The following is a 56,776-nucleotide window of genomic DNA, read 5'->3' as shown; positions in this document are numbered from 1 at the left end:
GGAGATCTTTCGCGACACCCTGATCGAGCAGGCGGAACAGGGAGTCGACTACTTTACGATCCATGCGGGTGTCCTCCTTCGCTATGTGCCGCTCACGGCTCGCCGTCGCTGCGGCATCGTGAGCCGGGGAGGCTCGATCTTGGCCAAGTGGTGCCTCGCCCATCATGAGGAGAACTTCCTCTATACCCATTTCGAGGAGATCTGCTCCATTCTGCGGATCTACGATGTGAGCGTCTCGCTCGGAGACGGCCTGCGGCCGGGAGCCATTGCCGATGCCAACGACGAAGCGCAGATTGCCGAGCTTCAGACCCTTGGGGAGTTGACCCGGATCGCCTGGAAGCACGATGTGCAGGTGATGATCGAAGGACCCGGGCATATTCCGCTCCAGCTCATCCAGGAGAACATGGATTTGGAGTTGCGCCACTGCTGGGAAGCTCCCTTTTACACGCTTGGGCCGCTCACCACCGATGTTGCGCCCGGTTACGACCATATTACGAGCGCCATTGGTGCCGCGTTGATCGGCTGGCAGGGCTGCGCCATGCTCTGCTACGTCACGCCGAAGGAGCATTTAGGGCTTCCCACGCGCGACGATGTGCGTGCCGGAGTCGTCGCCTACAGGATTGCGGCTCACGCGGCCGATCTGGCGAAAGGGTTCCCAGGGGTTCAGGAGTGGGACAATGCGCTGAGCAAGGCGCGATTCGAATTCCGCTGGAACGACCAGTTTGCCCTTTCCTTGGACCCGGCCATGGCCCGCTCGCTCCACGACGAGGCCCTGCCGCAGGAAGCCGCCAAGAACGCCCACTTTTGCTCGATGTGTGGACCCCAGTTTTGTTCGATGAAGATCACAGAGGATGTGCGCAACTACGCTCGGGAGCAGAAGATCTCACCGGAAGCGGCGCTCGCGCAAGGATTGCAGGAGAAAGCGGACGAGTTCCGGAAGAGCGGAGCCGAAATCTACCCCTGACTCCGCTTCTCGGGCGATGAGCGGGAACCGAATGAGGTTGAAAATGCCTCTCCCCGGCGTTAAGATGCTTGAGACGGGGCCCTGGAAAGAGGCAGGCCGATCGAGGATGCAATCCATCTCCCTCTACGCCTGCCGGCCCTTGTCGTTATGACTACTTTGCCGCTGCGTGCGGATCGCCTTTGGAAAAGGGACGGCGCGGCGCTGGCCTACAGCAGTTCCTTGGTCGAGGAATATTATGCGCGATGGGCTCAGGACCCCGTTTCGGTGGATTCTAGCTGGCGGGCCCTTTTCGAGGGTTCGACCCGCTGCGCCTCGCCGCAGCCGACCGGTCGAGAGGCTGGCCGTCGCGCCCAAGTGCCGTCAGGCCGCTTTCTGCTCAAGCAGCGCGGAGCCTACGAGCTGATCTTCGCCTACCGCACCCTGGGCCACTTCGTGGCGAATCTCGATCCGCTCGGGTTCAATCGGGTTGCCTTCGACGAATTGGAACTCGAACGGTTCGGATTGGGCGAAGAGGATTTGGAGGCCGAGTTCGATTCGGCTTCGCTGGCAGGAGGAGGAGTGCGGTCGTTGCGGAGAATTCTGGAAATCCTTCGCACGACCTACTGTGGAACTCTTGCGGTCGAGTTCATGCACATGCAGGCATTCGCCCAAAGGCGGTGGATTACCGAGCGGCTGGAGGGAACGGACATTGCGAAGACCTTCTCAGGAGAAGAGCGGCGGCGCATCCTGCAGGCGATCCTGCGGGCCGAGGAATTCGAGTCTTTCCTCCACACCCGATACGTCGGCCAGAAGCGCTTTTCGTTGGAAGGCAACGAGACGCTGATCCCGATGCTCGAAGCGGTGGTCGAAGGCTGTCCGCTTCACGGAGTGGACCGTATCGTGATGGGGATGGCGCACCGTGGGAGGCTCAATGTTCTCGCCAACGTGCTCCAGCAGGACTTCAAGACGATTTTCGACGAATTCTCGGAGAACTACTTTCCGGAAGGGGTCTTGGGCGACGGCGACGTCCGCTACCACTTGGGCTTCGAAGCGGTGCGCAAGACCTCTTCGGGAGTGGTCGTCACCATCGGGCTCGCACCCAACCCGAGCCACCTGGAAATGGTCAATCCCGTGGTGGAGGGCAAGGCGCGGGCCTGGGAGCGGAGATTGGGAGACACGGCGGAGCGCCGCAAGGTCCTTCCTCTCTTGATCCATGGCGATGCTTCCTTCATGGGGCAGGGAATCGTGCAGGAGACGCTCAACCTCTCCCAGATCCAAGGCTATCGCACGGGGGGAACGGTTCACATCGTGATCAACAATCAGATCGGCTTCACCACGTTGCCCCAAGACGCCCGCTCGACCCATCACTGCACCGGAGTTGCCCTCATGCTCGGGATCCCCATTTTTCACGTCAATGGGGACGATCCCCTCTCCGCGGTCTTCGCGATCCGGCTCGCCCTCGAATACCGCCAGCTCTTTCAGAGGGATGTGGTCGTCGATCTCTTTGGCTACCGGCGCCACGGGCACAATGAGGGAGATGAGCCGAGCTTCACACAGCCTACTCTCTATCAGGAAATCGCCGCGCATCCCAAAATCAGCGAGGTCTTTCTCGACCGTTTCGTCCCCCCCGGAGAGGTGACTCGGGAGGAGGCCCAGTCCTATCGGAAGGCGTTCGTGGCGCAGCTTGCGGCTGACATGGCACAGTCCAGGAAATCGGCGACCCAAGCCAAGTCGAAGCTGCGGGAGAGGCTTTCTTGTCCGCGCCTTCTGGAGCGGGTCCAGACGGCTGTTCCAGAGGAAGAGCTGCTAGCGATCGGTCGGGCGATCACCCAAGAGCCCGCCGGCTTTACCCTTAATCCCAAGATCGCCCGGATGCTCCAGGATCGCCGGGCGGCGATCGAAGGCCGCGCGCCCATTCTCTGGCCTCTGGCGGAAGCGCTCGCTCTCGGCTCTCTGCTCAAGGAAGGGATTCCGGTCCGCCTCTCCGGCCAGGACAGCCGCCGGGGCACCTTCAGCCAGAGACATGCCGTTCTTTACGATATCCATTCCCGGGAGAGGTATGTGCCGCTCGAGCACCTCAGCCCGGACCAGGCGATCTTTTGCATCTACAATAGCCCGCTCTCCGAGAACGCCGTGCTTGGCTTTGACTTCGGCTACTCGCTCGACTATCCCGAGGCCCTGATTCTCTGGGAGGCCCAGTACGGCGATTTTGCCAACGGGGTCCAGGGGGTGATCGACCAATACCTGGCGAGCTCGGAATCAAAGTGGGGTACAGTGTCCCATCTGGTTCTCCTGCTCCCCCACGGATACGAGGGCCAGGGTCCGGAGCATTCCTCTGCGCGCATCGAGCGATTCCTGCTGCTTTGCGCGGAAGACAACCTGATCGTGGCGCAATGCTCGACGCCGGCGAACTACTTTCATATTCTTCGTCGTCAAGCTCTTCGTGGCTTTGCGAAGCCGCTCGTGCTCTTCACTCCGAAAAGCCTTTTGCGTGACCCGCGCTGCTCCTCATCGATCGCCGACTTCTCCCAAGGCAGCTTTGAGGAGATTCTTCCCGATCCGCTTCGGCCGGAAGGGGCGCGCCGGGTGCTCCTCTGCTCCGGCAAGATCTATTACGATCTTGTTGCCCATCGGGAAAGACTCGGAGAGAGCGAGACCGCGATTCTTCGGATCGAGCAATTCTACCCTCTCCACCAGGCAAAGCTTTTGCGCTTGCTCTCCGCCCACCGCGCCGAAGAGGTGATCTGGTGCCAGGAGGAGCCCGAGAACATGGGGGGATGGGCTTACATCGAAAGACGATTGCGAGCGCTCCTTGGCCGGGAGATCCGCTACGTGGGTCGGGAAGAGGCGGCAAGCACGGCTGCAGGAAGCCTCGGGGTCCACCGGTTGGAACAGGAGTGGATTTGCGAGGAGGCGTTCCGAGGAGCCTAGGGGGCAAAATGGCGATCGAAGTGAAGATGCCCTTCCTGGGCGAGTCGATCCAGGGCGGCGTCCTGGGAAAGTGGCTCAAGGCCAAGGGAGATCCTGTCGAGCCGGGGGATGCGCTCGGAGAGATCGAAACCGAAAAGATCACCTCGGAGATTTATGCCGAGGCGCCGGGTTCCTTTATCCCCCTTGTGGAACCGGGGACCCAGGTTGAGGTAGGGCAGGTAGTGGCTCGGATCGAGGAGGGTCCGGAGGCAGCGAGGGCGGTCAGCCAGCCTGGGGCACCCTCCCATCCGCCGCACCCCCCGGCCCTCGAGCCTCGTCCCGCTCCCGCGGAAGGGCCGGGCCCGACGGAAGCCGAGAGGGAAGAGAAGGAGCCCCGTCCTATCCCGTCCGAGACTTCGCGGCCTATCCGCTCTGCCAATAGCGCCAATCGCGGGCGGGTGCTGCGGGAGGAAGAGTGGGAGCGGCTTGGCGCCGCCGAGGGGGAGACGGCTGTCCGGCAGGAAGCCGCTACCGCGAGGCCGGAGCGGAGAAAGCCGATGAGCGCCATTCGGCTCAAGATTGCCGAGCGGCTCCTGTCCGCGCACCAGAACACAGCGCATTTGACGACCTTCAACGAGGCCGATCTCACGGCGGTGAAGGAACTTCGGGAGCGATATGGAGAGCGCTTTGAAAAGCGTCACGGGGTACGCCTGGGCTTCATGGGCTTTTTCGTTCGGGCGGTGGTCGAAGCGCTTCGAAAAGTGCCCCAGGCGGGAGCCCAGATCGACGGCAGCGATCTCGTCTATCCCGATCGCTACGACATCGGGGTCGCCGTCTCGACCGACCGCGGCTTGATCGTTCCGGTGCTCCGCGACGCCGAGAAAAAGGGATTCGCCGAAGTCGAGCGAGCGATTCGGGATTTCGCGGAGCGGGCCAGATCGGGGAAGTTGATGCTCCCAGAGCTGGAAGGCGGGTGCTTCACGATTACCAATGGAGGAGTTTTCGGTTCCCTGCTTTCGACTCCTATTCTCAATCCGCCTCAAAGTGCGATCCTGGGCATGCATGCGATTCAGGATCGTCCGGTCGCAATGCGTGGCCGCATCGAGATCCGTCCCATGATGTACTTGGCCTTGACCTACGACCATCGGGTGATCGACGGGCGGGAAGCGGTGAGCTTCCTGGTACAGGTCAAGGCATTTCTGGAAAATCCGGGGATCCTTTTGCTTGATCTCTGAGCGGTCGGGAGGATGCGTTGGCGACGAGTTCCGGCTTTGACCTAGTAGTGATCGGTGCCGGACCGGGCGGCTACATGGCTGCCCTCCGTGCATCCGAGCTCGGGCTGCGGACAGCCTTGGTGGAGCGCTGTTCGAAATTGGGAGGGACCTGTCTGCGGGTCGGCTGCATTCCCAGCAAGGCACTTCTCTCCTCGACCGAAGCCTACGTCTTTGCCCGCGATCGCCTTCCCAGGAGCGGAATCGCGGCGAAAGGCTTTGGGATCGAGATGTCGCGGCTGCACGCGCGCAAAGAGGCGATCGTGGAGAAGCTGGCCCAAGGCATCGCCTTCCTCATGCGGCAAAACCGTGTCGAGGTGTTGGAGGGGATGGGGCGGATTGTCGGGCCGCATGCGGTCGCGGTCCACATGGCCGAGCGAGAGGAGACCCTGGAGACGCGTTCCATCGTGCTCGCGACCGGAAGCGAGCCTGTCGAACTTCCCGTTCTCCCATTTGACCACGACCGCATTGTGGGCAGCACCGAAGCGCTCTCCTTTTCGGAAGCCCCCAAAAGCCTCTTGGTGATTGGGGCAGGAGCCATCGGGCTCGAGCTCGGATCCGTTTGGAGCCGATTAGGAAGCCAGGTAGTCGTCGTGGAGGTGCTTCCGCGGATCGCGGCTGGGTTTAGCCCGATCGTTTCCAAGTCTCTTCAGCGCGAGCTCGAGAAGCAGGAGATCCAGTTTCTTCTCGGGACAAGGGTTGCGGGCGGTGAAGTCAAGCAGACGGAGGTCGCCCTTCAAATCGAGCAAGGAGGAAAAGAGCGGACTCTTGTTGCGGAACGAGCATTGGTGGCGGTAGGGCGGAAACCCTGTCACGGAGGCCTTGGACTCGCCGAAGCAGGGGTAAGTCTGACGGCGGCCGGACGGGTGGCGGTCAATCGCTTTTGGCAAACGTCACTGCCATCGGTCTATGCCATCGGCGACCTAATCGAAGGTCCAATGCTGGCTCATCGGGCCCAGGCCGAAGGGCGGGCCGTGGCGGAGCTCCTGGCGGGGAAACCGGCTGAAGTGCGCTACCTCGCCATCCCGAACGTGATCTATACCGAACCGGAGGTCGCCTCCGTCGGCTTCTCGGAGGAGGATTTCCACGTCGCCAAGCGTCCCTATCGGCGAGGCACCGCCTATTTTCAGGCAAACGGCAGAGCCCTGGCGGCCGAAGCCCCGGAAGGCTTCGTCACGATCTTGATGGACGAGAGTTCCGGCAAGATCGCGGGAATGGAGATCGTCGGCAGCCGTGCCTCCGATCTGATCGGCACCGCGGCGCTTGCGCTGGAGACAGGGGCGACCTTGGCGTCGTTGGCGCGGGCAGTCCAAGCTCATCCCTCCTTCATGGAAGGTGTGCGTGAGGCCGCTTTCGCGGCCTTAAATGCAAGTCTAAGCGTGCGGCGATCGGGCGTTTCTTGAGCGATCGGGCAAGCCCTCGGAGGTCGAAAGGCGGGGCTGCCGCGATCCGGTCCGACGAAGATTGGGCTTTGCCGATATCCTACTGCCTTGCGGCAAGGAGAGGAACTCCCGGTAGATCCGGGGGACGCGCATGCCGACCGCCGTCACGATTTCATACCCGATCGTTCCGGCGATCCTGGCTAACTCCTCGGCATGGATAACCAGGTCGCCTTGTGCACCAAGAAGAACGACTTCGTCCCCGACCTTGCATCCGGCGGCACTGCTGACATCCACGACCGTCTGGTCCATCGTCACCCGACCGCGAACGCGACAGCGATTCCCGTGCACCAAAACTTGCGCGCGATTGGAGAGCGCGCGGAAATAGCCATCCCCGTATCCGACGGCGAGCGTCGCCAGCCGCTGTGCCTTCCGAAGGAGATAGGTGGCTCCGTAGCTGACGGTGCGTCCAGCGGAAAGATGGCGCAGCAGGGTGATGCGCGTCTTCCACGACATGACGGGCCGTAGCAGCCGTCGCAGGAAAGGCATGGGTGGCAGGCCGTAGAGGGCGAGGCCGACCCGGACAAAGGAGCAGGCGTAAACGGTCTTGCGCCATAGGGTGGCACTGTTCGCGACGTGGAGCGGCTTGTCGGCGAAGTGCGGGCGCCAGCGCATAAGCTCCCTCCACTGCTCCTCTGTTCTTTCCGGGTCCTCGTCCGCCGAACTGAAGTGCGTGCACACCGCCTCGATGCCGACCGCTGGGAGCTTCTCTGACCGTTTGAGCTCCTTTATGGCTTCGGCACCCCAAAGGCCGAGCCTCCCCATGCCCGTATCGATCTTGAAATGAGCGGTGGCGCGCCGCCCGGATTTCTGAGCCGCAGCGTTGAGGCGCTTGGCCTCCTCATAGGTCGAGATGGTGGGCCAGGCGCGGCATTCGATCACCTGCGGGAATTCCCCCGGAAGACAGGCGCTCAGCAAGAGGATGGGAGTCGCCGCCACCCCCCCCGCGCGGAGCTCGGCAGCCTCCTCGACGTTGCTCACGCCGAGGACATCCGCCCCTCCCTCGACGAGCTCCTTGGCCACCGGCACGAGGCCGTGGCCGTATGCGTTGGCTTTGACTACGGCGACGAGCTTGGTCTCTTGCGGAATCCTGCTTCGAACCACGCTGAGATTATGGCGAAGTGCGGAACCGTCGATTTCCGCCCAACAGCGCAACGGGCGATCTTTCATGAAAGCTGCGCTATAGCTCCGGCCTCCGGCGCAAGCGGGCCGCGCAAATAGATGGGTTCGGGAAACGGATCTTCCGAAAAAGCCGAGTGATCTTCCTTGAGCCGCAGAAAATCCTCGGCCCGCGGGTAAGCGCGGAGCAGACCGGGTCCAAGCTCCTCCGCCGAAACGGCCAGATCGACGTTTTGCAGCATCTTCGGCAGCTGCTCTCTCGGAAAGGCAACGGTGGGCTGCACGAGCCGGCCGAAGGAAAAGAGGGTTCCGTAGAGCTCTCCCCGCCTGGCGTCGGCAAATACGCCGAGTTGCGCCACATCGGGATGTCGAAGCGCGAGAGACCAGGCACTGCAGAGAGAACGGAGATGTGCCCCCTTGGCAAAGGCGATCGCCTGGACAGCGGCAATCGAGACGCGGATGGAGGAGAAGGAGCCCGGCCCTAGGCCCACGATTACGGTCTCGATGGTGAGCGATGCCAGAGGCAGTTCCCGCAAGGCCGAAACAAGCGCAGCCAACTGTCGGCTGCCTCTAAACTCCCGTGCCTCGACGATTCGGTCCCCCTCGCCGATCGCCAGGCTGCCCAAAGACGAAGACATTTCCAAGGCTAGAATCATCGGAGCGTGGGAGCCCGAACTGGTTTTCGGCCGAGTGACGCGTTAAGCCAACTTCCGGCGGATCATCCGTTCTTTTTCGGAAAGAAGCAAGAGCTCCCATCGCTCCGTTTGCCGCGGCAGGAGATCTTCCATCTTCTCCGGCCACTCGATCACGACGACCACCGGCTCGGCCCAGAACTCCTCGAGATGAAGTGCCGCCGCTTCCTGAGGCCCTTCCAGTCGGTAAAGGTCAACGTGAACCAAGGGGAGCCGCCCGCTCCGGTATTCGTGAACCAGCGTAAAGGTCGGGCTGGTGACGGGTTCCAGGACGCCGATCCCGAGGGCCATCCCGCGCGTGAGCGTCGATTTGCCTGCTCCTAACTCGCCGTAGAGAGCAAAGACGGAATGAGGAGAGGACTCTTCCCCTAGGCGACGGCCAAATCGCTCGGTCTCTTCAGGAGAGGTGGAAATGATCGAATCCATGGGGAAAGGATTGCTTCCGAGAGAGGGCGGAGGGGCGAAGGCAGACGCCGATTCGAGTCAAGCGGGTCGGGAAGGGCCACTCCTTTCGGAGCGCGGCTTCGCGTTCCGGCGCCACCGTGAAGAGAAGCTCATAATCTTCTCCGTCGCGGAACGCCTGGCTTTGAGAGCAGCCACGGTGTCGGGGAAAGTGTGACTCTTGGAGCGAAAACTCGATGCGGGAAGACCGAGCGAGCCGGGGCAGATCCGAAGCCAATCCATCGCTGATGTCCATGAGAGAGGTGGCCCAATGCCCTTGGGCAAGCCACCGGCCTTCCGGCAGCCGCGGGACAAATCGGAGGTGCCGACCGCTCTCCAGGCTTCCGCCGAGGCTGCCCGTCACATAGAGGCCGTCTCCCGGACGGGCGCCGGAGCGCAAGAGAGGAGCGTGGCCCGCCGTTTCCCCCAGCAGAGCGACGGTGAGAACGAGTTGACGGCTTCGGCAAAGCTCGCCGCCGACAAGCTCCACGGAGAACTTTCGGGCCAGCCGCTCGATTCCCCGGTAGATCTCCTGCACGGCAGCCGGCGCGGACGTCGGCGGGAGGGCGAGGGCGATCAAGGCGTAGAGAGGACGCCCACCCATGGCGGCAACGTCGCTCAACGCTCGAGCGAGAGCCTTGCGCCCCACCAGCCGCAACGGGGTCTCCGGAGAGAAATGAACCCCTTCGACCACCGAGTCGGTCTTGAAAAGCAGAAAGTCGTCCTTCCTTCGTCCTTCGAGCACGGCACAATCGTCGCCGACTCCCGTCCGCACGGTGGAACCATGCCGCCAGCGGCGGGTCAAGAGGCGCAGCAATCCGTCTTCGCCAAGGGCAGCCAGGGAATGGGGACGGGCAACCGGTTTATGCCGTGTCATCGGAACCTTCTCGGGTTTCTCCTCGTTTCCTCAACCGAACTTCGCCAAGAGCAACAGCCCAGTTGTAAAGCTATTGAACCAGCAGTGGATGGCAACGGAGAGCAGGAGCGAGCCCGAAAATTCATAGGCGGCGCCGAGCAGCAGCCCAAAGCAGAAGAGAGGCAGGAATGTCGGCCAATTGAAATGGAGAAAGGCAAAGAGCAGTGCAGTCAGAACAAGGGCGGCACTGCGCGAGAGGCGGTTTTTCAAATAGACGTAGAGGAATCCGCGGAAGAGTACCTCCTCTCCGAACGGCGCGAGCACGAGAATGAAAAGGAGAAGCAGCGAAAGGAGGTGCCAGCTACGGGTGCGGATGAACAGCTCGACTGCGGCTTGCGGAGGCGCTGGCACGCCAACCGCCTTCCCCACCAGTTCACCGAGCCAGGCAAGGAGCCGGAGAGGGAGATCGGCCGCCATCGCGATCCAAAAGCCGGCTGCGATGATTTGCCAAAGAGAGAGGCGTCGGGTGCCGAAGTAGGTGGCGAAATCGAGCCGGTGGAAGCGGACCAAGAGCAGGATGGCGACGAGGGCAAGGAGAGTGCCCGCCGAGAAAAAGACTCCGGAGATCAGGAATAGGAATACGGTGATGAGCTCGATCGTGGAGAAAGGGATCGTCGGAGCTTGTCCGTAGGGAAGCATCCCCGCGCATCGGAGCCGGCGGAAGACGATGCCCAAGCTTGAGGCGGCCGCGACGCTGGCCAACACGAAACCGATGACGATCGCTCCGTAGTGGTGCAGGAGCTTGGGGGTGATCTCATTCATTCCGGGCACAAGCCGAGCCTGGCCGAGGCGATCGATCCAGGAGAATGGACGCCCGGGATGAAAACGTCGGCTGTCGGGCTGTCACGGCAGGAATCCGCCCGATCCAAAGACGGTCGGTGCCAGGTAGTAGAGGCGTCCGGAGACCAGCGGAAGCCTGCTGGCGGCAAGGACCGCGCTCTTTGTCCGGGCTTCCGCCCCGAAGAGGCCGCGGAGGAGCGACGAAAACCGAAAAGGAGGCGTGTACCGGACCACCCGTGCCGTCTTGACCTTGCCAAGCTCCTTGCACTTGTCGACGGCATCTTCGAAATAGCCGATCTGGTCGATCAACTTCGCTTGGAGCGCCATCGATCCGGAGAGAATTCTCCCGTCGGCCCAGTGGGTCTTCAACTGATTGAGATCCAGGTGCCGTTCCCGGGAGACGATGCCGACGAATCGATCGTAGCTCTCGTTGATCAGGCCTTGAACATAGGCCTGCTCCTCCGGAGTCATCTCCCGGGTGGGATTCAGAATGTCCTTCATTTTGCCCGACTTGAGGGTCAGCGCCTTGACGCCGATCTTGTCGAGCAGATCCTTGACGGTGAAGCTCTGCAAGATGACGCCAATGCTCCCGGTGAGGGAGAGGTCGTTTGCCATCAGGTAACTGGCGCCCATGGCCGCATAATAGCCTCCCGAGGCCGCCACCGACTCCATGTAGACGACGATCGGCTTGACCCGCCGCGTTCGTTGGATCTCGTGATAGAGCACATCACTCGCATCGACCTCTCCGCCCGGCGAATTGATCGCCAGAAGGATGGATTTGACCCGGCGGTCCTCTCGGGCCTGCCGGAGCTGAAGAGCAATATCCTCCACCATGCTATCGGAGAATTGGCCCGATTCTTCCCTGGCAATCAATCCCTGCAGACGAATCAGGACGATCTTCTGCTCCCGGTCCGGATCTCCGGCAACAAATTCTTCCGGGAATTCCGGAGGCTTCAATTCCGGACCGGTCCCCTTCCGGATCTGCAACGCATTCCAGAAGAAGAGATTGAGCAACAGGCTAAGGGCCAAGAGAACGAGCAGGAACGCCGAACCGCATCCCGTCCGTTTCTCCGCGCTCATGGGGCATGAGAATGACAGAGAGAACTCCCCGGGGCAATGGCAAGATCATGAGCGGGGAGGAAATCTCCCTGTTTTCCGATCTGGCCGCCATTTCTCCCAAGCATTCTCCGGCGGCTTGCGAAATGGGCCTGTCTGCTTCGTTGGGAGTTGGTTTTCCCTCCCTGCAGGATGTCGTCATCCCGCTCCGGGGGAAAACCGGCGCCCCGCCTTGGATCCCGGCCCATTCGCCGCTCCTCGGATGCGAGCCTCGTGAGGCGAGGCAGGCTTATCCCTCGATCCGGGGGAATAGGGGTTCGGGAAGCCCGACCGGATAGCTTTCCCTCGATGGGGCAAAGGAAGAGCGGGAGAGGAGGGGGCGTTCGGAAATGCCCAGCTGGAGGAGGAGCTTTCGGCTACTCCGGGGAAGTGCCGGTTCGATGCAGACGGCAATCCGGCGAAGCGTCTCCGCCAGAGTCGCAAGAATTACGTCTAGCCGTTCGCCGGAATCGGGAGAACGGGCAACCCTCCACGGAGCGGCCTGGTCGACATAGCGATTGGCTTGGCCGATGAAAGCCCACGCAACAGAGAGTCCTGTGCTCGTGTCGCCTTGGTCAAAGGCGCTTCGATAGGCGCCTTCGTCGAAGGCGGAAGCCAGTTCCTTTTCGGACTGGCCCGCCTGCGAGTCGATCCACCCGCGGACCCGTCCTCCTCGGTACCGGGCGATCATCGAGAGGGAGCGATGCGCGAAATTCCCAAGATCGTTCGCCAGATCGCTCTGGTACCTCTGGAAGAACTTCTCATCCGAGAAGTCGGCGTCGTTGCCAAGGGTCATCTCACGCAGGAGGAAGTAACGGAGTGCTTCCGATCCGTAGCGCTCCAGGTAGGGCAGTGGATCGATCGCATTCCCGGTCGACTTGCTCATCTTGGCTCCCCGATTGAGCCACCATCCGTGCACGAGCAGCCTTCGCGGGAGGGGGAGCCCCAGGGCGTCAAGGATCGCGGGCCAGTAGATGCCGTGGGCGGGCACGAGGATATCTTTCCCGATGATCTGCAGGTCCGCGGGCCACCAGGAGCCGCCGTCCGGGTTTTCGGCGAAAGAAACATAATTGAGCAGGGCGTCGAACCAGACATAGGTTACATACTGCTCGTCGAAAGGCAGAGGAATGCCCCAGGAAAGCCGGCTCTTGGGCCGGGAAATGCAGAGCTCCTGCAGCGGCCGCTGCAAGGCGGCGCGCAGTTCGTTGCGGCGAAATTCGGGAAGGATCCAGTCCGGGCGAGATTCGATTTCGCGGCGGATCCGCTCCCTGAATCGCGAGAGAAGGAAGAAGTAGTTGGGCTCCCGCATCGGGACGACTTCGCCGAAGATCTCCGGCCATCGGCCCTCGACCCGCTCCTTCTCGGTGACGAACTGCTCTTGCCGCAGGCTGTAGAAGCCCTCGTGCTCCTCGAAGCGGAGAAGGTTTCTGCTCTGAAGTTCCCGCAGGAAGGAGCGGACCGTCTCCTTGTGCGAGGGGTCCGTGGTGCGGGCAAACCGGTCAAAGGAGATGTCGAGCCGTTCCCAAAGCGAGCGAAAGAGGGCGCTCTGCCGGTCGCAGAAATCCTGCGGAGCCAGCCCCAGAGCCCGAGCGGATTGTTGCACTTTTTGCCCATGCTCGTCGACCCCGGACAGGAAAAAGACCGATCGGCCGCAGAGCCGCTGATAGCGAGCGAGCGCATCAGCAAGGGTCTTCTCATAAGCATGTCCTAGGTGGGGCGAGCCATTGACGTAATCGATCGCCGTCGTGAGGAAAAACCGTTCTCCCATAAATGTAAGCTCTCAGCGGAACCGCAGCCGCAGACGTAGTCCCCAATGGAGGAAGGCAGAGCTTCGGCAGGGGGACTGCTGCATGAAAAGCGGGAAGAAGCGCATGCCGAGCCCAAGGAAAGCAGACGCGCCTGGATTTGCAAGCCGAGGAGGGAAATTTCGCTCGCTGGTCGCCCATGCAAGGCTAGGCTGCATGGGCGGCAAACGGCCTTTCCCCCGCTTTTTTCGGTTGTGCCAGCTCAGTTTCAGACTATTCTTTCGGTAGAAACGGCTTCCGGTGAAGGACGCCACAACGGATTAATCTATGGGAAACCTGACACGGAGGGATTTAGTGGTACAGGTCGCGGAGGAGACGAAACTTCCGCAGCAGCAGGCGGCCAAAGTCCTGGGCTCCTTGTTGCGGATTCTCATGGAAAGCTTCGGGAATCGGCAGAACATCGAATTGCGGAACTTCGGTGTGTTCGAAGTCGCATTGCGTCGCGCCCGAGTTGGCCGGAATCCACGGAGTCCCGGACGGGATATCACGATTCCCCCTCGCGCGGTCGTCCGCTTCAAACCAGGGAAGCAGGTCAAGCGAATCCTGCAAAAGGTCACTCAGGAGCTTCTACAGGAGGATGCTGGGAAAAAAGCTCGCGTTGAAGCCTCCGATTCGGAATAGTGCCTGGGCTTGCCAGCCCGCTTTGAGTCAAGAGCGGGAGCCGTATCATGCAGCCTCTTCCCGGCTTTCGCGATTTTTACCCGGAGGATCTCGTCTTCCGGGAAGCCATCCAATCCCGCTGGCGGAGCACCGCCCGGCGCTACGGTTTCGTTGAGTACGATGGCCCGGTGCTCGAGCCCGTGGAGCTCTATCGGAAGAAATCCGGCTCCGAGATCTTGGATCAGGTCTACCAGTTTGCCGATCGAGGGGAAAGGCTGGTGGCCATGCGGCCGGAGATGACGCCGACCCTCGTGCGCATGGTCCAAGCACGCCATCGAGATTATCGAAAGCCGCTCAAATGGTTTTCGATCCCACAGCTCTACCGGTATGAGCGGGCTCAGCGGGGCCGGCTGCGTGAGCACTTCCAGTGGAACTGTGATATCCTGGGAGAAGAATCGCTCGAAGCGGACATCGAAATCCTCTCTCTGCTGATCGACCTCTTGCGCGGCTTTGGCCTGGGTTCGGAGGAGTTCGTGGTGCGGGTGAGCGACCGTGGGTTCTGGGTCCGGTTTTTCGAGCGGCACAAGCTGAAGGAAGAGGAGCGGTACGGGTTCTTTCAGGCGATCGACAAGATCGAGAGGCAGCCGCGGGAAAAGACCGAGGAGGCATTGGGTCCTCTGGCCGCTCCGGTCTTTCGCCTGATCGACGAGAGGGAGCCCTGGGAGCCGGTCGAGCGAATCTTGGCGGGGCTGAGCACGCGAGGGCTCTCGGGCTTCGCTGAGCACGATTACCGCGTAGTGCGGGGGCTCGCCTATTACACCGGCACCGTGTTCGAGGTGTTTGACCGGCAAGGCGTCTTCCGGGCCATCGCGGGGGGGGGGCGGTATGATGATCTTCTGGAGCGGCTCGGCGGTGAGCGGATGCCAGCGGTCGGATTTGGGATGGGGGACGTGGTTCTCGGAGAGCTGCTTCGGGCGAAGCAAAAGCTTCGCGCGACAATCCCGCCGCCGGAGCTCTTCGTCGTGATTTCCGAGGAAGAGGTTCGTCCCGCCGCCGTTCGGCTGGTCCATTCGCTGCGGGATCAGGGCTTTTCGGTCGATTACCCGCTCCATGCCGCCAAGCCCAAGAAGCAATGGGAGCGGGCGGAGGCCGTAGGCGCCCGCCATGTCATGGTGGCGGACTTTCGTATCATGGAAGGGAAGGCGGAAGTGCGGGAGGTGGCTTCCCGGAAAAGCCAAGTCGTCGCCCTCGACGCGATCGGATCGCTTCTGCAGACGGTAGGCGGAGAGGCCGATTCGGGCGGCGGGACGCCCCTGTCGGAGCTCTCCGAGTGTAAAGGATCGGGATGAGAATCGCGAACCAGTGGCGGAGCCACCATTGTGCACAATTGCGGGCTGCCGACGCCGGCAAGAATGTACGGCTGTGCGGCTGGGTCGATCGGCGGCGCGACCACGGCGGGCTTGTCTTTGTCGATCTTCGGGACCGGGAGGGGGTTTCCCAGATCGTATTTCATCCAGAGGAGCATCCGGAGGCCGCGGAGATCGGGAAGGCACTGCATGCTGAGGATTTCGTGCAAGTCGAAGGGCAGGTGACTCGGAGACCGGAGGGCACCGAGAATAGCAGCTTGGCGACCGGGGAGATCGAGGTGATCGTCCAATCGGTCCGGCTCATCGGTCCGTGCTCGCCCCTCCCGTTTCCGCTCGATGGGGTCGTCGAAAATGAAGATCTTCGGCTCAGCTTCCGCTTCCTGGATCTGCGACGGCGGAAGATGCTAGAAAACCTCAAGATACGTCATCGGGTCAGCGGGGCGGTGAGAGCATACCTGGATGCGCAGGGATTCCTGGAGGTAGAAACCCCGGTCCTCTCGAAGAGCACGCCTGAAGGAGCGCGCGATTTTCTGGTTCCGAGCAGGCTGACCCCTGGCTCCTTCTACGCCCTCCCCCAAGCCCCGCAACAATATAAACAGCTTCTGATGGTCGCGGGAATCGAGCGCTACTATCAGATCGCCCGCTGCTTCCGGGACGAGGACTTGCGGGCGGACCGGCAGCCGGAATTTACCCAGATCGATCTGGAGGCATCCTTTGTCGAGTCCGAGGACATTCACTTCTGGGTGGAAGGGATGCTGCGGAAGATCTTTCGCGACGTGTTCGACGTCGATCTGGCGCTGCCCTTCCCCCGCATGAGCTACCGGGAGGCCATGGATCGTTACGGCAGCGACAAGCCCGATCTCCGGTTCGGGATCGAACTTTATGATGTCGGCGAGATCTTTCGCGAGTCGGATCTCAAAGTCTTCCGGGCCGTTCTGGATCAAGGCGGAGTCGTCAAGGCGGTGAACGGGAAGGGGCTCGCCCACATCGCGGCCTCAGAGTTGACCGGACTCGAGGATCTTGCCCGCAGCCTCGGAGGGAAGGGCTTGGCCTACGTCCGGGTGGAGAGCTCCGGATGGAAGTCGCCGATCGGAAAATTCCTCACGGCCGGAGAACGGGATGCGCTTGCCCGGATGCTGGGGGCCGCCGAGGGCGATCTGATCCTCTTCGCTGCCGACCGGTGGGATCTCGCTTGCGAGATTCTCGGCCGCGTCCGTCTGAGACTGGCCGATCTCTCCGGCAAGAGGGAAGGAAACGCGGAATGGAATTTTCTCTGGGTGACGGATTTCCCGCTGTTGGCTTACGATCGGGAAGAGAGCCGATGGACCTCCATGCACCATCCCTTCACCCGGCCGCACTCCGAAGACCTGCCGCTCCTGGAAAAGGGGCACTACGGCGAGATCAGGGCTCTAGCCTATGATATCGTTCTCAACGGGACGGAGTTGGGCGGGGGCAGCATTCGGATCCATGAGGCGGATTTGCAACAGAAGATCTTTTCGGTGCTGGGCATCGATCCAGAGACGCAGGAGCAGCGCTTTGGCCATCTGCTCAAAGCCTTCCGTTACGGCGCTCCGCCCCATGGAGGCGTCGCGCTCGGCCTGGACCGGCTCGTCATGCTCATGGCCGGAGCCGAATCGATTCGGGACGTCATCGCTTTCCCGAAGAATCGGCATGGCGTGGATCCGATGACGGGCTCGCCGTCGGAGGTCGAGCCGAAGCAGCTGCGAGAACTGGGGATTGCTGCCGGGAGAAGAGACAGATGAGTTCGCGAGGAGAAGCCCCGGGGCCGCAGCCCTTCGAGGCGGAGAGTTTGGATGTTTCCCTGGGGGAAAGGCAGGAGGAGCATCGAGAAGCGGTTGCGATCGAGCTGTCGCGAAAGCGAAAGACAAGGATCATCGCCACGCTTGGCCCGGCGAGCGAGTCCGAGGAAAGGATCGGAGAGTTGATCGCCCGCGGAGTGGACATCTTCCGTTTCAACATGTCCCATGCTTCTCCGGATTGGGTTCGGAGGATCAGCGCGTTCGTGCGCGAGCGGAGCCGCTCTTTCGGCAGAAACGTGGGGCTCCTTCTCGACACCCAAGGGCCAGCCATTCGCACGGGGGATCTGGCCGCCCGGCTTGAGCTTCATCCCGGAGACAAGTTTACCTTCACGGTGCGTGGAGATCCGAGTGTCGATGAGCGATCCGTCGCCGTAAACTACGACGATTTGGCTCAAGATTTGCGGGTTGGGGACGTGGTTCTGGTGGATAACGGAGTCATTCAGATGAAGGTGCTCGACAAAGAGGGATTCCGCGTCCGCTGCGAGGTGGTGACACCTGGAGTGATGGGGAGCCGGCGCCACATCAACCTGCCTGGAGTCCGGGTCAATCTTCCCCCGTTGACCCATAAGGACCTGCAGGATATCGACCTCGGGGTGGAGTGCCAGATGGACTATTTTGCTCTTTCCTTTGTCCGGGAGGCGAATGATGTCGATCTGTTGCGTCAGATCCTGATCTCCAGAGGATCGAAGGCGGTCATCGTCGCGAAGATCGAAGACCAAGCGGCTGTGCGGAACCTGCCTCAAATCCTGGAGTCGGCCGATGCGATCATGATCGCCCGCGGAGATCTGGGGATCGAGTGTCCTTTCGAGGAGCTTCCGATCATTCAGAGGCGGATCGTAAAGATTTGCCTCCAGAAGATGAAGCCGGTCATCGTGGCGACACATCTGTTGGAGAGCATGACCCAGAACCCGGTCCCCACGCGTGCCGAGATCACGGACATCGCCAATGCCGTTTACGAACAGGCCGATGCCTTGATGCTTTCAGGGGAGACGGCAGCGGGCCGTTACCCGCTCGAGTGCGTCTCCGTCCTCGACCGGGTCATTCAGCGGACAGAGCGCAGCGGAGGAGCGGGCTATGCGGCATTGGCCGACTTGACCGAGGATCAGCAAAAGATCGCCAGCGCAGCCGTTCACTTGGCCGATCAGGTCCGGGCAGCGGCGATTTGCGTCTTCACCCGTCAGGGCAAGCTCACGACTGCGGTCTCCGGTCTTCGGCCTCGGTGCTCTCCCATCTACGCCTTTGTTGGGGAGGAGGATCTCTGTCGGAGGCTCATGCTTGGCTACGGAACCGAGCCGATCGTGTCCCGCTATCCTGCGAGCCAGGAGGAAGGAATCGCGATCGCGGAGGGAGAGCTTCGGAAGCGAGGCGTGATCTCCTCCGGGGACAAGATGATTCTCCTTTCGGAGGTCCCGCTTCACAGCGAGCGGGCCCGTTCGGTCGTATTTTACCGGGTCGAATAGGAAAGTAGGAAGAATGGGACGAGGGGCGAAGCAATCATTTCGAGGCTGCTCGGCGTGGATCACCGGTGCGTCTTCCGGGCTGGGAGCAGAGTTTGCCCGGCAACTCGCCCCGGAGGTCGCATGCCTGGTTCTCACCGCTCGTAGGGAAGAACGTCTTCGAAAGCTGGCGGAGGAGATCCGGCAAAGCCACCGGAAGGTGCAGATCATCGTGGCTCCCGCCGATCTGGCCGCTCCGGAAGGGATCGAAGCGGTGATCGATCTACTGGAGACCGAACGGGTCGAGGTGGATCTGCTGGTCAACAACGCGGGAGTGGGAGATTTCGGGCTCTTTTATCGCGCTGACTTCGGCCGCCTCCGCGACATGCTCGACCTAAACGTCAAGAGCTTCACGCTTCTCCTCTGGTGGTTGCTGCCGCGGATGATCCGGCGAGACAAAGGGTGCATCATCAACATCGGCTCAATTGCGGGCTTGCGCCCGCTTCCGTATTATTCGGCCTATGCGGCAACCAAGGCCTACGTCCACAGTCTTTCTCACGGATTGGAATGGGAGCTGGCAGGCACCGGCGTCACTCTGACCGAAGTTTGCCCGGCGGCGGTGGCTACCGAGTTCTTCGGGAATGCGGCACGGCGTCCGGAGGATCTCAAGGAGATCGGTGGCCCGCCCTTCATGTGGACCGCTCCCGAGAAGGTCGTTCGCTGTTCGCTCGAGGCAGCTCGGCGGGGAAAGTCGCGAGTCACGCCGGGATTGCTGCCCGCGCTTTGCGCGGCGATCTTCTCCTATGTTCCGCTCTCTCTGCTGGGGATCGTCTACCGGACCATTCTGTCGGAAAAGCGCAAGCCGGGCGGGGAATTGGCGGAAGAGCGGGTGTTCGTGGAGAAGCAGAGTGATGAGCGTCCACTCTGACTCTTGGATCCGGCGAAAGGCGCTGGAGGAGGGGATGATCGAACCCTTCGTAGAAACCCAAGTGCGACGGGCCTCCGCGGAAGAGCCGGTGGTCAGTTACGGGCTCTCCAGCTACGGCTACGACCTCCGCGTATCCAATGAGTTCAAGATCTTCACCAACGTGTTCCATACCGTGGTCGACCCCAAGCTCTTCGATCCCCGCTCCTTTGTGGATGTCAGGGCCGATGCCTGCATCATTCCTCCCAACTCCTTTGTCTTGGCGCGGAGTGTCGAATATTTTCGGATCCCCAGGAACGTGATCACGATCTGCTTAGGAAAATCGACCTACGCGCGGTGCGGGATCATCGTGAACGTGACCCCGTTCGAACCGGAGTGGGAAGGGCATGTGACCCTGGAAATTTCGAACACGACCCCGCTACCGGCGAAAGTCTACGCCAACGAGGGATTGGCCCAGGTCATCTTTCTAGAAGCGGCGGAACCGTGCGAGACTTCCTATGCCGATCGCAATGGGAAGTACATGCGGCAGCAGGGAATCACGATCCCCTTGCCGTAATCCCCAGAAGCGAGGCGGGTGAAGAGATCGCGTTGTCATGAAGCAACATCTTCTCGACCAGGCTCCCGAGGAGTGGGAGATGGAGAACGGCCCCGCCTATCGTCGGAGGGTTCTGAGCCAATGGGTGTTTGGAAAGCGCGCCACTTCTTTTGAGCAGATGACGAGCCTGCCTCTCCCTTTGCGGACGGAACTGGCCGGCCGCTACCAGCTGCGCTCCCTGCGATTGGCTCGCCGGCTGCAGAACGGCGACGGCGTTCAGAAGCTTCTTTGGGAGTTAAAAGGGGGCGAGGCGGTCGAGAGCGTCCTGATTCCTGCGGAATCCGATGCCGCTTCCCGGAGGCTAACCCTCTGCCTTTCGAGCCAAGTGGGCTGTGCCTACCGGTGCGTGTTTTGCGCGAGCGGCCTTCTTGGCTTCCGGCGCAACCTTTCCTCGGGCGAGATCGTTGAGCAACTCCTGCAAGCCGAAGAGATCGTGGGAAGGCGCGTCGACAACCTGGTGTTCATGGGGATGGGCGAGCCGCTCGCAAACTGGGAGGTCCTCCTGCGATCCCTACGGCTTCTCACGGCCCCTTGGGGTTTGGCTATGAGCCCTCGCCGGATCACGATATCGACCAGCGGATTGGTTCCAGAGATCCGAAGGCTGGCCGAAGAGCCCTTGGCCGTGGGGCTCGCCGTCTCTCTCCACGCGGCAAGCGATGCCCTTCGCTCCCGCCTGATGCCGGTCAATCGCAAGCATCCGCTGCCACTGCTCCTCGAAGCCTGCGACGAATACAGCCGAAAGAAGCGGCAGCGGATCACCCTCGAATACATTCTCCTTGCCGGAATCAACGACTCGGAGGACGAAGCTGCGCGCTTGAGCAGGATCGCCCGCAGGCTGCGGGCGAAGATCAACTTGATCCCCTACAACCGGGTAGATTCGTTGCCATGGAACTCCCCCTCCCCGGCCCAGGTAGACCGCTTCGAAAATCTCTTGCTCGAGAGCAGGTGCCGCGTCACGGTGCGGAGGCGGAAAGGGGAAGAGATCTTTGCGGCCTGCGGCCAGCTTCGCCTTGCGGCCTTTCCGGACTCCTCCCCAACGATCCAGGCTTGCCGCTGATCGACCTGGTTTTCCGGCCGTTGCCGTATTTGTTGCTGGCCCATCCTCGAAAAGGCCGGTACGTTCGCGAGCCATGGACCGCCGTTCGCCGGGAGTCTTCGTTCGGGTACCGTTCGGCGCTCTTCTTTTCCTCTTCGGGACTTTGCCCGCTTGGTGCGAACAGGCGAGGGAGCCATACACCCTGGGCAACCAGTTTTCCGTGATTCAGACCACTCAGGTCGATGGGGGAATGGCGATCGTGCAGCATCTCTATCGGGATGGCGATAAGCTTCGGCTCGAATCCCAGGAAGGTCCCGAAACGCCGATCATCATCTTGCGGAAGGATCAGAAGAAAGTCTACACGATCCTTCCGGCAAGGAAGCTCGTCCTGGAGAGCAGTTACCGGGACACGGGATCTGCGGCCAACCTGGGCCTTCCCGGAGAGGCTGGGGCCTCTTGGGTGTTTCAAGGGAAGGAGACGATCCGCGGACGTGCCTGCGCGAAGTACCGGATGAAAGGAAATCAGAAGAGCGCCTACATCTGGGTAGAGGAAGCCGGCAAGTTCCCTTTACGAATGGCTCCGGTGGACGGGAGGACCGTGGTCGATTGGGATCAGTATCAAGCGGGCCCGCAGCCGACCGATCTCTTCGAGCCCCCGGCGGATTACCAGAAAATCTCGATGAGCCTCCCCGACGGGCCACGGTAACTCCGTGGCCGCCGCCGGGGCCGGAAACCGGATCTTTCCCTAGCCTGGATGTCTCACAAAGTTCGTACCCGAGGCGGATGCGCCTGGATGCAAGGCGGGGCGCAGGTTTTCCCCCGGAGTTGTATGACGACATACTGCGAGGAAGGCCAAAAACCCAAGTCCCAACGAAGCAGACAGGTCTATTTCAGAAGCCGCAGGAGAATGCTTGGGAGACATCCAGGCTCAATTGGCGGTTCACAAGCAGGCTAAGCATGAAGACGATGCTCCTGCTGGTCGTCTCCAACATCTTCATGACTCTCGCCTGGTACGGGCATTTGAAGTTTCGCGACCAGCCGCTCCTGCTTGCGATTCTGGCAAGCTGGGGGCTTGCCTTATTGGAGTATGTCTTTCAGGTGCCAGCCAACCGGATTGGATCGTATGAGTTTTCCGTGACGCAACTCAAGGTCATGCAGGAGTGCATCACCCTCTTGGTCTTCACGGTCATGGCCTACTTTCTCTTTGGGGCCGTCCCTCGATGGAATCTTTTCGTCTCCTATGGTTTCCTGGTGGCCGCCGTCTACTTCGCCTTCAAGGGGTAATCGAAAGATCTCACGAATGTTCTCCTGCCGGTGGTAAAGCGGGGTTGCTCGCAAGCCGCAGGAGAACGCTTGGGAGAAACCGCGGCTAAGGAAACTGAAGGATCGAGTAGACCGGGTATCGGGAGATGCGCTCCTTGCCTTTGAGCCCGCACAGTTCAATCAGGAAACCCAGTTCGATCAGGGTGCCTCCGCAGCGCTCGACGAGCTTCGAGGCCGCCTCCGCGGTGCCGCCGGTGGCGAGAACATCGTCGAGAATCAGCACCTGCTCGCCCTTGGCCACCGCATCCCGGTGGATGGTCAACGTATTGAGGCCGTACTCGGAGGCATACTCGATCTCGAAAGTCTGGTAGGGGAGCTTGCCCTTCTTCCGGATCGGGATGAGCCCAATGCCGAGGGTATGGGCCAGAGCTCCGGCGAAGATGAAGCCCCGAGCGTCGATCGCGGCGATCTTGTCGATCTTTCGACGCTGATATCGTTCTAGGAAGATCGTCATCACCAGGCGGAAGAATTGACCGTCTCCGACGAGGGGGGTGATATCGCGGTAGAGGATCCCTTTTTCCGGGAAATCGGGAATGGTCCGCACCTTCGCTTTCAATCGGGAAAGAGTGCTTTTGAGAAGGAAAGTCATCGGACGAGTTGACGCTTCTCCTTCTTTTCCAGGGCGCGGCGCACTTTCCGCAGGGCGATGTTTTGGAGTTGGCGAATCCGCTCCCGGGTCACGTGAAATCTCTTGCCGATCTCCTCCAAGGTCATCTCCTCATTTCCCTCCAACCCGAATCGAAGGGCGAGGATCTTCCGTTCCCTGGCATCCAGGGCGGGCAAGAGCTCCATCACGGTCTTCTTCAGGTTCTCGCTTTGCATGATAGACGACGGATCAATGGCGTTTTCATCCTTGACCAGCTCCCCGAGGGACGTGCCGCCCTCCTCTTCCCCGACCGACGCGTTGAGCGAAGCCGGCTGAATGGCGATCGTGCGGAGCTCTCCGACCCGTGAAGCGGCAATGCCCATCTCATTCGCGAGTTCGTCGTCGGTCGGCTCTCGGCCGAACTCCTCGGCCAGCCGGATCGCTACCCGTCGCATGCGTGCGATCTTGTCCACGAGGTGGACCGGCAGGCGGATCGTCTTGCTCTGATTGGCGAGCGCACGCTTAATCGACTGCTTGATCCACCAGGCCGCATAAGTGCTCAGCTTCCCGCCTTTGGAAGGATCGAAGCGATCGACGGCTTTCATCAAGCCGATGTTTCCTTCGGAAATCAAGTCGAGCAGAGGCAGACCGCTGGTCGAGTAATCGTGCGCGATCTTCACGACCAGGCGCAGGTTGGCCTGAATCATTTTTTGGCGGGCGGCCGCATCGCCCTTCTGGATGCGATGCGCCAACTCCACCTCTTCCTCCCGCCGCAAGAGGGGGATCTGGCTGATTTCCCGCAAGTAGAGCTTGAGCGCAGAGTCGTTATCGATCATGCGGTATCTATGATGCGCGGGGTACCGCCCCAGTGTGTAGAATTGAGCCGAAGGAGCAGCTGCGCAATCAAAAACGACCGGCTCTGTTCCGGTAGCCGTGAACCGCTGGTTTGAGGGCGGGATGACGCGGAGCTTGGCGCTCTCGACGAGTAAGCTTAATCGCCATTTCTCACCAGTACGGGCTTTCGCACGAGAGGGGTGCTGATCGAGTCGCTTGCGAGGCGTTCCGGCCGCGAGGATCTCCTCGTGAGGCAGAATCGAGCAAGATTTCCGTTCGATTTGCCGTAACACGAGCACTGCAAAGGGCAAAAAGCCGGTTGTGGAGCAAGGCTCCGCCCGATCGTAGGCTTTGCGGAAGGAGAAGAACCGCGGTTTTGACACCTGCTCAGCAACGCAGCACTCGGAAGGCGTGGGTAAAGAGGCTTTTCCAAGGATAGGCGCTACTCATCGAGAGGAGGACGCGGCGGACGCTGACTCGGACCAGGGTGCCGATCTTAAAGAGCTTGAGCCGGAGGGTGTCGACCTGGGCCTCGGCCCAGTCCGTTCCTCGCAGACCCAGCCGTCGCAGCGCTTCGACCAGGGTGTAAGCGAGAGCCGAGAAGTAGAGGCGAAGTTGGTTGCTGGCCATCTGCGCGGTCGAGAGCCGGTCGGCAAAGAGGTAGAGCTGTTCCTTGATCCGATTCTCCATGTCGCCACGAGCACAGTAGAGCTTCTCGCAAAGGTCTTGGGCGGGCCACTCCTCGGAGGAAAGAGAGGTCACGACAAAGCGCGGATTCTCTCCCCTTTCCAGGTACTCGGCTTTGGCGACCACCCGACGCTCTCTCGACCAGGTGTTCAAGGTCCCATAGGCAAACTCGGTAAAGAAGCGGGCTGGCTTGCCACTCGACTCGCGCAGACGACGGGCTTGCTCCATCGAGGCCTCAATGGTCCGACACACGCGCTCATTGCGGGCGAAGCCGAAGAGGTAGTCGACTTGATTGGCTTCGCACCAGGCCATGATCTCTTCCCGGCAGAAACCCGAATCGGCCCGGAGCACGATCTTGACTCCAGGCCAACGGCTACGGAGTTGCCCCACGATCCGGCTCACCTCCGTAAGGGAGCCCGCCGACGCATCCTGGTTCGATGGCCGAAGCCGGACGCCAAGGAGTTGATCGTCGGCGAAGATGTAGAGCGGCAAATAGCAGTAGGAGTCGTAGTAACCATGGAAGAAGCGCTCCGGCTGGTGTCCGTAAAGAGGAATGTCGGTCGCGTCCAGATCGAGCACCACCTCCTCGGGGGGCCTGGGGTGCGATTCGAGGTAGAGATCGACCAGAAGCCGGTCGATCGCTTCGGCCGAGTAGTCGATCTTGTGGTAGCGCTCGCTTCGACCCACCAGTTCCAGCCGGTTGAGCGTGCTCTTGCCTGCCAGATCCTCCTCCAGATCGCTTTTCCCGCTCAGGAGAGCAACCAGCGGATCGGTCCGCAACTGCTCATGGTCGTTGAGGTCTTCGTAGCCCAGCGCAATCCCGAAGATGCGCTGGGCGAGCATCTCCCGTACCCGATGCACAATGCGTTTCGGATGGCGTCGATCCCGGAAGCAGCCCTCCAGCCGTCTTAACAAACCGATCTTCCGATCAGCTTCCCGCAACAGGATTGCGCCCCCATCGCTTGAGATCCGACCCGCGGTAAATCCCGCTTCCACTCGTCGCGAAAAATGATCTGTAAACGCAAAAGTCTCTTGGATACACTCTGTCATCGAAGGCCGTTTCTTTTTTCTGGTTGTAGTAACGTCTTGTTAACGCACTTATACCAGGGAAAGACGGCCTTTCCTATGCCCTTTTGCCGGATTTTTTGCCTCCCCCTATGCTCGTACTGGTGAGATATGCAGGTTAAGCTGCCTATCTCCCAAGCGTTCTCCTGCGGCTTGCGAAATAGAGCTGTCTGCTTCGTTGGGACTTGGGTTTTTGGCCCTCCTCGCAGTATATCGTCATACTACTCCGGGGGAAAACCTGCGCCCCGCCTTGCACCGAGGCCCATCCGCTGCGCCTCGGGCACGAACGTTGTGCGATAGGCAGGTTAGGCGGAACCCACACGGCGGCGGGCTTCTTCGGCCAGCGCGGTGCTCAAATACCGTTCGCCGGTGCTGGCTCCAACCGCGACGATCCGCTTCCCGCGGTTTTCCGGCCGTTTGGCTACTTCGATGGCGGCATGCACTGTCGCCCCCGTGGAAATGCCCGCCAGGATCCCCTCCTCTTCCGCCAATCGGCGGGCCATCGCAAGGGCATCGGCATCGGCGACCGGAAATGCTTCGTCGACGATGGAGAGGTTCAGATTCTTGGGAAGGAAGCCCGCTCCAATTCCTTGGATCTTGTGTGGACCCGGCTTGAGCGGCTCCCCGCGCAACGCCTGCGAGATTACAGGGGAACCGAGCGGCTCCACGGCGACCGTGCGAAAAGTGGGCTTGCGTGCTTTGATCACCTCTCCCACTCCGGTGATCGTGCCGCCCGTACCCACTCCAGAGACAAAAACGTCGATCGCCCCTCCCGTATCCGACCAGAGCTCTTCCGCCGTGGTGCATCGGTGAATTTCCGGATTGGCGGGATTCTCGAACTGCTGGGGAATCCACGAGTCGCTCCGCTTTTCCTTCAGGATCATGGCTTGGCGGATTGCTCCCGCCATTCCTTCCGCAGCCGGCGTGAGCACCAGGGCGGCTCCCAAGAGGGACAACAGGGTGCGGCGTTCCAGGCTCATGCTTTCTGGCATGGTCAGGGTGAGGCGATATCCCTTGGAGGCGGCAACAAAGGCCAGGGCGATCCCTGTATTTCCGGAAGTCGGCTCGATGATTTCGGTCTGCGGCGTAAGGAGGCCCGCCTTTTCGGCGGCTTCGATCATCGCGGCACCGATCCGGTCCTTCACGCTGCCGAGCGGGTTGAAGAACTCGGCCTTGAGTGCTACGGTGGCATCGATTCCCCGCGTGATCCGATTCAGTTGAATGAGAGGCGTGCGCCCGATCGTCGCGACAATGGAGGGAAGTATGGGCATGGTTTATTCTCTATAGAGTTGCGGAACATATGTCAAGACCAGACAGCGCACAAAAGGATAGAGCGATCGGCGCGGCGAATTTCGGTTTTCGGCCGGAATGGATTGGGGAAGGAGAGTTCCCTGTGCGCAAGATCCTGATTCTTAAGTTCAGCTCTCTTGGGGATGTCATCCAGGCACTGCCGGTGGCGGGGGGCTTGCGGCGCCGCTGGCCCTCGGCGGAGATCCATTGGATGGCATTTGGGGCGTACCGGGACCTCCTGGCAAACCACCCGGCGATCGATCGGTTTCTGGAATTCCCCCGCCGGAGGAAGACGCTGGGCGCTCTGCTCCGCGATCTCGCACGCTGTCTTGCCTCGGTTCGCCAAGAGCATTATGACCTGCTGTTGGACATGCAGGGCCTTCTGCGAAGCGGTCTTCTCTGCTTTCTGAGCGGGGCGAAGCGACGGATCGGTCCGTGGAACGGGCGAGAAGGCTCTATCCTCTTCTATCGAGAACGGGTCATGCCTCCGCCTCCGCCGGCTCGGGAGCGATATCTCGCCTTTCTTCGGTATTTGCGGGTGCCAGCCGGGCCCCTGGATTACGGCTTGAGGGCGGGACCTCTGGACATCCCAGGATTGCGGAAGGGCGGGTACGTGGTTCTCCACCCTTATGCGCGATGGAAGACAAAGCTCTGGCCCTGGCGATATTACGGCGAGCTCGCACGATCGCTTCCGCAGGTCCGCTTCGTGGTGATCGGAATCGGTCCATGGTTTCCGCTTGAGGAGAAAAACGTAGTGGACCTCCGTGGACACCTTTCGAATGACCGGATGAAGGCACTCCTGGGCAATGCGGCGGCGACGGTCGGTCCGGACTCCGGTCCCGCTCATTTGGCCGCAGCGCTCGGAGTGCCGACGCTCGTGCTTTTCGGTCCGACGGACTGGAGGGAATCGGCGGCCGTGGGAAAAGATGTGCGCGTGCTCTCCGCTCCGACGACCTGCGCGCCCTGCTGGCGGACTCGTTGTCCGCAGGCAAGGTCCGTCGCTTGTCTGTCCGATATTGCTCCCACGCGGATTCGCGAAGAGCTGAAAGAGATCTGCGAAACAGCCTCGCAAATGGCACGCCAAATGCTGTTATAAGGGAAAGTAATTGACAGGGAAATGCCCAAGGATTATTTTGCTTTTTAAAAGCGATGAAAACGATCGAAGCTCCGTTGGAAGGGAAGAATCGCGAATGGAGCGAGAACATTCTGCTTCGGGAGATCCGTGCGTGGCATGCACAGGGGCGTCCCCTCTACTCGCACTACATGCGGCAGCACTATCAGGAACTCCTCGCTGCCGGAATCCGCTACTTCGGCGGTTGGGGCAAAGCGGTGGAAGCCGCGGGAATTTCGTATGCAGAAGTTCGGCGTTACCAGCGATGGTCAAAAGAGAGCATCGTCGAGCGGATTCGCTCGCTTCATGCGCAGGGAACCGACCTCTCGTTCCGGTCATTGATGCTCAGTCCATACGCACCGATGGTCTATGCCGCGATCCGGCCGGCCTACTTTGGTAGTTGGAAGAACGCTCTGCTGGCTGCCGGGCTTGCTCCCGCCGACATTTATCGATATCGCTCCTGGAAAGAGGCGGATATCCTGCAGGAGATCCGGCACCTCCATGCCGAGGGTGAGGACTTAAGTTCCAAGTACATGGATGAGCGGGCCAACTCGTTGATCGCCACCGCCAGACGGCGGTTCGGGAGTTGGGGCGCCGCCGTAGAGCGGGCCGGGCTGGATTACGCGAAGATTCGGAAGCGGAAGCGCTGGACCGAGGCAGAGATCCTCAATCAGATTCGTATCCTGGCGAAGTTAGGAGTGCCGTTGACCAGCACGAAGGTGCGTAACCGGGAGCCGTCCCTGTTTGCGGCGGCCTGTAAGCGACGTTTCTTCGGGAGCTGGAGAGAGGCGGTCGAATCCGCCATCGGCAAAACCGGCAAGCGAACGGGGCATCACGGGCAGGGCCCTTCCGAGAACTAACGGAACCGCGCTTTCGGATGCATGGGCGGTCCTGAGGCTAGGAGAAAGGCGGCGCGGCAGCCATGGTGCGTGATCGTAGCGGGGATCGCACTCGACGCTGGCGGGCGTGGGCGAGCAGCGCCCTGTTCGGCTCTTTGTGGCTCTTCGGTGGGGATCTTTTTTCGGCAGCCGCGACCGACAACCGCCTCGGCGCCGTTCCCGCTCCCGCCGGAGTGCTGCGCGTCGGAACGAGCGAAGAGCCTCCGCTCGCCTGGCGAGACCCTTCGGGCGAATGGCAGGGCATGGCGATTGAATTGTGGCGTGAGATTGCGGGGGATCTCGGGCTCGCCTATCGCTTTGTCGATTTGCCGAGCGGCCCCGCCGCCGCGGTCCAGGAGCTCAAAGAAGGCCGGGTCGATCTCGTAGCGCTGGGAGTGGCCGTCACTCCGGAGCTGGCTCGCGAGATTTCGTACAGTTACCCGTACTATCCGTCTGCGCTGGCATTAGCCTTTCGTTCTGAGAGAACGAGCACCGCGTGGGCGGTCCTTCACTTCCTCTTCAGCCGGGAGTTCGCGTACGTGATGGGCGGGCTGCTTTTCCTCACCCTTCTTGCCGGCATCATGATTTGGCTGGTGGAGCGCGAGGAGAATCCGGACCATTTCGGCGGCAGGACGCTCCACGGTATCGGAAGCGCTTTCTGGTGGGCAGCCGTGACGATGACGACGATCGGCTATGGGGACAAAGTGCCCCGGACTCCGAAGGGGAGAGCAATTGCCTTGGTCTGGATGTTCGTGGGCGTTGTCTTGATCTCCTTTTTTACCGCGTGGGTGACGGCGGGCGTTGCGGTGGAAAAGATGAGCAACCAATCCCTCCAGGAACGGGGATTGGAGGGGTTGCGCTTGGCGTGCGTCAAGGGAGGGACTGGGGAAAAGTTTCTGTCCGGGGAAAAGATCCGCGCCCTGACATTGCCGACCGCCAAGGATTGCCTGGCCGCTCTGGTTGCCGGAAAAATCGACGCGGTTGTCTTGCGCGAACCCACGTTACGTTATTTGGTGCGAACCACCTATGCCGGAGAGATCGACGTCGTGCCACGAACGCTGGAACGCATCGATTATGCCTTTGCGTTTCCCCGCGGGAGCCCCCTGCTCGGACCGGTCAACGAAGCGATCATCCGGCGGATCGGCCGGTTGAGCTATCGGGTTCGCCACGGCCTTTGACCAGCATGTCTGGTGCGGCGTGAAAAAGGATGCACGGGACAGGCTGGTTAGCCGCCATTTCTCGTGCGCCGTGAAAAGGGTGCATCGCCCAGTGGGGAGGGAGTGATCTCCACCCGGCAACTATTGCTCCAGCCGGAAGCACTCGGAGCGGCTACTGGTGGTAACGCCAGCGGTCGAAGCCTCTGGGGGAAAAGGCCCGGGAAGCGGGTCAGCGAGCAAGCAGGCCCTAAGGAAAGTGAACGCTGAACAAAGCCTCGAAACGGGCAATGCGGACGCCGAGCTCGTGAGAAAGAAGCGAAGGCCGTTGTCTCCCTGGGAAGGAGAGCAATCGAAGCACTGGGGAGAGCCGCCGGGGTATTGGGCGAGGGCATGCGGGCAAAGGACGATGCATCAACACGGGAGGCCCATCTGGCCGGGAGCTCGGGTTGGCCCCGAGCGGACCGACCGCTGCCCTGCGAGGGGCCGAAGCGGGACCAGATGGGAGTCGGATAGGTCCATACTACCTGTGAGCTCGGAGAAAGTCCGAGGGAGGGAAGGGGCCTTAGTTCAAGGGAAACGTCGGAAGGAGCGAGAACGGAGAGTGGCGGTACGCCTACAACCTCCCTTGCGTGTTCGGAAGCTCCAGAGGACGTTGCACGAGAAAGCGAAGGCAAGTTCGACCTCCTCTCCCTCGGGAGCTGTACGTGGAGCTTACCGTGGGCATAATCCTGCGCCAACCTTGTCCGGAAGCCGAATGCGGGAAATCCGCCTGTTCGGTTTGATGAGCGGGGAGTGGAAACGGCCGATAGGGAGAGATACTCAGGCACTGTCATACCGAAAGGGGCAGCTCCCGCTATGGCTCTCCTACGTCGCACCGCGCCACTCCTCGACTCCACACAAGCTTTCTCCTGCGGCTTGCAAAATAGGCTCGTCTGCTTCGTTGGGCTTGGTTTTCCATCCTCGCAGTATGCCTCTCATACAGGTCCGGGGGAAAACCGGCGCCGCGCCTTGCATCCAAGCCCATTTGCGGCGCCTCGGCTACGAAATTTGTGAGAAATGGCGGTTAGGGAGTTGCGGGAAAGGTCGTCAAAAGAGCGGGATGAAAGCCAAGACTACGAGGGCAAGCAGCGCATTGACGGCGACTCCTACCGACGAGGATACCTTGGACGTCTTCCCTCGGCTTAAGGCCAAGGCGCCGACCAAGACACCAGAGGCATTGAGCATAAAGCCCGTCACCGCGCACAAGCCGAGAAATTCGGAAGTGAGCTCGGTCTGGCTGTCCGCTGCCCGAAGGATCAGTTCGAGGAAGCCGACCGCGATCCAGAAGAAGACCCCTCCGACCGCCAGGGCAACGGATAGCCGCCCTCCGATCGGACTGAGTTTCTCTGCTGCCTCGGGGAGGTGAACTGTCATGATAATGCAACGTTAACAGGTGGGCAGTTGCGCTAAAAGAGAAAAAGAAGTAAACGTCTTTTATTTTTGCCCTACGGCGGGCGACCGGCCGCTTGACAAAAAGGGGCCGCCCACGCATGAATGCAACCATTAACGCGGCCTTAAAGCATCGCCGGAATTCTTCCAGCGTCTAGCAAGGTTCTTCGGGTTCAAGGGAGTAACTTCAGCTATGATGGCGCTTGTCCGATTGGCATTGCGCAAGCCCTACACCATTGGGGTGATGGCGGCGCTCATCTTCGTCCTGGGTTTGATGACCATCACGACGACGCCGACGGACATCTTTCCCGAGATCGACATCCCCGTGGTCAACGTCGTCTGGTTCTACCAGGGCATGACCCCGGAGGATATGACCAATTACATCACCACCTTCAGCGAGTTTACGTTGACCCAGTATGTCGACAACGTACAGCGGGTGGAATCCCGGACGCTCTATGGGCTAAACGTCATTCGAATGTACTTTCAGCCGGGGACCAGCATCGATATGGCGCTTGCGGAGACGGCGGGGATCTGCCAGACCGTCATCAAGCGGATGCCCTTGGGGACCACCCCTCCCTATGTGCTCCGCTACTCCGCGTCCGAGGTTCCCGTGATCCAGGTGGCCGTGAGCGGAAAGACCAAATCGGCCGCAGAGCTTTTTGACTATTCCTGGTATGTGCTGCGGAGGGATCTGGCCACCATTCGCGGATCGACCTGGCCTCCGCCTTGGGGAGGAACTCCACGGTTCATCATGGTCGATACCGATCCCAACCAACTCATCGCCAGAGGGATGACCGCAGATGGCATCATGAGGTCGCTGAGTGATCAGAACGTCGATCTTCCCTCAGGCGACGTCAAGATCGGGGAGTATGACTACCTGGTCAGCGTCAATAACGTTCCGAAGAAGGTAGTCGATCTCAATAACTTTCCAATCCAGAAGGTGAACGGGCAGATCGTCTACCTGCACGACATCGGTCATGCGCGCGACGGGGGCGCCGTTCAGTGGAATGTCGCCCATGTCGACGGAGTCCCCGCGGTCGTCCTCCCCATGCTCAAGAACGGCATGGCATCGACCCTGCAGCTCGTCGGCGACCTTCGAAAGCTTCTTCCGAAGTCTTTGGCTGCGGCACCCGAAGGCGTCGACATCCGTCCGATCTTCGACCAGTCTGTCTTCGTCCGCGAGTCGATCCAGGGCGTCGTGAAGGAAGGGCTGATCGCAGCGACGTTGACCGGAATCATGATCCTGGTCTTTCTGGGCAGTTGGCGGAGCACCCTCATCGTCCTTACCTCGATCCCTCTCTGCATCCTGGTCGCGCTCTTCATCCTGAGCCGGATGGGGTATACCATCAACATCATGACCCTGGGCGGCTTGTCGCTCGCGGTCGGCGTGCTGGTGGACGACGCGACCGTGGAGGTGGAGAACATCCATCGCAACCACGGACTGGGGAAGCCGCTCATTCAGGCGATCCTCGATGGGGCGGCGCAGATCGCGAACGCAGCCTTCATGGCGACTCTCTCCATCTGCATCGTTTTCACCTCCGTGATCTTTCTCGAGGGGCCGCCCAAGTTTCTGTTCACTCCCATGGCTTTGGGGGTGGTCTTTGCCATGCTTTTTTCCTATTTCCTTTCGCGGACGCTTGTCCCGACGATGGCCGACATGCTGATCACAGCGGAGGAAGAGGAGAAGCATCGCCAGTTGGCCGAAGGAAAGCCTGCGAGCAGGTTTCAGCGCTTCCACCACAAGTTCGAAGAGCGCTTTGAGTCCTTCCGCGACCGTTTTGCCGCGATCTTGCGCTTGGCGCTGCACCATCGTGCGGCAGTGTTTGTTCTCTTCGGGGTCTTGGTCGCGGTGACGGGTCTCGTTCTACCCGTGGTCGGGCGGGATTTCTTCCCATCGGTCGACGCGGGGAAGTTCCGGCTCCACGTCTTTACTCCACCGGGCACCCGCATCGAGAGGACGCAGCGGATCTTCGGCCAGATCGAGCGCTATATCCGTAGCCAGATTCCGGAGGAGGAGATCGACTCGGTGGTCGATAACATGGGAATCCCGTTTTTCTATCCCGCAGCCCTCGCCTACAGTGACACGATCAACGAGGGGACTTTCGATGGGGAGATCTTGGTGTCGCTCAAGGAGGATCACCGCCCGACGCCGTACTACATGAAAAAGTTGCGGGAGGAGTTGCCGCTGAAATTTCCCGGCTGCCGTTTCTTCTTCCAGGCCGCAGATATGGTCAACCAGATCTTGAACTTCGGATCGGCCGCCCCGATCGATATTCAGATCGAGGGGAAGGACGAGAAGCTGATTAGCGACGTTGCCGTGAAGATGGAGAAGAGGATCCGGCAAATTCCGGGTGCGGTAGACACCACCATCTATCAGATGAAGCAACCCTATCTCCACATGGAGGTCGACCGGATTCGCGCCCTCGACCTCGGGATGACGCAAAAGCAGGTCGCCGACAATGTGTTGAATCAGTTGAGTTCTAGCTACGTCGTGGCTGCCAACTACTGGGCGGATCCGACTACGACCATCAACTACCCGCTCGTGGTGCAGAGTCCCCAGTTCAAGCTTGATTCCCGGAACTGGCTGATGAACATCAACGTGGGCTATCCTTCGGACGAGATCTATTCTCGCTTGCTCACCACCCATCTCGAGCCACAGCTCATAAGCAACCTCATGGAAATTCGCCGGACGAGGAAGGCGGCGGTCATCAGCCACTACAACATGAAACCGCTGAAGAACCTCTTCGTGAATATCCAGGGACGGGATTTGGGAGGGGTTTCGGGCGACGTGCAAAAGGTCGTCGACGAGTTTGGCAAAAAGCTTCCCCCGGGATACGATATCCATGTGCGCGGGCAGGCCCAGAGCATGAACAGCGCCTTCCTCCGGCTCGGCCTCGGCACGGTCTTTGCGATCATGATGGTCTACTTCCTGCTGGTCGTGAATTTTCAGGGGTGGTTAGATCCTTTCATCATCCTGACCGCGCTGCCCGTCGGTGCCTGCGGAATCGTCTGGATGCTCTACTTGACCGGTACGACCTTTAACGTGCCCTCGCTCATGGGAACGATCATGACGGTCGGGGTGGCGACCTCGAACAGCATCCTGCTGATCACTTTCGCCAACGATGAGATGCGCAACGGGAACGACGCGACCACGGCGGCATGGCTGGCGGGGAAGATTCGGCTGCGTCCGGTGGTGATGACGGCAGGAGCCATGATCCTCGGGATGCTGCCCATGTCCTTGGGGTTGGGGGAAGGGGGTGAGCAAAACGCTCCTTTGGGAAGGGCGGTGATCGGCGGCCTGCTCTTCGCCACGGTCGGCACCCTTTTTGTGGTTCCGGTCATCTACTCCCTCATTCGCGGGCGTCCGGAGACAAGGGGATGAAGGAAGGCTTTGAACCAATCGGAAACGGGAGTCTTCCTGCCAAGGAGGAGCGGAAGATTCCGCACGACCCCGGAGAGCGATGGAGCCGAGCCCATCAGGGTGGAGAAGACGGCGTGATCGAGACGCCGGAGACCGAAATCGCGCCGGAGGAGGGAGATGTTACCGGTAAAACGGACGGGGAACTCCCGAAGGCAACGGGAATTCGCCGTTTCGCCATCCTTTTCGGCGGAGTATTGCTCGCCTTGTTCCTGATCGGGTTGATCCCGCGTTTCTTCAATAAGATCGCACTCCACCGGGCGATGCTCGCGGGCGAGAAGACCGCGGTGTCGGTGATGTTGCCGGAAAAGCCGAAGCCCGTGACCGATCTTCTCCTGCCCGGGACCGCGCGTGGGTACTACGAGACGCCGCTCTGGGCCCGGGTCAACGGTTATATCAAGAACTGGTGGGTCGATATCGGAGAGCGTGTCCAGGAAGGGCAGCTCATGGCCGAGATTACAGCACCCGACATCGACAAGTCGGTCGAGGCGTTCGAGGGTGCCCTCCACTCCTCGGAAGCAAACCTGGTTATCGCCCGGATCACGCTGGATCGCTGGAAGGGGCTCATCCTGACGCGGGCGGTCTCCCAACAGGCGCTCGACGAAAAGCAGGCGATGTATGATGCCGCCCTTGCCCGGGTGAACGCGGCGCGCGGGCAATTGCAGCACTACGAGGAGCTGAAGTCATTCGAGAAGATCATAGCCCCGTTCTCGGGCATCGTCACGGCGCGGAACATCGACGTGGGAACCCTGGTGTCCCTGGGAAGCGACAAGGCCGTCCACGAGCTCTATCGGGTCGCGGTCAATGATCTGATGCGGGTCTACGTCGCGGTTCCGCAAAACTATGTGCCTCAGATCGTGTTGGGGGAATGGGCCGACGTGACCGCCTCCGAGCTGCCCGGAGTGGTCTACCATGGAATCGTCGTCCGAACGGCGCAAGCGGTCGATCCCCTCTCTCGGACGCTGCTGACAGAGGTAGACGTCGGCAATCCCGACCAAAGGATCGTCGTCAACATGTACGTCGACGTGATCTTCCATCTGCCCACCGCGAGCACCCTGCTGCTCGTGCCCGTCAACGCGGTCGTCTATCGGTCGGAAGGGAACTTCCTGGTCACCGTGGATAAGCAGTCCAAGGTCCGCTTCCGGAAGGTAGAGCTCGGCCACGACCTCGGAAACCAGATGGAGATCAATTCAGGTCTGCGGCCGGACGAAAGAGTGATTCTCAATCCTCCGGACTCGCTGGAGGAGGGAGACCCAGTCATCGTTGCCGCCGATCTCACCAAGTCGGCAGACGGAAAAGCGAAAAAGGAGGGGAGGCAGGAGAAGCATGGCAGCAGGTGAACCATTGAGCCATGGGGCGCACGCGATCCCGGAAGGGGGAGGCGTGCAGCAAGCGGAGGAACGAGTCGCCTTTTTTAGCATCGAGTCCCCGGGACGAAGCTGGGTTTTCCCCTACAGCCGGATTCTCTTCGCTCATGCGGATACCGAAGGCCATCGCTTCTTCATGCGGACCATCAGCCACGACCTCTGGCTGACGGGTCAGAAGCTTGGGCAGTTGATCTCGCTCTTCCAACGGGAGTTGGTCGCCGATATCCGAACGGGAAGCAGCGAGTGGGGAACAATCGAAGAGATTGAAGTCAGCGAGAACCCGGCGGGCATGTTCCAATAGCGCTCGTGAAGGCGCCGTTGCGGAAAGACGAGGGAGAGGCTGTAATTTTGTGTTCGGATGAAGATCGGAGTCGTCGGAGCGGGTGCGGTGGGCTCCTACTACGGGTCTCTGCTAGCCCGCGCCGGGAGCGAGGTCACTTTTCTCCTCCGCAGCGACTGGGAAGCCGTCATTCGGCGCGGGTACTGGATCGAGGAGCAGGGGAAGGAGCCCTTCCACCTCTACCCGGTGCGGGGATTTCGCCGGACCGAAGAGATGGGGCCATGCGATCTTGTCCTCATCGCGCTGAAGGCGACGGCGCGGGAAGCCCTGCGAGAGCTGCTTCCCCCTCTGCTCCAGCCGCAGACGGCGCTCATAGCCTTGCAAAATGGCTTAGGCAACGAGGAATGGCTGGCAGAAGCCTTCCCCAACCATCCTGTTCTCGGTGGCATCGTCTTTGGCTGCCTGACGAGGACGGCACCCGGGAGGGTGGAGAACGTCGGCTTCGGAAAGATCGAGCTCGGAGCCTACGCGGGGGCTGGGGAAGTTCTCCTGCGGGAAGTCGCCCTACAGTTCGAGCGGGCGGGAGTTCCCTGTTCGGTGGTCGAAAGTCTCGAGGCCGCCCGCTGGCGCAAGCTTGCCTGGAACATACCCTTCAATGGCATCTCGGTCGTGGGGGGCGGATGCGACGTCGAGGAGATCCTGCGTGATGCTGAATTGAGGCGGTTTGCCGGCGGGTTGATGGAAGAGGTTGCCGCCGTGGCAAAGAGTCGGAAGCTTCCCCTTCCCGAGGATTGGACGGAGCGGATGATGGAGGACACCGATCGAATGGGTAGCTATCGGCCCTCCACGCTAGTGGATTTTCTCGCGGGGCGCTCCATCGAGGTCGAGGCGATTTGGGGCGAGCCGCTGCGGCGCGCCCAGAAGCTGGGCGTATCGACGCCGCTTCTTCAGGCGATCTACGCTCTTCTGCGCTCTCTCGACCGCCGCTCCTTGGGTACGAACTTTGTGAGGCACGCCGGCTAGAGGCTCGCCTGGAAAGTTATGCCGCGGTAGCGGCCGAAGGCTTGCTCGGAGCGCTCTTGGCTCCGCCGGCCGTGAAGGTCAATGTCCCTTCCCGGACTTCGACCAGGATCGACTTGGCTGCGTCGAAGCGCCCTCGAAGAATTTCCTCTGCCAAGGGATGCTCCACATACTTCTCGACTGCGCGGCGCAAGGGGCGTGCGCCGTAGGTCGGGTCATAGCCTTTCTCGATCAGAAAGTCGATCGCAGCCGGACTCAACTCCAACATCAACTTGCGGCTCTTCAAGCGTGCCGTCACTTTTTCGACCTCGAGAGAGACGATCTTGACCATGTCCTCTCGAGTGAGGGAGCGGAAAACCACTAAGTCGTCGACTCGGTTCAGAAACTCGGGCTTGAAGGTCCTTTTGGCGGAATCGATCATCCGCTCCTTCATCTGTTCATACCCCGCTTCGTCGCGCTTGGCAGCAAAGCCCAAGACACCGGGCTTGATCCCCATCTCGGCTCCAACATTGGAGGTCATGATGACGATCGTGTTTCGGAAGTCGATCTTCCGGCCCAGGCTGTCGGTCAGGATGCCCTCCTCCAAAATCTGCAGGAGCAGGTTCCAGACGTCCGGATGCGCCTTCTCGATCTCATCGAAGAGGACGACGCAGTAGGGCCGCCGCCGCACCTTCTCGGAGAGTTGGCCGCCCTCCTCGTAGCCCACGTATCCCGGCGGCGCTCCGACCAGCCGGGAGACGTTGAACTTTTCCATGTATTCGCTCATGTCGAGATGGATGAGCGCGTCGGCGCTTCCGAAGACTTGTTCAGCCAAGGTCTTAGCAAGCATGGTCTTTCCAACGCCTGTCGGGCCGAGGAAGATGAAAGAGCCGATCGGTCGCTTCGGGTCCTTGAGATCCGCACCAGAGCGCTGCAAGGCTCGCGCCAGCGCATCGATCGCCTCATCCTGGCCAATCACACGTGCTTTGAGACCTTCTCCGATGCGCAGAAAGCGATCCTGGTCTTGCTCCGTGAGGCGAGCGACCGGGATGCCAGTCGATTTGGCGACCACCTGCATCATGTCGTCTTCGGTAATCACGACTTCTTTTTGGTCGCGGTGCTCCCTCCAGTCGGCGAGGACACGCTCGAGCTGTTCCTTGGCCTCGCGCTCCTTGTCACGGAGGGCTGCGGCCTTCTCAAAATCCTGAAGCTTGATACACTCATCCTTCCGCGTCCGAACCTCGGCGAGCTCTGCTTCCAACTCCTTGACGTTGGGCGGCCGCATCGTGGAAGCGATGCGGGCACGTGCCCCCGCTTCGTCCATTACGTCGATCGCCTTGTCAGGCAGGAAGCGCGCAGTCAAGTAACGCTCGGAGAGATGGACCGCCGCTTCGATTGCGGCATCGGTGAAATGGGCCTTGTGGTGCGCTTCGTACTTTGGCTTGAGTCCGAGAAGAATCTGCACGGCCTCCTCTTGAGAGGGGGCTTCCACCACAACCGTTTGGAAACGACGTTCGAGCGCCGCGTCTTTCTCGATATACTTCCGATACTCCGCCAGAGTGGTGGCACCAATGCACTGGAGCTCGCCGCGGGAAAGCGCCGGCTTGATGATATTCGAGGCATCCATGGCCCCTTCTGCTGAGCCTGCTCCAACGATGGTGTGGAGTTCGTCGATGAAGAGGAGAACATTCTTGCTTCGCCGGATCTCCTCCATCACTGCCTTGATGCGCTCCTCGAATTGACCCCGGTATTTCGTCCCGGCCACCATGAGCGCCAAATCGAGGGTGATGACTCGTTTCTCTCGCAGCATTTCGGGAACGTTGTCGGCCGCGATCTCCTGGGCCAAACCTTCGACGATCGCCGTTTTGCCCACCCCCGCTTCGCCGATGAGCACCGGGTTGTTCTTGGTCCTCCGGCAGAGGATCTGCATCACCCGTTCAATCTCACTTTTGCGGCCGATCACCGGGTCGAGCTCTCCTCGCCGGGCCAGATCGGTCAAATCGCGCCCGAAGGCTTTGAGGGCCGGGGTCTTGACCTCCTTCTTCGTCCCAGGCTCCGTGCCGCCGGCAAATGCAGGCTCCGCACCTTCCTCTTCCCCTCCTCCCACGGCAGAGAGGTTGGGATCGAGTTCCTTGAGAATCTCGTTGCGGACGCGCTCCAAATCGATCTCAAGATTCTTGAGAACCTGCGCAGCAACCCCTTCTCCCTCCCGCAAAAGCCCAAGGAGGATGTGCTCAGTGCCGACGTAGCTGTGGTTGAGCCCTTTTGCCTCTTTTTGGGCCAGGGCGAGCACCTTCTTCACGCGGGGCGTGTAGGGAATCGGAGTGGTCGGCTTGCCCTCGACTTCCATGCTCATCTGCTTCTCCAACTCGACTCGGACCGTCTCGAGATCGATGCCGAGCTTCTGCAGAACGTTGACGGCAACGCCTTGCGCCAGCTTGATCAAACCCAGGAGCAGATGTTCGGTTCCCACGTAATTGTGATTGAAGCGCTCCGCTTCCTTTCGGGACAACGCCAGGACTTGTTGTGCTCGCGGAGTAAAATTGGTCATTGGTTTTCCTCTCTTTCCTAACTATGCAACGATGAGGAGAGTTGTCCAGACTCCGGAGGCGGTAAATCCCGCAATCGAGACCGGAGAAAGTCCGCCCGGAGGGCGTCCCTCTCCTCCGTGGAAAGCTTTTTTTCCTGGGAAAGCCGCAAGTGAGCCGGTTGTGTTCGGATCAAGCACTCCTCGTCGACGATGGAACGGCAGCGATCCGGGAAAAGCCTCATGTCGATTCCCAGCCGAAGCAGAGAAAGGAGATTGAGGGCCTCTTTGGAGGAGATCGTGTATGCATTGGCCAGCACACCGTAGGCACGGCTGACGTGATCCACCACAACCCTCGGCCGCTCTTCGAGGAGCTTCTGGCGGGCGTTTTCCTCGTGCTGGACGACCTGCCCGATCACCTTGTGCATCCGCTCGAGAATCTCCTCCTCACTCTCCCCCAGCGTCATCTGATTAGAAATTTGAAAGAGATTGCCCAGGGCCTCGGTTCCCTCTCCATAGAGCCCGCGGACCGCGAGTCCGATCCGGTTGACCGCCTTCACGATCTGGCTGATCTGCTCGCTTAAGACCAGTCCGGGAAGGTGCATCATCGCGGACGCGCGCAACCCCGTTCCCACGTTGGTCGGGCAGGCGGTCAGGTACCCGAGCTTGGGGGAGAAGGCGAACTCCAGTTGCTCATCGAGCTCCGTGTCGGCTTTGTCGGCAATCCGCCAGGCGGCTTTCAGCTGCAATCCACTTTTGAACGCTTGAATGCGAAAGTGATCCTCCTCGTTGATCATCAAGCTGATCGTTCGGGTTCGATTGACGACGACCCCGCTTCCCGCATTGCGGCCCGCGTGTTCCCGGCTGATCAAATGTTCCTCCACCAGGACCTGCTTCTCCACCGGAGTAAAATGGTCCATCGAGTCGCAGAGGAGGGTCTCCTTCATGCCGCTGAGTCCGACCGCAGCGGGCAACGCCAAGGCCAAGACCTTCTCTCGCTCAGTCCTTCTCGCCCAGCCAGGGAATGGGAAGCGACTAAGATTCCGAGCAAGCCGAATGCGGCTGGACAGCACGATCCGACTGTTCTGCTCCCCGGAGTGAAACCATTCGCAGGGAGCTTGCAAAAGCGCCTGAATCTTCAAATCACCTCACCATAATCGAACGAAGCTGGTCCTGCAAGGAAGCCCTCTTCATTTCCGCAACTTCCTCGGGCTCACCCGGACGGCAGCGGACCGACCATGGGCCGCCAACCCTTCGATCTCCGCGAACCGAACGATCCGCGACTCAACCCGTATGAGGGCCGACCGCGAATATTCGACGACGCTCGCCCGCTGAAAGAAATGTTCCATCCGCAGTCCGTCGAAGGCACGTGCCGATCCTCCCGTCGGGAGGGTGTGGCTCGGGCCGGCCAAAAAGTCTCCCGCGGCGACAGGGGAATACGCTCCCAGGTAGATTGCCCCGCAGTGGCGGACCCGTCCAGCGGCCCGGCGGGGATGGCGAACCGCAAGGGAGAGGTGCTCTGGCGCGAACTCACCCACGAGCTCCAAGGCTTCCTCCAGATTCCGAGTCAGGACGAAGAGAGCGTGGTCCCGCAGCACCGCCTCGACCACGGCTCGGCGGGGCAACGTCTTGGCCTGCTCCTCGATCTGAGCGACCACCTCCTCCAGGACCTTCGCGCTCGAGGTGAGCAGAAGAATTCGGCTCGAGGCCCCGTGCTCCGCCTGCGCCAAAAGATCAGCGGCCACGAACTGGGCCCGCGCGCTCTCATCGGCCACCACGGCGACCTCGCTCGGGCCGGGAAGCAGGTCGACCGCGACCAGCCCGAACAGCTGCCGCTTGGCTTCGACGACGTAGGCATTGCCCGGGCCGAAGATCTTGTCCACCGGCCGAATGCTCTCGGTGCCGTAGGCGAGCGCGGCGACGGCCTGGGCCCCTCCCAAGGAGTAGACCTCCGTCGCACCGGCGGTGCGCAGGGCGTAGTAAAGAACCGGCTGGATCGGCGGAGGGCTGACCGCCACGATCTCCCCGACCCCGGCCTCCCGGGCGAAAGGGATGGTCATGAGGGCGCTCGACACCAGGGGGGCGCTTCCGCCGGGGACGTAGACCCCGACCCGGTCCAAGGGCAGAAACCGCTCCCCGACCCAGGCGCCTTCCCGGTTCTTCATCCGCCAGTCCCGGGGACGCGACGCCCGGGCAAACCGCCGCACATTGCCCAGCGACCAGGCGATGGCCTTCCGAATGGCGGGGGCGGGGCGCTCGGCCGCGTCCTTCCGGCAAAAGTCCGCCGTCGAAAGAGTGACCTGGTCGAACTCTTGGGTCAACTCGGCCAACGCCTTGTCCCCTTTGCCCTCGACCCGTTCGAGGATCGAGCGAACCCGTTCGGAAAGCTCAGGGCTGGGAAAGGCGCGGCGGTGAAGCTGCTTGCGGACCATGCTCAGATCCTCACGGTCGCAGCGCAAAATCCGGTAGCGGCTCGTCATCGTTGTTACATTCTAGCAAGTGGCACGCCAACCTTCCGCAAAAAAGTTCCGCCAGGCTCCGCCTTCTGCCTCCCTGCGTCGGCCCGGTTCGGAGAAGCCGAGGTGCCGCGGGTGGCCGGCCCATCTCCAACAAAAGTTTTCGCCCAAGGCAAGAGGGAAACGGCTGGCTTTGCGCAGGCGGCCGTGATGAGATGGAATGACACGCAACACGCGATCGAGGGGATTCCGGGATGGCTCCCATCTCCTCTCGACTGCCCGCTGGTTCGGTTCGGAGAAGATTCGATGAAACACAACACGTTGGATATGAAATCTTTACTCTTAGCTCTTGGCTTGCTGGCAGGCTTTGCTCTTTTCCCCCTGCAGGCCCAACATCATGGGGGAGCCAAAAAGGCCGGCACAGAGCAGGCCGCCGATGACCAAGACGAGCACGAAGGCCATAAGATGGAGGGGATGGAGCACGGCATGAGTTGCGGCGGAAAGGGCGGCATGGGCGGCATGGGTGGCATGGGTGGCATGGGTGGCATGAGCCACGGCATGGGCGGCATGGGTGGTATGGGTGGCGGAAGCGGGGAAAATTGGGATCAGATCATCCGAGAAGTGGAAGAGACCAAGAACCCGAAAGCCACGGCGCGCAAGCTGCGGATGAAGGCGGATCTGATGAAGGCCGACGCGACCGTCTTGGAAAAGTACGCCAAGGAGTTGGAAACCGGAAATCCCTGAACGGATTTCCTCCTCTGACTCTCGGCGGCAAGGCAGCCCTGCAGGGGCAGCATCATTGCCTTCGCGTCTCTGATTTCAGATCGGCGAGCCGCTTCCCGACCGGCCTGTCGCTGCCAGAATGAAGGCGACTGTGCGGTCGTGCAGGAGTCGATTGCACTGGATCTGTCGAAGTCGCGCAAGCGATGCCCTATTCCGGGCGGTGAACTTTAGGCGGATCCCGTCAGCCCTTGATTTGAATCGGGCAGGCATATACAATGCGGCATATACAAGGAGCCGATATCATGCCCATTCCCATGCCGCCACCCAAGCGCAAGCAAGCCAAGCTATTCCGTAACAATCGCAGTCAGGCGGTGCGGATTCCGGTTGAGTTCGAGCTGCCGGGGGATCGCGTATGGATACACCGCGAGGGCAGCAAGCTCATTATCGAACCCGTGAACAGACCCACCAACCTCATCGAATTACTAGCGGAGTGGAAAAAGGAAGAACCGCTTGGGCCAGAAGATCAATTTCCGGAAATCGAGGATATGCCCGCCAAGCCTGAGGAGATATTTTGAGCAGGTATCTGCTCGATACAAACATCATCAGCAACATTGTCCGCAACCCGTTCGGGTTGGCCGCTCGCCGCATGGAAACGGTCGATCCCAAAGAGCTTTGCACCAGCATCATTGTCGCCGCCGAGTTGCGTTATGGCTGTGCAAAGAAAGGGTCGGCCAAGCTGCGCGCCAGAGTGGAAAGCGTACTGGAAACAATCCCGGTGCTGCCTCTGGCTGTTCCAGTCGATGCCGAATATGGAGGCATCCGCGCAGAGCTAGAGGCGGCAGGGCAGATCATCGGCCTCAATGATCTATGGATTGGTGCTCATGCTTGCGTGCTCGGGATGACACTGGTCACGGAGAATACCAGAGAATTCCATCGCATCCGTGGCCTCAGGGTCGAAAACTGGATGGAGGGAGAATGATACCTGTTCGTGGGAGTGGGTTTCCCGTCCAGGGTATCCTGCTCCGGGGGAAAACCGGCGCCCCGCCTTGCATCCAGGTTCATTTCGCAAGGCGCAGGAGAACGCTTGTGAGACATGCAGGCTACGATGCTCTCGGATGGGCCAACCTCATTCCCACTCGATGGTTGCGGGGGGCTTGGAGGAGATGTCGTAGACGACCCGGTTGATTCCGCGGACCTCCTGGATGATCCGGTTGGAGATCCGGGAAAGGACCTCACCGGGCAGCCGCGCCCAGTCGGCGGTCATCCCATCGACGCTCTGCACCGCCCGGACCGCGGAGGTCAGCTCGTAGGTACGGGCATCGCCCATGACCCCCACGCTGCGGGCTGGGAGAAGAACGGCGAAGGCTTGCCAGACCTCCTCGTAGAGCCCCGCCCGGCGGATCTCCTCGATCACGATCGCGTCGGCGGCGCGAAGCAGCGCGAGATGGTGGGGATTGATGGGAGCCAGGCAGCGGACCGCCAAGCCCGGACCGGGAAACGGGTGGCGGAAGAGGATCTCCCGGGGAAGCTCCAGAAGCCTGCCCAGTGCCCGGACTTCGTCCTTGAATAGAAGGCGGAGCGGCTCGATCAGGTGCATCTTCATCCGCTTGGGCAGACCGCCTACATTGTGATGGCTCTTGATCACTGCGGGCCGGCCACGGCCCGCCGCGGCGCTTTCGATGCAGTCGGGATAGAGGGTCCCCTGCGCCAGGAAGCGGACCGGTCCCAGCTTCCGGGCGGCCTCCTCGAATACATGGATGAACTCCCGACCGATGATCTTCCGCTTCCGTTCCGGATCGGCCACCCCCCGCAGCTTCGCCAGGAAGCGCGTCGACGCATCCACGACGTGGAGCGCAAAGCCCATCTGCTCGCCGAAGAGATGGCGCACGTTCTCCACTTCTCCCTGGCGAAGGAGGCCGTTGTCGACGAAGAGGCAGTGGAGCTGGTCGCCGATGGCCCGATGGAGCAGGGCTGCGGCGACGCTCGAATCGACTCCTCCGCTCAATCCCAGGATTACCTGCTCCCCCCCAACCTTTGTTCGGATGTCGGCGCAGCTCCGGTCGAGAAAAGAGGAGAGCTTCCAGCTTGCCGGAGCGTGGCAGATCCGGAAGAGAAAGTTGGCGAAGATCTCCTTCCCCAGGTCGGTATGGGTCACCTCCGGATGGAACTGGAGGCCGTAGAGCCGGCGATCGGGGTCGGCGATCGCGGCATGGGGCTCTTCTTGGGTCCGCGCGAGAACGACGAAGCCCTTGGGCGGCTGCGATACCCGGTCGCCGTGGCTATTCCAGACTGTCGAATGGCTGGGAAGCTCGGCAGAGAGCGGGGAAGAGGCGCGCCACTCGAGCACCGACCGGCCATATTCACCGGATTTCGCTGGCTCGACCTCCCCGCCCAGAAGCCGGGTCATGGCTTGGAGTCCATAGCAGATCCCAAGCACCGGAAGTCCGAGGGTGAAGATCGCCGGATCGGGCACGGGCGCCCCTTCTTGGGCGACGCTCGACGGTCCTCCGGAGAGGACGAGACCCTTTACCCCCGGCCGGGCCAGAGCGCGAGCGGGGGTCTCGGGAGAGACGATCTCCGAGAAGACCCCGAGCTCCCGGATGCGGCGGGCGATGAGCTGGGTATACTGCGAGCCGAAGTCGAGGATGACGATGCGGCTTTCGGCCTCGCCCTCGTCCGCCCGCATCGCGGACCCTTCTACTTCGCGGGTCTTCCCCCGAGCGGTGGGAGGAGGCGACATCGGCTTAGCGGGTGCCCATCCCCACCGATTGCACCATTTGAAAGAGCTTCCCCTCGGATTGAATGGTCGGCGCGATGATCACCTCGGTTTCCTGAAATTCCCGGATCGTGGCCGCCCCTGTGTTCCCCATCGAGGTCATGAGGGCGCCTACGAGGTTTTGTGAGCCGTCATCCACCGTCGCCGGCCCGAAGAGAATCTGCCGCAAGGGGCCGCTGATTCCCATTTGAATGCGGGTCCCTCGGGGAAGATTCGCATGGGGTGTGGCCATACCCCAATGGCTTCCTTGACCCGGGGCCTCTTCGGCCCGGGCGAAAGCAGAGCCGATCATCACGGCGTCTCCCCCGCAGGCGATCGCCTTGCAGAGATCTCCTCCGCGGCGCATCCCGCCGTCAGTAATGATCGGCACATAGCGCCCCGTTTTTTTGTAATAGGCGTCTCGCGCGGCGGCCGAGTCGACCGTGGCCGTCACCTGTGGAACCCCTAGCCCGAGCACGCCCCGCGAGGTGCAGGCCGCCCCCGGCCCCACTCCGATCAGCACGCCGCTGACCCCGCACTCCATCAGATCGAGGACAACGTCGTAGGTGACCGCATTCCCAACGATGACCGGCGCCCGCATCTGGCGGCAGAAAGCCGGCAGGTCAAGGGAAGCGTACTGGCGGGAGATATGCTTGGCGGTGCTGACCGTCGACTGGACCACGAAGAGATCGACCCCTGCCTCCTGGGCGATGGCGCCGAAGGCCTGAGCCTTCTGCGGAATGGCCGAGACCGCCGCGGGCACCCCCTGCGCTTTCAACTCCTCGATTCGCTTGGCGATCAGGTTCTCTCGGATCGATGCCGAGTAGATCTTTTGCAGTAGTTCGGTCACCTTCCCCTGGTCTGCCGAGATGATTTCGCGGATGACTGCGCGGGGATCCTCGTAGCGTGTCTGAACCCCTTCGAGGTTAAGGATGCCAAGGCCCCCCAATCGGGCCATCTCGACGCAAAAGGGGACGTCGGTCACCCCATCCATGGCGCTGGCCAGGATCGGGATTTTGAGCTGCAGCGGCTCGCCTGAGGGACGGGGAATCGTAAAGCTTGTATCCACCTCGTCGGGATTGATGGTAATTCTCCCCGGGACGAGCGAAATCTCGTCAAAGCCATAACAAACCCGCGCCTTTCGATTCTTTCCAATCCACATTCCCATGATCAGATTGCCCCTTTCTCTTCGCTTGCGATCACTCGCTGCTCCGCCGAGCACGATGGACAGCGAAACTGCTGGCGATTCGGCGAAATCGTAACCCTCTCTCCGCAGAACCGGCAGATGATGACTCGTCCGGCCGAACGCCGCCATGCGCGCCTTCTTGCGGCAAAAGAGAACCATACCCAAAGAAGGACCGCAAGAGGAACGGCGACGTAGAGGAGAAATGCCTCCGGCATCGTGATCCGCATCATGGCGTACCCTGGTCCCGAAAATGCCAAAAGACCTTGACTCGTCCCCAGGTCATGGAAGCACTCGGATCGGGCGAGAAGCGAAGCCGCTGGATCTCCCGGAGGGCCGATTCGTCGACCCGTCTCTCCCCGCAGCTTTCCTGGAGGAGGACAGCGCAGGGGAATCCTTGCGCATCAACGGCCAGGCGGACGACGGTCGGCCCCGTCTCCGAAAGCAGCCGGACCGAAGCCGTCGGCGGCTTCCACGGGGTGGTCAGACGGCGGGAAAGCACCTCATCAAACTCGGCGGCGCTTTCGGCAGGGACAGTGGCTTGCAGGCCTGCCGTCGCCGGCGGGGGAATGGGCGGAAGCGGCAACCAGAAAGCATTGCGGGTTTCCACGGGTCGAGCAGGGAACAGTTCGGGGTCTCCCGAACCATGGATCGGCTGATCCACCTTTTCCCGCTCGGTCGGGAGAGGTTGCAACGGCATCGGTCCTGGAGCATCCAAAAGAGCGCTTTGGGGGCGGATGAGACGGCTCGGATCCGCAAGCTCGAGCCAAAGGCCGATATTGCGAGCGAAGGCGGGATTCGAATCGGCTGCCGAGAAGAGATAAACATGGCTGGTCGGGACGGGTTCCAGAAGAGGCGGGACGTAGGTGACGTCACAGTAGATCAGCACAAAGAGGTGGACGGCGGCGGCCACCGCGCAGGTCAGCACGAGCGGCAGGCGGAATTCTCCTCCAGAGGGTTCGCCCATCTTCACACGGCTCACGGTTCCCCTCGGCGTTCACCCTCAGGCTGCGTGGCCAGCAGAACCGACCATTTCTGTGCGAGCGCGGCGTTCATGATCTCCACCAAGAGCCCGGCCGGAGCCTCCTTGTCGGCCCGGATCACCAGGGTCTGCGGCGGCCGTCCTCGGCCCGCTTCCTCGAGAAGCTTGTGGATACCGGGGAGGTCGAAGATCTCGTCATTGTAGAAGATCAAGGGCTTTCGGCCGCCGCCCCCCTTGGTTTCCGGGGTCAAGGTCACCGAGATGATCCAGCCGCCGGAGGGGAGCCGCACCCCGAGGGAGCTCTTCGGAAGCTCGACCACGAGCCCTGGCTGGGTGACGAAGGAGGAGCCGAGAAGGAAGAAAAGCAGAAGCAGGAAAACGACCGTGATCAGGGGAATCAGTTCAGTCGTCCCGCGCAGCAGTGCCAAGCGAGGCTGTAATCTCGTCGGGGAAGGAAGCGGCACGGTTCGATCTCTTGCCGTCGGCGAGCGCGTGCAGAACCTCGATGGCTACGCGTTCGATGTCCTGCGCGATCGCCGCAACGCGGGTTAGAAGATAATTATAAGCGATCGAGGTGGGAATGGCTACCGCGATTCCCGCGGCGGCGCTCACCAGGGACACCCAGATGCCCGAGGCCAGGTCGCTCACTGAGACCGAGCCCGAAGCCCGGTTCATGGCAAGAAACGCCTCGATCATGCCGGTGATCGTTCCCAAAAGCCCGAGAAGGGGGGTGACATAGCTGATCGTCGCTAAAATAGGGAGGTGGGCTTCGAGCGGGGGCAGAGCGAGCTGGGCCGCTTCCCGCGTCATCTCCCGCAGCTCCGCCGGCGGATAATCCCGCCGCAGGATTGCCTGCCGCGCGATCTCGGCCGCGCGGGCTGGCGTTTCCTGGCAGCGAAGGAGGGCCTCCTCGTACCTTGCCTTCCGCAGTAGGTTGCCAAGACCGGTCAGGAAGGAGTCCACGTTGCACTCCGCCTTTCGGTAGAAGAGCATCCGCTCTAGGAAGACCCCGGTGGCGAGAACACTGCAGAAAAGAATCGGCCACATGACGAGCCCGCCGCGGTGGACGATTTCAAAGAGGCTGATCGCTTCCGGGACTACGCGGGGATTCGCCTGGCCTGCAGCCAAAAGGAAAAGAGTGTAGGTCGACATCACCAGATAAAGGATTTGGCTTGGGCGATGATCCGGCTTCGGTCGACCACCGTGAACCGCCAAGCGTAGACCCGCCCGTGCTGCGTGTAATCGTCCCCGACCACCAGGAAGATCGACCGGACGTTTCCGTGCGCACGCCGGGCAAAATCGACCTGCGACCAGACGGCTTCGCGCGTCTTCGTCTGCCGATATTCGAACCGGGCCAAGAGATCTCGCGGCTTCCCTCGGTTCTTCCAACTGATCACGTAGATGTCGCCCTGTCGCACGGCCATCTCCTCGGGGGTGATCGCCCCCCAGTTCCAGTACAGCTTCTCGTACATCAGGCTTTGGACGTTGCCGGACTTGGCCTTCTTAACCGGAACATTGAGAAGGTTCCAAACCTTGGTCACCTTGACCCGACGATCGAGCGCGAGATACTCGCCTCCGGGCTGCAGTTCGTAGGCCCGCCGCACCTCCTCGGCCAACCCGCCTGCCGGTGGTCCGAGCAGCGCGAGCCAGAGAAAAAGGTAGAACTTCTGCACGCTCCGTTCTTCTACACCACCGGGGTCGACCTGGAAAGACAAGGATCGGCTCCGTCTCCCCCTCGCTGATTTCTTCCGGGCGCGCGCCTTGCTTCCTCCGCCCCTTCCACGACGACGCAAAACTCTCCCCGCGGCTCCCGGTCCCGGAACTCCGCCAGCAACGCTCCCGCGCTGCCGCGGAGAACCTCCTCGAACTTCTTGGTGAGCTCCCGGGCGAGGCAGATCCTCCGGGCTCCCAGGATCGCAGCGGCCTCTTCCAGCGATCGTCGTAATCGGTGGGGAGATTCGAAATAGACCGAGGTGCAGGTGCGCCCCCCGGCGGCCGCCCACTCTCTCTTCCGCGCTCCCCCTTTTACCGGAACAAAGCCTCCGAAATAGAACGGGGTCGTCGAAAATCCGGAAGCCAACAGGGCGGCCAAGACTGAGGAGGGCCCCGGAATCACCTCCACCCGGATCCCCTCCTCGGCGCATCGCCGCAAGAGCCTCTCCCCGGGATCGGAGATTCCCGGCATCCCCGCGTCGCTCACCAGAGCCACTCTCTTCCCCTCCCGCAGCGACGCAAGGAGCCCCGAAAGCCGCTGGGCTTCATTGAACCGGTGGCAGCTCACCAAGGGCTGATGGATTCCATAATGAGCCAGGAGCTGGCCGGTCCTCCGGGTATCCTCGGCCGCAACTAGATCCGCGTCCCGTAGGATGCGCAGAGCCCGCAGCGTGATGTCCTCCAGGTTTCCAATTGGGGTTGCCACGACCCAGAGCCGGGGTCCCTCGGAAGCCGGCGTTGCCCCTGTCTCGCCGCTTTCCCGGTCTTCCTCTCGAGGACATTCGTCGTCCTCTTTTCCTGCCCTCTCTTCGTGCTGCTGCTTCATGGATGGCGTGAGAGACACGATAGGGCAACCGGGGCCTACCAAGCGAGCCCCGCCTCGACAGGCGGGCGTCTCTCCGCTACGCTGGCCTGGACGCTGGGCTCGTGGCGAAACGGTAGACGCGCTAGACTTAGGATCTAGTGGGGCGACCCATCCGGGTTCGAGTCCCGGCGAGCCCACCAGGTTGTCTCCGGGTTTTTTCGAAGGAACTTCAAGCGGTTTTCGAGCAGGTTAAAGCAGCGTCGTGCAAAATTAAGTGGGATATTGTGGGATGTACTGGGATTATCCGGGATGTACGCTTGGACGGATCGCCATGGCTACTCTGGTGAGAGACATAGATTGTTCGGCCGACGCCGAACTTGCCCGTTGATTCCTCACCTCGCCGCTATGGGCGCATAACTCCTCCAAGAACACAAAGATTCCCAAAGACGCACCCCAGTGGGAAATGGACGATTTCCCGGTAGTGATGACCAAGCGAACGCTTGCGGAGCTTCTCGGCGTCTCAACCAGGACGGTAACCGACTGGACGACGAAGGGACTGCTCAAGGCCCTCCGGCCGACGCCGCGCCTGACGCGCTTCCTCGGAAGGACGTGGTCAGGTTTCTCGAGTGCAATGGACGGTTTGGGAGCCGGCGATGAGCCGCGCCCCCGCCACGCCCCGGCGTGCGGATCCGCCCCGCAGTGTTGGAACGAATGCTTGGCGCGGATCGGGATAGGGGCCGCTGGTGCGACATGACATGCATACCTGGCAGGTCGAACGGCGCAAGCGCAAGCGGCATGGGATCGCAACTCGGCGGCCGCCTCGTCAAGGCTGGAATCGCGGACCTGAACGCGACTGACCGCGCCACTCTACGGTGTGCTGCGCTGAATGGATGATAAGTTCCAAAGGCGTCTGGGCGAACACGCGCGGGCGCTACGGATGGTGAAGGGGAAGCATGCCCTGTTGAACGATCCAGCCCACAATATCCAAGCGGTCACTTCACTTGTTTGTGATACATCAGATGCTGTGCGAGTTGGTTGCGCTGCTGGATCGCCGCCGGCTGGTTGGAGAGGATCTGTACGGTACAGTCATGCTGTACGCGAGCCACAGGCTGATCGCGAATGAAGTGTTCGGCAGCGTCAACTGGCACGAGTTGCAGACATTCCTCGAACGCTCCAAATCGGCGGATATGGCCAGCGTCGTCATCCGGCGCGTTGAGTGGGAAAAAGATCCAAAGACTGGATTGCACTGGTAAACGGTTTGCGGAGCGTTCTGTCGTGGACGCGTCTTGCACGGCCTGAGCGCAAAGCAAACCAAGGAGTGTTACTTAACGGACGCAAAGACGGGAAAGCGTATATCTTTGGAACCGTCTATACGGTTCGTCGATGCGGAGGAGTTTTTGGCGAAAGACTGAAAGGGAGGCCATGAAGATCTTCTCGGACGGGGCCTGCGCGGGCAACCCTGGGCCAATGGGAATCGGCGGATTGCTACTGGATGGCGGGCGATGCGTTGAGCGATTCAGCCAGAACGCCGGCCACGGAACGAACAACGAGGCCGAGTATCTAGCGGTGATCCGGGCACTGGAGCTTGCCGTCAAGCATTCCGCCCGGGCACCCGTCCTGCACGCCGATTCCCAACTGATCGTCAACCAGCTCAACGGCGGATACGCGGTGCGGCAGCCGAGTCTGCAACGACTCCATCGGAAAGCGGTCGAGCTCGCGCGGCGATTGCCCGGCGGCGTCCGCTTCGTCTGGATCCCGCGAGAGCAAAACACGGAGGCCGACGCCCTGGCGAGCCAAGCTTGCGGGATCCCGCAAGCCCCGATCACGGAGCGCGGCGTGGAAGTGTGGAAAGACGCTTCCTCCCGAGCCGCATCCGTCCCTGAGGATGCGCATCCCGGATTGAAACGCTTCTTGTCGCTGAGCGATCCTCGCTTCCGCGACTACGCGAAGCTCCGGGTAGGAGGACGGGACGCCGTAAGCCGGCTCAAGACGGAGCGGCTGATCGACGCGATCCGTGACCGGCATGGTCCCAAGGCGGCATCGTGGATTGAGGCGGCGCTTCGGGATGGCGTCGAAGAACCGTTCGGCAAGACAGCCTTGCGCTGGTGCGCTCGGGGTCTGCCGCCGGACAAGGCGCTCAAGAAGGCGGCGGTGGACAAGGAGATGGCTGAATTGGCAAAAAGGGGAAGAAGCGGGCGGTGAGCCGCAAGACGGGATGAGCAAGGTTTCACTCACTTCCCGCAAAGCACTGTTACAGATATGAAGCGCCAGGAAGAGGAAACGCCAAAAGCGGCCCAGCAGGAAGAGGCCGTCAAGCGCCGGGCCGCCAAAATCGCCTACCAATACGGAGAAGAGAGCGAAGAAGCACGAAAGCGGGCAATCGCTCTCTTCCGCGAACTGAGCCCGTTATGGCAAACCAGATTCGAGGCAGACATGTCGCCGGAAACGCTGGCTGCATGGAAAGCGCTCCGCGAAGCCGCCTCCGAGGGACGTAAGCAGAAGATCGAGAACGCGCGTTTAGAACGCCGGAGAAGATTCGACAAGGCGTTGGCGCCGCTTCTGGCGGCGGGTTACGGCAAGGCTGTCGCCGCTGCTGGGTCGGGTCTTCGAATGGCGGAGATGGATGGCCTGCTCTCGCCCGAGGAAAGGGTGCAATGCCTCGAGATAAGGAAGAACGCCCTTTTCGCGGAAAAAGTCCGCACGATCCTGGGATGCACGAGGACCGAGCTCGACCGGTGGGATGCCGACGGCCGGCTGCTGCACAGGTTCACGACCGCCATCGATGTGAATGGCAAGCGCGTTCACGCCAGACGCTGGCTTCTGCCGGAGGTCGAGGCCGCCCACGCCAGGATCGGGCAATGGCGGAACCTGGATGAAGCGGCGAAGAAGAAACGAAGAAAGCTCGCCCGAAGCAAAGGATGGTTGGAGCGGGATTGGGAAAAAGGCGTGCAATTGTTGTCACGCCGCATCGACGCCCTGATCCGGCGTCACGGGACGCACGGGATCGTCACCTTCGAATTGGACCGTCCGATTGCGGTCGTCATCCGTCCTCCGGCATGGGATGAGGGTGACTCCGTGAAAAAGTACGTCCTGCGCCACATTGGGGAATTCATGGCCAAGCCTGGAGCCGAAGCCAAGATCGTCGTTCGGATTTTCACGGCTGCCAAATGCAGGGTCAACGTTCCGGGCAATGGGGTTGTCGAGGTGCCGGCGAAAAAGGTCTACGGGTTCGGCCTGGTGAACTTCAAGGGAATGGTGGCGTTTGGACCCGTGGACAAGGAGGACGTCTTCGTCCATTGCAGCACCGACGCACGCAATGGACTCTTGCTAGCGCCGGAACCCGATGTCGAATACTGCGGAAATGTCCGGTTTGCGGATCCGCTGTGGAATGTATGAGCGGACCAGACCGCCGAGAGGTCGGCGAGGGACTTTTCATGACATGAAAAAGACACGTCAAATCTTTGCCGTACTCATCGTCTGTTTCGCATTTTTCGCCGGTTACTATGCCACCGATTACATACAGGTCCCCGGGCGAAAAAGCCAAAAAGCGGACACCAAGAAGGAGAGTGGGCAAACGGAAACCGCCTCTGGAAAGAGCATGGAGAAGACTGAACAGCTACCCGCTTCCAGCCCGCCAGCAAAACTATCAGCGACCGCTTCTCCCATTACGCAAGCGGTTGACCCGAAGAAAGAAGCCAAAATGCTGGAGGAGGAATTGCAACAGATACCAGGATGGAAGGCCTTTGCCGCAAGGCGCATCGAAGCGATTAACCGAAGGATAGAAGAGCTGAGTACGGCACGGCACAAGGAACGCGACATAATGGTTCAAGTCCCAATGATCAATGGAGCGTTCGAGCTACCAGCTGAGCGAGACAGACAGCAATACATCCTCGCTGGCGCAGACGACCTGGCAAAAGTGGACCGTGCCTTGCTGGATTTGGACGCAGTTTCCGATCCAACATCTAGCACGGATGCACGGAGCAAAGCCGAAAACTTACGCTCCCAGCGAAATGTCATCTTGAGAAAAATGGGCATTATCCAGTGACCGGTTCTCGTTTTGGACAGCAGTCAACTACCCCGGCTCTTCGCTGAATGGAATGGGCGGAGGGAGCGGATTGGTCATTGAGAGATGGCATGGACGGTGAGGTGCTCCCTGTGCGTCCGACCAATGGAAGCAGTTTGTAGGGAGCACTTCAGGTCAAGAGCGCGACGGGGACGCGTTTGTGTTTGCCGCTCTGTTCAATGACCATGTCTACCCTGACTTTGATACTTTTTCGCCGACCTTGTGATTTATCAATTACTTAGCCTGACTTTGACGTGCGCCGTGAAAAGGGTGCATCGCCCAGTGGGGAGGGAGTGATCTCCACCCGGCAACTATTGCTCCAGCCGGAAGCACCCGGAGCGGCTGCTGGTGGTAACGCCGGTGGTCGAAGCCTCTGGGAAAAGGCCCGGAAAGCGGGTCAGCGAGCAAGCAGGCCCTAACGGAAGTGAACGCTGAACAAAGCCTCGAAACGGGCAATGCGGACGCCGAGCTCGTATGGAAGAAGCGAAGGCCGTTGTCTCCCTGGGAAGGAGAGCAATCGACGGACTGGGGAGAGCCGCCGGGGTAATGGGCGAGGGCATGCGGGCAAAGGACGATGCATCAACACGGGAGGCCCATCTGGCCGGGAGTTCGGGAAGACGCCGAGCGGACCGACCGCTGCCCTGCGAGGGGCCAAAGCGGGGCCGGGTGGGAATCGGATAGGCCCAAGGTACCGGAGAACTCGGAGAAAGACCGAGGGAGGGAAGGGGCCTTAGTTCAAGGGAAACGTACGAAGGAGAGAGAGCACGGAGATTGGCGATGAGTCTAGAACCTCCCTTGCGTGTTCGGAAGCTCCAGACGACGTTGCAGGAGAAAGCGAAGGCAAGTCCGACCTATCGCTTCTACTCCCTCTACGACAAGCTCTACCGCGAGGATGTGCTCGCCTACGCCTGGCTGCTCTGCCGAAAGAACGGCGGGGTAGCGGGAGTCGATGGGCAGACCTTCGAGAGGATCGAGGAAGAAGGGGTAGAGAGGTGGTTGGACCGATTGGCGGAAGAACTCCGAAACAAGACCTATCGGCCTCAGGCGGTCCGGCGGGTGTGGATCCCCAAACCTGACGGGAAGCGGAGGCCCTTGGGGATACCCACCATACGGGATCGGGTGGCACAGATGGCAGCGGTCCTCGTGCTGAGTCCGATCTTCGAAGTGGATTTAGCAGAAGAACAGTATGCCTATCGAGAAGGGCGAAGCGCCTTGGATGCGGTCAAGAAGGTGCATGCTCTCCTCAACACGGGCTACACCGAGGTGATCGACGCCGACCTCTCCGGCTATTTCGACAGCATCCCTCACCATGCCCTGATGAAGAGCTAGGCCCGGCGGATTTCCGACGGCGTCATGCTTGCTCTTTTGAAGGCATGGCTGGAAATGTCCGTCGAGGAAGAAGACGAGCGGGGAGGGAAACGGCGGACGACCCAGGCCAAGGATCGAGAGCGAGGCCCCCCCCCCAAGGGGCTCCCATCTCCCCTCTACTGGCCAACCTCTACATGAGGCGGTTTATCTTGGGATGGAGGAGGCAAGGATGGGCTGCAAAGTGGGCGGCGCACATCGTATCGTACGCCGACGACTATGTGATCCTCTGCCGACATCACGCCCAGGAAGCCCGGGAGCAAATGGAGAAGATCATGGAGCGAATCGGGCTCACCGTGAACCCGGAAAAGACCCGGATCTGCCGAGTGCCGGAGCAGAGCTTCGACTTTCTCGGTTACACCTTCGGTCTTTGCTACAAGCCCATCACGGGCCGAAGCTACCTGGGGACTCAACCCTCCACGAAACGGGTGAACCGGCTGCTGCAGAGCGTGAGCGAACGGCTCCGCCGGAACACGCTGGGAAGGGACGGTGAGGAACTGGTGTTGCTCCTCAACCCCCGGCTGCAAGGATGGGCAAACTACTTCTGTCTTGGATCGGTCAGCCGAGCGTACCGGGCAGTGGATCGTCATG

At 61.1% G+C, this 56,776-nt stretch carries 52 protein-coding genes and 1 tRNA gene (1 of these 53 only partly in view); 31 read left to right on the top strand and 22 right to left on the bottom strand.

Annotated features, from left to right (window positions below; all coding sequences use genetic code 11):
* The 4 genes from thiC to lpdA all read left to right on the top strand — a co-directional run.
* On the top strand, positions 1-964 hold the 3' portion of the coding sequence (gene thiC, locus A37A_RS0105225) for a phosphomethylpyrimidine synthase ThiC (RefSeq protein ID WP_018290473.1). Its footprint begins 959 nt before the window's first position; the window shows 964 of its 1,923 coding nt (coding positions 960-1,923); its start codon lies beyond the left edge, outside the window; the stop codon is at positions 962-964.
* A gap of 147 nt (positions 965-1,111) precedes the next feature.
* Positions 1,112-3,874 carry a 2-oxoglutarate dehydrogenase E1 component gene (locus tag A37A_RS0105220; protein ID WP_018290472.1) on the top strand — a complete coding sequence of 921 codons (2,763 nt, stop codon included), beginning with the start codon at positions 1,112-1,114 and terminating at the stop codon, positions 3,872-3,874.
* An 8-nt stretch (positions 3,875-3,882) separates the two neighbouring features.
* Positions 3,883-5,088 carry a 2-oxoglutarate dehydrogenase complex dihydrolipoyllysine-residue succinyltransferase gene (gene odhB, locus A37A_RS0105215; protein ID WP_018290471.1) on the top strand — a complete coding sequence of 402 codons (1,206 nt, stop codon included), beginning with the start codon at positions 3,883-3,885 and terminating at the stop codon, positions 5,086-5,088.
* A 17-nt stretch (positions 5,089-5,105) separates the two neighbouring features.
* Complete coding sequence (gene lpdA / locus A37A_RS0105210) at positions 5,106-6,527, top strand: dihydrolipoyl dehydrogenase (RefSeq protein WP_018290470.1); 1,422 nt, start codon at positions 5,106-5,108, stop codon at positions 6,525-6,527.
* On the opposite strand, the gene alr is transcribed toward lpdA, so the two are convergent.
* From alr to A37A_RS0105170, 7 genes are all read right to left on the bottom strand, one after another.
* Positions 6,498-7,733, bottom strand: a complete 1,236-nt coding sequence (gene alr, locus A37A_RS15915) for an alanine racemase (RefSeq protein ID WP_018290469.1) — start codon at positions 7,731-7,733, stop codon at positions 6,498-6,500. The genes lpdA and alr overlap by 30 nt on opposite strands.
* Positions 7,730-8,338 (bottom strand): tRNA (adenosine(37)-N6)-threonylcarbamoyltransferase complex dimerization subunit type 1 TsaB, encoded by a 609-nt coding sequence (tsaB, locus tag A37A_RS15910; RefSeq protein WP_018290468.1) that lies wholly within the window; start codon positions 8,336-8,338, stop codon positions 7,730-7,732. Before tsaB ends, alr begins: the two co-directional genes overlap by 4 nt.
* A 42-nt stretch (positions 8,339-8,380) precedes the next feature.
* Positions 8,381-8,800, bottom strand: a complete 420-nt coding sequence (gene tsaE / locus A37A_RS0105195; protein WP_018290467.1) for a tRNA (adenosine(37)-N6)-threonylcarbamoyltransferase complex ATPase subunit type 1 TsaE — start codon at positions 8,798-8,800, stop codon at positions 8,381-8,383.
* Positions 8,772-9,692: a thiamine-phosphate kinase gene (thiL, locus tag A37A_RS0105190; RefSeq protein ID WP_020494046.1), complete on the bottom strand. Its 921-nt coding sequence runs from the start codon at positions 9,690-9,692 to the stop codon at positions 8,772-8,774. Before thiL ends, tsaE begins: the two co-directional genes overlap by 29 nt.
* Positions 9,693-9,722: 30 nt before the next feature.
* Complete coding sequence (locus A37A_RS0105185) at positions 9,723-10,493, bottom strand: CPBP family intramembrane glutamic endopeptidase (RefSeq protein WP_018290465.1); 771 nt, start codon at positions 10,491-10,493, stop codon at positions 9,723-9,725.
* A gap of 81 nt (positions 10,494-10,574) precedes the next feature.
* Entirely contained in the window at positions 10,575-11,591 is a 1,017-nt protein-coding gene (gene sppA, locus A37A_RS0105180) for a signal peptide peptidase SppA (RefSeq protein WP_018290464.1), read from the bottom strand.
* Positions 11,592-11,856: 265 nt separating this feature from the next.
* A complete protein-coding gene (locus A37A_RS0105170; RefSeq protein ID WP_018290462.1) occupies positions 11,857-13,374 on the bottom strand; it encodes a class I tRNA ligase family protein in 1,518 nt (505 codons plus the stop codon).
* Positions 13,375-13,678: 304 nt separating this feature from the next.
* On the opposite strand from A37A_RS0105170, the gene A37A_RS0105160 reads away from it, so the two are divergent.
* The 9 genes from A37A_RS0105160 to A37A_RS0105120 all read left to right on the top strand — a co-directional run bounded on the left by A37A_RS0105160 (position 13,679) and on the right by A37A_RS0105120 (position 22,474).
* On the top strand, positions 13,679-14,032 hold the full coding sequence (locus A37A_RS0105160; protein ID WP_018290460.1) for an HU family DNA-binding protein: 354 nt from the start codon (positions 13,679-13,681) through the stop codon (positions 14,030-14,032).
* 47 nt (positions 14,033-14,079) lie between these two features.
* On the top strand, positions 14,080-15,360 hold the full coding sequence (gene hisS, locus A37A_RS0105155; RefSeq protein ID WP_018290459.1) for a histidine--tRNA ligase: 1,281 nt from the start codon (positions 14,080-14,082) through the stop codon (positions 15,358-15,360).
* Positions 15,357-17,141, top strand: a complete 1,785-nt coding sequence (gene aspS, locus A37A_RS0105150) for an aspartate--tRNA ligase (RefSeq protein ID WP_018290458.1) — start codon at positions 15,357-15,359, stop codon at positions 17,139-17,141. The genes hisS and aspS overlap by 4 nt, the downstream gene beginning before the upstream one ends.
* Positions 17,138-18,658, top strand: a complete 1,521-nt coding sequence (gene pyk, locus A37A_RS0105145; protein ID WP_018290457.1) for a pyruvate kinase — start codon at positions 17,138-17,140, stop codon at positions 18,656-18,658. The genes aspS and pyk overlap by 4 nt, the downstream gene beginning before the upstream one ends.
* Before the next feature lie 13 nt (positions 18,659-18,671).
* On the top strand, positions 18,672-19,562 hold the full coding sequence (locus tag A37A_RS15905; protein ID WP_018290456.1) for an SDR family oxidoreductase: 891 nt from the start codon (positions 18,672-18,674) through the stop codon (positions 19,560-19,562).
* Positions 19,546-20,115: a dCTP deaminase gene (dcd, locus tag A37A_RS0105135; protein ID WP_018290455.1), complete on the top strand. Its 570-nt coding sequence runs from the start codon at positions 19,546-19,548 to the stop codon at positions 20,113-20,115. Before A37A_RS15905 ends, dcd begins: the two co-directional genes overlap by 17 nt.
* Before the next feature lie 37 nt (positions 20,116-20,152).
* A complete protein-coding gene (gene rlmN, locus A37A_RS0105130) occupies positions 20,153-21,211 on the top strand; it encodes a 23S rRNA (adenine(2503)-C(2))-methyltransferase RlmN (RefSeq protein ID WP_018290454.1) in 1,059 nt (352 codons plus the stop codon).
* Between the two features lie 73 nt (positions 21,212-21,284).
* Positions 21,285-21,896 carry a hypothetical protein gene (locus A37A_RS0105125; protein WP_018290453.1) on the top strand — a complete coding sequence of 204 codons (612 nt, stop codon included), beginning with the start codon at positions 21,285-21,287 and terminating at the stop codon, positions 21,894-21,896.
* Between the two features lie 251 nt (positions 21,897-22,147).
* Positions 22,148-22,474 carry a DMT family protein gene (locus A37A_RS0105120; protein WP_018290452.1) on the top strand — a complete coding sequence of 109 codons (327 nt, stop codon included), beginning with the start codon at positions 22,148-22,150 and terminating at the stop codon, positions 22,472-22,474.
* A gap of 85 nt (positions 22,475-22,559) precedes the next feature.
* Here the strand turns inward: A37A_RS0105120 and A37A_RS0105115 are convergent, their stop codons facing one another.
* From A37A_RS0105115 to cysK, 4 genes are all read right to left on the bottom strand, one after another.
* Entirely contained in the window at positions 22,560-23,102 is a 543-nt protein-coding gene (locus A37A_RS0105115; RefSeq protein WP_018290451.1) for an adenine phosphoribosyltransferase, read from the bottom strand.
* Positions 23,099-23,935, bottom strand: coding sequence for an RNA polymerase sigma factor RpoD/SigA (locus tag A37A_RS15900; protein WP_040888327.1), 837 nt, complete (start codon positions 23,933-23,935; stop codon positions 23,099-23,101). The genes A37A_RS0105115 and A37A_RS15900 overlap by 4 nt, the downstream gene beginning before the upstream one ends.
* 385 nt (positions 23,936-24,320) lie before the next feature.
* Positions 24,321-25,670, bottom strand: a complete 1,350-nt coding sequence (locus A37A_RS0105105; RefSeq protein ID WP_051076246.1) for an IS1380 family transposase — start codon at positions 25,668-25,670, stop codon at positions 24,321-24,323.
* A gap of 320 nt (positions 25,671-25,990) precedes the next feature.
* The gene (cysK, locus tag A37A_RS0105100) at positions 25,991-26,956 is read right to left on the bottom strand and encodes a cysteine synthase A (protein ID WP_018290448.1); all 966 of its coding nucleotides are present in this window, start codon (positions 26,954-26,956) and stop codon (positions 25,991-25,993) included.
* A 122-nt stretch (positions 26,957-27,078) separates the two neighbouring features.
* Here cysK and A37A_RS0105095 point away from each other — a divergent pair, with 122 nt between their 5' ends.
* The 3 genes from A37A_RS0105095 (at position 27,079) to A37A_RS15895 (ending at position 30,142) form a co-directional block, all read left to right on the top strand.
* Positions 27,079-28,071, top strand: coding sequence for a glycosyltransferase family 9 protein (locus A37A_RS0105095; protein WP_231363777.1), 993 nt, complete (start codon positions 27,079-27,081; stop codon positions 28,069-28,071).
* A 53-nt stretch (positions 28,072-28,124) separates the two neighbouring features.
* Positions 28,125-28,946, top strand: a complete 822-nt coding sequence (locus A37A_RS0105090) for a homing endonuclease associated repeat-containing protein (RefSeq protein WP_018290446.1) — start codon at positions 28,125-28,127, stop codon at positions 28,944-28,946.
* Positions 28,947-29,008: 62 nt separating this feature from the next.
* Positions 29,009-30,142 carry a transporter substrate-binding domain-containing protein gene (locus A37A_RS15895; RefSeq protein ID WP_020494041.1) on the top strand — a complete coding sequence of 378 codons (1,134 nt, stop codon included), beginning with the start codon at positions 29,009-29,011 and terminating at the stop codon, positions 30,140-30,142.
* Between the two features lie 1,065 nt (positions 30,143-31,207).
* On the opposite strand, the gene A37A_RS0105080 is transcribed toward A37A_RS15895, so the two are convergent.
* Positions 31,208-31,534: a hypothetical protein gene (locus A37A_RS0105080; RefSeq protein WP_018290444.1), complete on the bottom strand. Its 327-nt coding sequence runs from the start codon at positions 31,532-31,534 to the stop codon at positions 31,208-31,210.
* Between the two features lie 208 nt (positions 31,535-31,742).
* Here A37A_RS0105080 and A37A_RS0105075 point away from each other — a divergent pair, with 208 nt between their 5' ends.
* Genes A37A_RS0105075 through A37A_RS0105060 form a run of 4 tightly spaced genes read left to right on the top strand, consistent with a single transcriptional unit; the run spans position 31,743 to position 37,637 of the window.
* A complete protein-coding gene (locus tag A37A_RS0105075) occupies positions 31,743-34,931 on the top strand; it encodes an efflux RND transporter permease subunit (RefSeq protein ID WP_018290443.1) in 3,189 nt (1,062 codons plus the stop codon).
* Complete coding sequence (locus A37A_RS0105070) at positions 34,928-36,307, top strand: efflux RND transporter periplasmic adaptor subunit (RefSeq protein WP_018290442.1); 1,380 nt, start codon at positions 34,928-34,930, stop codon at positions 36,305-36,307. Before A37A_RS0105075 ends, A37A_RS0105070 begins: the two co-directional genes overlap by 4 nt.
* Positions 36,294-36,635 (top strand): hypothetical protein, encoded by a 342-nt coding sequence (locus tag A37A_RS0105065; RefSeq protein WP_020494040.1) that lies wholly within the window; start codon positions 36,294-36,296, stop codon positions 36,633-36,635. The genes A37A_RS0105070 and A37A_RS0105065 overlap by 14 nt, the downstream gene beginning before the upstream one ends.
* A gap of 57 nt (positions 36,636-36,692) precedes the next feature.
* The gene (locus A37A_RS0105060) at positions 36,693-37,637 is read left to right on the top strand and encodes a 2-dehydropantoate 2-reductase (RefSeq protein ID WP_018290440.1); all 945 of its coding nucleotides are present in this window, start codon (positions 36,693-36,695) and stop codon (positions 37,635-37,637) included.
* A 16-nt stretch (positions 37,638-37,653) separates the two neighbouring features.
* On the opposite strand, the gene A37A_RS15890 is transcribed toward A37A_RS0105060, so the two are convergent.
* From A37A_RS15890 to hisD, 3 genes are read right to left on the bottom strand one after another with little or no spacing between them, the layout of a single operon-like run.
* On the bottom strand, positions 37,654-40,164 hold the full coding sequence (locus A37A_RS15890; RefSeq protein WP_018290439.1) for an ATP-dependent Clp protease ATP-binding subunit: 2,511 nt from the start codon (positions 40,162-40,164) through the stop codon (positions 37,654-37,656).
* A 17-nt stretch (positions 40,165-40,181) separates the two neighbouring features.
* Positions 40,182-41,282, bottom strand: a complete 1,101-nt coding sequence (locus tag A37A_RS0105050; protein WP_018290438.1) for a protein arginine kinase — start codon at positions 41,280-41,282, stop codon at positions 40,182-40,184.
* 48 nt (positions 41,283-41,330) lie between these two features.
* Complete coding sequence (gene hisD / locus A37A_RS0105045) at positions 41,331-42,620, bottom strand: histidinol dehydrogenase (protein WP_231363775.1); 1,290 nt, start codon at positions 42,618-42,620, stop codon at positions 41,331-41,333.
* 303 nt (positions 42,621-42,923) lie between these two features.
* Between hisD and A37A_RS0105040 the strand changes: the two genes are divergently transcribed.
* From A37A_RS0105040 to A37A_RS0105030, 3 genes are all read left to right on the top strand, one after another.
* Positions 42,924-43,340, top strand: a complete 417-nt coding sequence (locus tag A37A_RS0105040; RefSeq protein WP_231363773.1) for a hypothetical protein — start codon at positions 42,924-42,926, stop codon at positions 43,338-43,340.
* A gap of 281 nt (positions 43,341-43,621) precedes the next feature.
* Positions 43,622-43,894 (top strand): AbrB/MazE/SpoVT family DNA-binding domain-containing protein, encoded by a 273-nt coding sequence (locus tag A37A_RS0105035; protein ID WP_026195666.1) that lies wholly within the window; start codon positions 43,622-43,624, stop codon positions 43,892-43,894.
* Positions 43,891-44,298, top strand: coding sequence for a type II toxin-antitoxin system VapC family toxin (locus tag A37A_RS0105030; RefSeq protein WP_020494039.1), 408 nt, complete (start codon positions 43,891-43,893; stop codon positions 44,296-44,298). Before A37A_RS0105035 ends, A37A_RS0105030 begins: the two co-directional genes overlap by 4 nt.
* 147 nt (positions 44,299-44,445) lie before the next feature.
* Here the strand turns inward: A37A_RS0105030 and guaA are convergent, their stop codons facing one another.
* The 7 genes from guaA to rsmI form a co-directional block, all read right to left on the bottom strand.
* Positions 44,446-46,005 (bottom strand): glutamine-hydrolyzing GMP synthase, encoded by a 1,560-nt coding sequence (gene guaA / locus A37A_RS0105025; protein WP_020494038.1) that lies wholly within the window; start codon positions 46,003-46,005, stop codon positions 44,446-44,448.
* Between the two features lie 58 nt (positions 46,006-46,063).
* Positions 46,064-47,242, bottom strand: coding sequence for a GuaB3 family IMP dehydrogenase-related protein (locus tag A37A_RS0105020; RefSeq protein ID WP_026195665.1), 1,179 nt, complete (start codon positions 47,240-47,242; stop codon positions 46,064-46,066).
* A 244-nt stretch (positions 47,243-47,486) separates the two neighbouring features.
* Positions 47,487-48,224: an energy transducer TonB gene (locus A37A_RS0105010; RefSeq protein WP_231363769.1), complete on the bottom strand. Its 738-nt coding sequence runs from the start codon at positions 48,222-48,224 to the stop codon at positions 47,487-47,489.
* A gap of 11 nt (positions 48,225-48,235) precedes the next feature.
* A complete protein-coding gene (locus tag A37A_RS0105005; protein WP_018290430.1) occupies positions 48,236-48,667 on the bottom strand; it encodes a biopolymer transporter ExbD in 432 nt (143 codons plus the stop codon).
* A complete protein-coding gene (locus tag A37A_RS0105000) occupies positions 48,642-49,391 on the bottom strand; it encodes a MotA/TolQ/ExbB proton channel family protein (protein WP_018290429.1) in 750 nt (249 codons plus the stop codon). The genes A37A_RS0105005 and A37A_RS0105000 overlap by 26 nt, the downstream gene beginning before the upstream one ends.
* Positions 49,391-49,912, bottom strand: coding sequence for a hypothetical protein (locus tag A37A_RS0104995; RefSeq protein WP_018290428.1), 522 nt, complete (start codon positions 49,910-49,912; stop codon positions 49,391-49,393). Before A37A_RS0104995 ends, A37A_RS0105000 begins: the two co-directional genes overlap by 1 nt.
* 11 nt (positions 49,913-49,923) lie before the next feature.
* On the bottom strand, positions 49,924-50,778 hold the full coding sequence (gene rsmI, locus A37A_RS15885; RefSeq protein ID WP_018290427.1) for a 16S rRNA (cytidine(1402)-2'-O)-methyltransferase: 855 nt from the start codon (positions 50,776-50,778) through the stop codon (positions 49,924-49,926).
* Between the two features lie 95 nt (positions 50,779-50,873).
* Between rsmI and A37A_RS0104985 the strand changes: the two genes are divergently transcribed.
* The 8 genes from A37A_RS0104985 to A37A_RS21755 all read left to right on the top strand — a co-directional run.
* A tRNA-Leu gene (locus tag A37A_RS0104985) sits at positions 50,874-50,957 on the top strand.
* 807 nt (positions 50,958-51,764) lie between these two features.
* Positions 51,765-52,010: a hypothetical protein gene (locus A37A_RS0104975; RefSeq protein WP_155996480.1), complete on the top strand. Its 246-nt coding sequence runs from the start codon at positions 51,765-51,767 to the stop codon at positions 52,008-52,010.
* Positions 52,011-52,179: 169 nt separating this feature from the next.
* Positions 52,180-52,959 carry a ribonuclease HI family protein gene (locus A37A_RS18165; protein ID WP_196799502.1) on the top strand — a complete coding sequence of 260 codons (780 nt, stop codon included), beginning with the start codon at positions 52,180-52,182 and terminating at the stop codon, positions 52,957-52,959.
* Positions 52,960-53,016: 57 nt separating this feature from the next.
* Positions 53,017-54,153: a hypothetical protein gene (locus A37A_RS0104965; protein WP_018290423.1), complete on the top strand. Its 1,137-nt coding sequence runs from the start codon at positions 53,017-53,019 to the stop codon at positions 54,151-54,153.
* Between the two features lie 43 nt (positions 54,154-54,196).
* The gene (locus A37A_RS0104960; RefSeq protein ID WP_018290422.1) at positions 54,197-54,802 is read left to right on the top strand and encodes a hypothetical protein; all 606 of its coding nucleotides are present in this window, start codon (positions 54,197-54,199) and stop codon (positions 54,800-54,802) included.
* A gap of 492 nt (positions 54,803-55,294) precedes the next feature.
* Entirely contained in the window at positions 55,295-55,501 is a 207-nt protein-coding gene (locus A37A_RS21260; protein WP_020494034.1) for a hypothetical protein, read from the top strand.
* 96 nt (positions 55,502-55,597) lie between these two features.
* Positions 55,598-56,149 (top strand): reverse transcriptase domain-containing protein, encoded by a 552-nt coding sequence (locus tag A37A_RS21760; RefSeq protein ID WP_018290421.1) that lies wholly within the window; start codon positions 55,598-55,600, stop codon positions 56,147-56,149.
* A gap of 173 nt (positions 56,150-56,322) precedes the next feature.
* A partial coding sequence (locus tag A37A_RS21755) for a reverse transcriptase domain-containing protein (RefSeq protein WP_018290419.1) occupies positions 56,323-56,776 on the top strand: 454 nt, incomplete at its 3' end.

This window comes from Verrucomicrobium sp. 3C (assembly GCF_000379365.1).
Lineage (GTDB): Bacteria > Verrucomicrobiota > Verrucomicrobiia > Methylacidiphilales > Methylacidiphilaceae > Methylacidimicrobium.
Note: the sequence above shows the minus strand (reverse complement) of the source record. Positions and strands in the feature narration are given on the sequence as shown.

Excerpts from the sequence above, each read along its gene's own strand:
- A37A_RS0105220 (WP_018290472.1), top strand. The coding sequence starts at position 1,112 with ATGACTACTTTGCCGCTGCGTGCGGATCGCCTTTGGAAAAGGGACGGC.
- odhB (WP_018290471.1), top strand. The coding sequence starts at position 3,883 with ATGGCGATCGAAGTGAAGATGCCCTTCCTGGGCGAGTCGATCCAGGGC.
- alr (WP_018290469.1), bottom strand. The coding sequence starts at position 7,733 with ATGAAAGATCGCCCGTTGCGCTGTTGGGCGGAAATCGACGGTTCCGCA.
- tsaB (WP_018290468.1), bottom strand. The coding sequence starts at position 8,338 with ATGATTCTAGCCTTGGAAATGTCTTCGTCTTTGGGCAGCCTGGCGATC.
- tsaE (WP_018290467.1), bottom strand. The coding sequence starts at position 8,800 with ATGGATTCGATCATTTCCACCTCTCCTGAAGAGACCGAGCGATTTGGC.
- thiL (WP_020494046.1), bottom strand. The coding sequence starts at position 9,692 with ATGACACGGCATAAACCGGTTGCCCGTCCCCATTCCCTGGCTGCCCTT.
- A37A_RS0105185 (WP_018290465.1), bottom strand. The coding sequence starts at position 10,493 with ATGAATGAGATCACCCCCAAGCTCCTGCACCACTACGGAGCGATCGTC.
- sppA (WP_018290464.1), bottom strand. The coding sequence starts at position 11,591 with ATGAGCGCGGAGAAACGGACGGGATGCGGTTCGGCGTTCCTGCTCGTT.
- A37A_RS0105170 (WP_018290462.1), bottom strand. The coding sequence starts at position 13,374 with ATGGGAGAACGGTTTTTCCTCACGACGGCGATCGATTACGTCAATGGC.
- A37A_RS0105160 (WP_018290460.1), top strand. The coding sequence starts at position 13,679 with ATGGGAAACCTGACACGGAGGGATTTAGTGGTACAGGTCGCGGAGGAG.
- hisS (WP_018290459.1), top strand. The coding sequence starts at position 14,080 with ATGCAGCCTCTTCCCGGCTTTCGCGATTTTTACCCGGAGGATCTCGTC.
- aspS (WP_018290458.1), top strand. The coding sequence starts at position 15,357 with ATGAGAATCGCGAACCAGTGGCGGAGCCACCATTGTGCACAATTGCGG.
- pyk (WP_018290457.1), top strand. The coding sequence starts at position 17,138 with ATGAGTTCGCGAGGAGAAGCCCCGGGGCCGCAGCCCTTCGAGGCGGAG.
- A37A_RS15905 (WP_018290456.1), top strand. The coding sequence starts at position 18,672 with ATGGGACGAGGGGCGAAGCAATCATTTCGAGGCTGCTCGGCGTGGATC.
- dcd (WP_018290455.1), top strand. The coding sequence starts at position 19,546 with ATGAGCGTCCACTCTGACTCTTGGATCCGGCGAAAGGCGCTGGAGGAG.
- rlmN (WP_018290454.1), top strand. The coding sequence starts at position 20,153 with ATGAAGCAACATCTTCTCGACCAGGCTCCCGAGGAGTGGGAGATGGAG.
- A37A_RS0105125 (WP_018290453.1), top strand. The coding sequence starts at position 21,285 with ATGGACCGCCGTTCGCCGGGAGTCTTCGTTCGGGTACCGTTCGGCGCT.
- A37A_RS0105120 (WP_018290452.1), top strand. The coding sequence starts at position 22,148 with ATGAAGACGATGCTCCTGCTGGTCGTCTCCAACATCTTCATGACTCTC.
- A37A_RS0105115 (WP_018290451.1), bottom strand. The coding sequence starts at position 23,102 with ATGACTTTCCTTCTCAAAAGCACTCTTTCCCGATTGAAAGCGAAGGTG.
- A37A_RS15900 (WP_040888327.1), bottom strand. The coding sequence starts at position 23,935 with ATGATCGATAACGACTCTGCGCTCAAGCTCTACTTGCGGGAAATCAGC.
- A37A_RS0105105 (WP_051076246.1), bottom strand. The coding sequence starts at position 25,670 with ATGACAGAGTGTATCCAAGAGACTTTTGCGTTTACAGATCATTTTTCG.
- cysK (WP_018290448.1), bottom strand. The coding sequence starts at position 26,956 with ATGCCCATACTTCCCTCCATTGTCGCGACGATCGGGCGCACGCCTCTC.
- A37A_RS0105090 (WP_018290446.1), top strand. The coding sequence starts at position 28,125 with ATGAAAACGATCGAAGCTCCGTTGGAAGGGAAGAATCGCGAATGGAGC.
- A37A_RS15895 (WP_020494041.1), top strand. The coding sequence starts at position 29,009 with ATGGTGCGTGATCGTAGCGGGGATCGCACTCGACGCTGGCGGGCGTGG.
- A37A_RS0105080 (WP_018290444.1), bottom strand. The coding sequence starts at position 31,534 with ATGACAGTTCACCTCCCCGAGGCAGCAGAGAAACTCAGTCCGATCGGA.
- A37A_RS0105075 (WP_018290443.1), top strand. The coding sequence starts at position 31,743 with ATGATGGCGCTTGTCCGATTGGCATTGCGCAAGCCCTACACCATTGGG.
- A37A_RS0105070 (WP_018290442.1), top strand. The coding sequence starts at position 34,928 with ATGAAGGAAGGCTTTGAACCAATCGGAAACGGGAGTCTTCCTGCCAAG.
- A37A_RS0105065 (WP_020494040.1), top strand. The coding sequence starts at position 36,294 with ATGGCAGCAGGTGAACCATTGAGCCATGGGGCGCACGCGATCCCGGAA.
- A37A_RS0105060 (WP_018290440.1), top strand. The coding sequence starts at position 36,693 with ATGAAGATCGGAGTCGTCGGAGCGGGTGCGGTGGGCTCCTACTACGGG.
- A37A_RS15890 (WP_018290439.1), bottom strand. The coding sequence starts at position 40,164 with ATGACCAATTTTACTCCGCGAGCACAACAAGTCCTGGCGTTGTCCCGA.
- hisD (WP_231363775.1), bottom strand. The coding sequence starts at position 42,620 with ATGACGAGCCGCTACCGGATTTTGCGCTGCGACCGTGAGGATCTGAGC.
- A37A_RS0105040 (WP_231363773.1), top strand. The coding sequence starts at position 42,924 with ATGAAATCTTTACTCTTAGCTCTTGGCTTGCTGGCAGGCTTTGCTCTT.
- A37A_RS0105035 (WP_026195666.1), top strand. The coding sequence starts at position 43,622 with ATGCCCATTCCCATGCCGCCACCCAAGCGCAAGCAAGCCAAGCTATTC.
- guaA (WP_020494038.1), bottom strand. The coding sequence starts at position 46,005 with ATGCGGGCGGACGAGGGCGAGGCCGAAAGCCGCATCGTCATCCTCGAC.
- A37A_RS0105020 (WP_026195665.1), bottom strand. The coding sequence starts at position 47,242 with ATGGGAATGTGGATTGGAAAGAATCGAAAGGCGCGGGTTTGTTATGGC.
- A37A_RS0105010 (WP_231363769.1), bottom strand. The coding sequence starts at position 48,224 with ATGGGCGAACCCTCTGGAGGAGAATTCCGCCTGCCGCTCGTGCTGACC.
- A37A_RS0105000 (WP_018290429.1), bottom strand. The coding sequence starts at position 49,391 with ATGTCGACCTACACTCTTTTCCTTTTGGCTGCAGGCCAGGCGAATCCC.
- rsmI (WP_018290427.1), bottom strand. The coding sequence starts at position 50,778 with ATGAAGCAGCAGCACGAAGAGAGGGCAGGAAAAGAGGACGACGAATGT.
- A37A_RS18165 (WP_196799502.1), top strand. The coding sequence starts at position 52,180 with ATGAAGATCTTCTCGGACGGGGCCTGCGCGGGCAACCCTGGGCCAATG.
- A37A_RS0104965 (WP_018290423.1), top strand. The coding sequence starts at position 53,017 with ATGAAGCGCCAGGAAGAGGAAACGCCAAAAGCGGCCCAGCAGGAAGAG.
- A37A_RS0104960 (WP_018290422.1), top strand. The coding sequence starts at position 54,197 with ATGAAAAAGACACGTCAAATCTTTGCCGTACTCATCGTCTGTTTCGCA.
- A37A_RS21260 (WP_020494034.1), top strand. The coding sequence starts at position 55,295 with ATGGAAGAAGCGAAGGCCGTTGTCTCCCTGGGAAGGAGAGCAATCGAC.
- A37A_RS21760 (WP_018290421.1), top strand. The coding sequence starts at position 55,598 with ATGAGTCTAGAACCTCCCTTGCGTGTTCGGAAGCTCCAGACGACGTTG.